General features: G+C 71.2%; 54 protein-coding genes (1 of these 54 only partly in view). 33 read left to right on the top strand and 21 right to left on the bottom strand.

What is annotated here, in order from left to right; all coding sequences use genetic code 11:
• Positions 1-27: 27 nt before the first annotated feature.
• The 3 genes from ACFZBU_RS24725 to ACFZBU_RS24735 all read left to right on the top strand — a co-directional run bounded on the left by ACFZBU_RS24725 (position 28) and on the right by ACFZBU_RS24735 (position 1406).
• Positions 28-447 (top strand): SgcJ/EcaC family oxidoreductase, encoded by a 420-nt coding sequence (locus ACFZBU_RS24725; RefSeq protein ID WP_391585798.1) that lies wholly within the window; start codon positions 28-30, stop codon positions 445-447.
• Between the two features lie 104 nt (positions 448-551).
• A complete protein-coding gene (locus ACFZBU_RS24730; protein WP_391585799.1) occupies positions 552-953 on the top strand; it encodes a VOC family protein in 402 nt (133 codons plus the stop codon).
• A 210-nt stretch (positions 954-1163) separates the two neighbouring features.
• Positions 1164-1406, top strand: a complete 243-nt coding sequence (locus tag ACFZBU_RS24735; RefSeq protein ID WP_391585801.1) for a hypothetical protein — start codon at positions 1164-1166, stop codon at positions 1404-1406.
• A gap of 87 nt (positions 1407-1493) precedes the next feature.
• Here the strand turns inward: ACFZBU_RS24735 and ACFZBU_RS24740 are convergent, their stop codons facing one another.
• Positions 1494-2375: a dienelactone hydrolase family protein gene (locus ACFZBU_RS24740; protein ID WP_391585802.1), complete on the bottom strand. Its 882-nt coding sequence runs from the start codon at positions 2373-2375 to the stop codon at positions 1494-1496.
• 827 nt (positions 2376-3202) lie between these two features.
• On the opposite strand from ACFZBU_RS24740, the gene ACFZBU_RS24745 reads away from it, so the two are divergent.
• Positions 3203-5446 (top strand): MMPL family transporter, encoded by a 2244-nt coding sequence (locus tag ACFZBU_RS24745; RefSeq protein WP_391585803.1) that lies wholly within the window; start codon positions 3203-3205, stop codon positions 5444-5446.
• Positions 5447-5683: 237 nt separating this feature from the next.
• Here the strand turns inward: ACFZBU_RS24745 and ACFZBU_RS24750 are convergent, their stop codons facing one another.
• From ACFZBU_RS24750 to ACFZBU_RS24765, 4 genes are all read right to left on the bottom strand, one after another.
• Positions 5684-6961: a low temperature requirement protein A gene (locus ACFZBU_RS24750; RefSeq protein WP_391585804.1), complete on the bottom strand. Its 1278-nt coding sequence runs from the start codon at positions 6959-6961 to the stop codon at positions 5684-5686.
• 310 nt (positions 6962-7271) lie between these two features.
• Positions 7272-9293 (bottom strand): IPT/TIG domain-containing protein, encoded by a 2022-nt coding sequence (locus ACFZBU_RS24755; RefSeq protein ID WP_391585805.1) that lies wholly within the window; start codon positions 9291-9293, stop codon positions 7272-7274.
• 421 nt (positions 9294-9714) lie between these two features.
• Positions 9715-10212 (bottom strand): NUDIX domain-containing protein, encoded by a 498-nt coding sequence (locus ACFZBU_RS24760; protein ID WP_391585806.1) that lies wholly within the window; start codon positions 10210-10212, stop codon positions 9715-9717.
• A gap of 148 nt (positions 10213-10360) precedes the next feature.
• Positions 10361-11035 carry a maleylpyruvate isomerase family mycothiol-dependent enzyme gene (locus tag ACFZBU_RS24765; protein ID WP_391585807.1) on the bottom strand — a complete coding sequence of 225 codons (675 nt, stop codon included), beginning with the start codon at positions 11033-11035 and terminating at the stop codon, positions 10361-10363.
• 71 nt (positions 11036-11106) lie between these two features.
• On the opposite strand from ACFZBU_RS24765, the gene ACFZBU_RS24770 reads away from it, so the two are divergent.
• A complete protein-coding gene (locus ACFZBU_RS24770; RefSeq protein WP_391585885.1) occupies positions 11107-12063 on the top strand; it encodes a LysR family transcriptional regulator in 957 nt (318 codons plus the stop codon).
• Between the two features lie 177 nt (positions 12064-12240).
• Here ACFZBU_RS24770 and ACFZBU_RS24775 read toward each other — a convergent pair whose 3' ends face one another.
• The 4 genes from ACFZBU_RS24775 to ACFZBU_RS24790 form a co-directional block, all read right to left on the bottom strand.
• Positions 12241-13011 carry an SDR family NAD(P)-dependent oxidoreductase gene (locus tag ACFZBU_RS24775; protein WP_391585808.1) on the bottom strand — a complete coding sequence of 257 codons (771 nt, stop codon included), beginning with the start codon at positions 13009-13011 and terminating at the stop codon, positions 12241-12243.
• Positions 13012-13254: 243 nt separating this feature from the next.
• Complete coding sequence (locus tag ACFZBU_RS24780) at positions 13255-16470, bottom strand: hypothetical protein (RefSeq protein WP_391585809.1); 3216 nt, start codon at positions 16468-16470, stop codon at positions 13255-13257.
• Between the two features lie 799 nt (positions 16471-17269).
• Positions 17270-18112, bottom strand: a complete 843-nt coding sequence (locus ACFZBU_RS24785) for a hypothetical protein (RefSeq protein WP_391585810.1) — start codon at positions 18110-18112, stop codon at positions 17270-17272.
• On the bottom strand, positions 18112-18870 hold the full coding sequence (locus ACFZBU_RS24790) for a ParA family protein (protein WP_391585811.1): 759 nt from the start codon (positions 18868-18870) through the stop codon (positions 18112-18114). The genes ACFZBU_RS24785 and ACFZBU_RS24790 overlap by 1 nt, the downstream gene beginning before the upstream one ends.
• A gap of 379 nt (positions 18871-19249) precedes the next feature.
• Here ACFZBU_RS24790 and ACFZBU_RS24795 point away from each other — a divergent pair, with 379 nt between their 5' ends.
• The gene (locus tag ACFZBU_RS24795; protein ID WP_391585812.1) at positions 19250-20869 is read left to right on the top strand and encodes an MFS transporter; all 1620 of its coding nucleotides are present in this window, start codon (positions 19250-19252) and stop codon (positions 20867-20869) included.
• 173 nt (positions 20870-21042) lie between these two features.
• On the opposite strand, the gene ACFZBU_RS24800 is transcribed toward ACFZBU_RS24795, so the two are convergent.
• Entirely contained in the window at positions 21043-21591 is a 549-nt protein-coding gene (locus ACFZBU_RS24800; RefSeq protein ID WP_391585813.1) for a DUF1062 domain-containing protein, read from the bottom strand.
• A 345-nt stretch (positions 21592-21936) separates the two neighbouring features.
• On the opposite strand from ACFZBU_RS24800, the gene ACFZBU_RS24805 reads away from it, so the two are divergent.
• Positions 21937-22371 carry a VOC family protein gene (locus tag ACFZBU_RS24805; protein ID WP_391585814.1) on the top strand — a complete coding sequence of 145 codons (435 nt, stop codon included), beginning with the start codon at positions 21937-21939 and terminating at the stop codon, positions 22369-22371.
• 72 nt (positions 22372-22443) lie between these two features.
• A complete protein-coding gene (locus tag ACFZBU_RS24810; RefSeq protein WP_391585815.1) occupies positions 22444-23151 on the top strand; it encodes a 2-phosphosulfolactate phosphatase in 708 nt (235 codons plus the stop codon).
• Positions 23152-23221: 70 nt separating this feature from the next.
• Here ACFZBU_RS24810 and ACFZBU_RS24815 read toward each other — a convergent pair whose 3' ends face one another.
• A complete protein-coding gene (locus ACFZBU_RS24815) occupies positions 23222-24181 on the bottom strand; it encodes an alpha/beta hydrolase (RefSeq protein WP_391585816.1) in 960 nt (319 codons plus the stop codon).
• 55 nt (positions 24182-24236) lie between these two features.
• Positions 24237-24728 carry a DinB family protein gene (locus tag ACFZBU_RS24820; RefSeq protein ID WP_391585817.1) on the bottom strand — a complete coding sequence of 164 codons (492 nt, stop codon included), beginning with the start codon at positions 24726-24728 and terminating at the stop codon, positions 24237-24239.
• A 331-nt stretch (positions 24729-25059) separates the two neighbouring features.
• On the opposite strand from ACFZBU_RS24820, the gene ACFZBU_RS24825 reads away from it, so the two are divergent.
• The 8 genes from ACFZBU_RS24825 (at position 25060) to ACFZBU_RS24860 (ending at position 34853) form a co-directional block, all read left to right on the top strand.
• Positions 25060-25644 carry a chloramphenicol phosphotransferase CPT family protein gene (locus ACFZBU_RS24825; RefSeq protein ID WP_391585818.1) on the top strand — a complete coding sequence of 195 codons (585 nt, stop codon included), beginning with the start codon at positions 25060-25062 and terminating at the stop codon, positions 25642-25644.
• 667 nt (positions 25645-26311) lie between these two features.
• A complete protein-coding gene (gene ispG, locus ACFZBU_RS24830; protein ID WP_391585819.1) occupies positions 26312-27433 on the top strand; it encodes a flavodoxin-dependent (E)-4-hydroxy-3-methylbut-2-enyl-diphosphate synthase in 1122 nt (373 codons plus the stop codon).
• 111 nt (positions 27434-27544) lie between these two features.
• Entirely contained in the window at positions 27545-27934 is a 390-nt protein-coding gene (locus ACFZBU_RS24835; protein ID WP_391585820.1) for a DUF1801 domain-containing protein, read from the top strand.
• A gap of 191 nt (positions 27935-28125) precedes the next feature.
• Positions 28126-29166, top strand: coding sequence for a LacI family DNA-binding transcriptional regulator (locus ACFZBU_RS24840; RefSeq protein ID WP_391585821.1), 1041 nt, complete (start codon positions 28126-28128; stop codon positions 29164-29166).
• 316 nt (positions 29167-29482) lie between these two features.
• Positions 29483-30895: an ABC transporter substrate-binding protein gene (locus tag ACFZBU_RS24845; RefSeq protein ID WP_391585822.1), complete on the top strand. Its 1413-nt coding sequence runs from the start codon at positions 29483-29485 to the stop codon at positions 30893-30895.
• A gap of 139 nt (positions 30896-31034) precedes the next feature.
• Complete coding sequence (locus ACFZBU_RS24850; RefSeq protein ID WP_391585823.1) at positions 31035-32027, top strand: carbohydrate ABC transporter permease; 993 nt, start codon at positions 31035-31037, stop codon at positions 32025-32027.
• 10 nt (positions 32028-32037) lie between these two features.
• Positions 32038-32997 carry a carbohydrate ABC transporter permease gene (locus ACFZBU_RS24855; RefSeq protein WP_391585824.1) on the top strand — a complete coding sequence of 320 codons (960 nt, stop codon included), beginning with the start codon at positions 32038-32040 and terminating at the stop codon, positions 32995-32997.
• Positions 32998-33203: 206 nt separating this feature from the next.
• Positions 33204-34853, top strand: coding sequence for a glycoside hydrolase family 13 protein (locus ACFZBU_RS24860; protein ID WP_391585825.1), 1650 nt, complete (start codon positions 33204-33206; stop codon positions 34851-34853).
• 91 nt (positions 34854-34944) lie between these two features.
• Here ACFZBU_RS24860 and ACFZBU_RS24865 read toward each other — a convergent pair whose 3' ends face one another.
• The 4 genes from ACFZBU_RS24865 to ACFZBU_RS24880 form a co-directional block, all read right to left on the bottom strand.
• Positions 34945-35259, bottom strand: a complete 315-nt coding sequence (locus ACFZBU_RS24865; protein ID WP_391585826.1) for a hypothetical protein — start codon at positions 35257-35259, stop codon at positions 34945-34947.
• 230 nt (positions 35260-35489) lie between these two features.
• A complete protein-coding gene (locus ACFZBU_RS24870) occupies positions 35490-36635 on the bottom strand; it encodes an RNA polymerase sigma factor (RefSeq protein WP_391585886.1) in 1146 nt (381 codons plus the stop codon).
• 6 nt (positions 36636-36641) lie between these two features.
• Positions 36642-37049, bottom strand: a complete 408-nt coding sequence (locus tag ACFZBU_RS24875) for a YciI family protein (RefSeq protein WP_391585827.1) — start codon at positions 37047-37049, stop codon at positions 36642-36644.
• 177 nt (positions 37050-37226) lie between these two features.
• On the bottom strand, positions 37227-37541 hold the full coding sequence (locus ACFZBU_RS24880) for a hypothetical protein (RefSeq protein ID WP_391585828.1): 315 nt from the start codon (positions 37539-37541) through the stop codon (positions 37227-37229).
• On the opposite strand from ACFZBU_RS24880, the gene ACFZBU_RS24885 reads away from it, so the two are divergent.
• The 4 genes from ACFZBU_RS24885 (at position 37522) to ACFZBU_RS24900 (ending at position 40614) form a co-directional block, all read left to right on the top strand.
• Complete coding sequence (locus ACFZBU_RS24885; protein ID WP_391585829.1) at positions 37522-38145, top strand: dihydrofolate reductase family protein; 624 nt, start codon at positions 37522-37524, stop codon at positions 38143-38145. The genes ACFZBU_RS24880 and ACFZBU_RS24885 overlap by 20 nt on opposite strands.
• Before the next feature lie 50 nt (positions 38146-38195).
• On the top strand, positions 38196-38519 hold the full coding sequence (locus tag ACFZBU_RS24890) for a YciI family protein (protein ID WP_391585830.1): 324 nt from the start codon (positions 38196-38198) through the stop codon (positions 38517-38519).
• Positions 38516-39775, top strand: coding sequence for an RNA polymerase sigma factor (locus ACFZBU_RS24895; protein ID WP_391585831.1), 1260 nt, complete (start codon positions 38516-38518; stop codon positions 39773-39775). Before ACFZBU_RS24890 ends, ACFZBU_RS24895 begins: the two co-directional genes overlap by 4 nt.
• A gap of 170 nt (positions 39776-39945) precedes the next feature.
• Positions 39946-40614: a class I SAM-dependent methyltransferase gene (locus tag ACFZBU_RS24900; protein WP_391585832.1), complete on the top strand. Its 669-nt coding sequence runs from the start codon at positions 39946-39948 to the stop codon at positions 40612-40614.
• A gap of 98 nt (positions 40615-40712) precedes the next feature.
• On the opposite strand, the gene ACFZBU_RS24905 is transcribed toward ACFZBU_RS24900, so the two are convergent.
• Complete coding sequence (locus tag ACFZBU_RS24905) at positions 40713-41753, bottom strand: methyltransferase (protein ID WP_391585833.1); 1041 nt, start codon at positions 41751-41753, stop codon at positions 40713-40715.
• A gap of 248 nt (positions 41754-42001) precedes the next feature.
• On the opposite strand from ACFZBU_RS24905, the gene ACFZBU_RS24910 reads away from it, so the two are divergent.
• The gene (locus ACFZBU_RS24910; protein WP_391585834.1) at positions 42002-42532 is read left to right on the top strand and encodes a hypothetical protein; all 531 of its coding nucleotides are present in this window, start codon (positions 42002-42004) and stop codon (positions 42530-42532) included.
• Positions 42533-42655: 123 nt separating this feature from the next.
• Here the strand turns inward: ACFZBU_RS24910 and ACFZBU_RS24915 are convergent, their stop codons facing one another.
• On the bottom strand, positions 42656-43411 hold the full coding sequence (locus ACFZBU_RS24915) for a GntR family transcriptional regulator (protein WP_391585835.1): 756 nt from the start codon (positions 43409-43411) through the stop codon (positions 42656-42658).
• A gap of 108 nt (positions 43412-43519) precedes the next feature.
• Between ACFZBU_RS24915 and ACFZBU_RS24920 the strand changes: the two genes are divergently transcribed.
• Positions 43520-43894 carry an ATP-binding protein gene (locus ACFZBU_RS24920; protein WP_391585836.1) on the top strand — a complete coding sequence of 125 codons (375 nt, stop codon included), beginning with the start codon at positions 43520-43522 and terminating at the stop codon, positions 43892-43894.
• A 237-nt stretch (positions 43895-44131) separates the two neighbouring features.
• The gene (locus tag ACFZBU_RS24925; protein ID WP_391585837.1) at positions 44132-44287 is read left to right on the top strand and encodes a hypothetical protein; all 156 of its coding nucleotides are present in this window, start codon (positions 44132-44134) and stop codon (positions 44285-44287) included.
• Between the two features lie 73 nt (positions 44288-44360).
• On the opposite strand, the gene ACFZBU_RS24930 is transcribed toward ACFZBU_RS24925, so the two are convergent.
• Positions 44361-45230 carry an alpha/beta fold hydrolase gene (locus tag ACFZBU_RS24930; protein WP_391585838.1) on the bottom strand — a complete coding sequence of 290 codons (870 nt, stop codon included), beginning with the start codon at positions 45228-45230 and terminating at the stop codon, positions 44361-44363.
• A gap of 77 nt (positions 45231-45307) precedes the next feature.
• Here ACFZBU_RS24930 and ACFZBU_RS24935 point away from each other — a divergent pair, with 77 nt between their 5' ends.
• Complete coding sequence (locus ACFZBU_RS24935) at positions 45308-46198, top strand: helix-turn-helix domain-containing protein (RefSeq protein WP_391585839.1); 891 nt, start codon at positions 45308-45310, stop codon at positions 46196-46198.
• Positions 46199-46537: 339 nt separating this feature from the next.
• Here ACFZBU_RS24935 and ACFZBU_RS24940 read toward each other — a convergent pair whose 3' ends face one another.
• Positions 46538-47377, bottom strand: a complete 840-nt coding sequence (locus ACFZBU_RS24940) for an NAD(P)H-binding protein (protein WP_391585840.1) — start codon at positions 47375-47377, stop codon at positions 46538-46540.
• A 120-nt stretch (positions 47378-47497) separates the two neighbouring features.
• On the opposite strand from ACFZBU_RS24940, the gene ACFZBU_RS24945 reads away from it, so the two are divergent.
• Positions 47498-48424, top strand: a complete 927-nt coding sequence (locus ACFZBU_RS24945; RefSeq protein WP_391585841.1) for a LysR family transcriptional regulator — start codon at positions 47498-47500, stop codon at positions 48422-48424.
• Between the two features lie 26 nt (positions 48425-48450).
• Here the strand turns inward: ACFZBU_RS24945 and ACFZBU_RS24950 are convergent, their stop codons facing one another.
• Positions 48451-49098: a TetR/AcrR family transcriptional regulator gene (locus ACFZBU_RS24950; protein WP_391585842.1), complete on the bottom strand. Its 648-nt coding sequence runs from the start codon at positions 49096-49098 to the stop codon at positions 48451-48453.
• 181 nt (positions 49099-49279) lie between these two features.
• Between ACFZBU_RS24950 and ACFZBU_RS24955 the strand changes: the two genes are divergently transcribed.
• From ACFZBU_RS24955 to ACFZBU_RS24990, 8 genes are all read left to right on the top strand, one after another.
• Complete coding sequence (locus ACFZBU_RS24955; RefSeq protein WP_391585843.1) at positions 49280-49849, top strand: 2-oxoacid:acceptor oxidoreductase family protein; 570 nt, start codon at positions 49280-49282, stop codon at positions 49847-49849.
• Positions 49846-50181, top strand: coding sequence for a ferredoxin family protein (locus ACFZBU_RS24960; protein ID WP_391585844.1), 336 nt, complete (start codon positions 49846-49848; stop codon positions 50179-50181). The genes ACFZBU_RS24955 and ACFZBU_RS24960 overlap by 4 nt, the downstream gene beginning before the upstream one ends.
• A complete protein-coding gene (locus tag ACFZBU_RS24965; RefSeq protein ID WP_391585845.1) occupies positions 50178-51359 on the top strand; it encodes a hypothetical protein in 1182 nt (393 codons plus the stop codon). The genes ACFZBU_RS24960 and ACFZBU_RS24965 overlap by 4 nt, the downstream gene beginning before the upstream one ends.
• Positions 51356-52282 (top strand): thiamine pyrophosphate-dependent enzyme, encoded by a 927-nt coding sequence (locus tag ACFZBU_RS24970; protein ID WP_391585846.1) that lies wholly within the window; start codon positions 51356-51358, stop codon positions 52280-52282. Before ACFZBU_RS24965 ends, ACFZBU_RS24970 begins: the two co-directional genes overlap by 4 nt.
• Positions 52279-53397, top strand: coding sequence for a D-2-hydroxyacid dehydrogenase (locus tag ACFZBU_RS24975; RefSeq protein ID WP_391585847.1), 1119 nt, complete (start codon positions 52279-52281; stop codon positions 53395-53397). Before ACFZBU_RS24970 ends, ACFZBU_RS24975 begins: the two co-directional genes overlap by 4 nt.
• A gap of 114 nt (positions 53398-53511) precedes the next feature.
• Positions 53512-53868: a hypothetical protein gene (locus ACFZBU_RS24980; protein WP_391585848.1), complete on the top strand. Its 357-nt coding sequence runs from the start codon at positions 53512-53514 to the stop codon at positions 53866-53868.
• A gap of 92 nt (positions 53869-53960) precedes the next feature.
• Positions 53961-55598 carry a class I adenylate-forming enzyme family protein gene (locus ACFZBU_RS24985; protein WP_391585849.1) on the top strand — a complete coding sequence of 546 codons (1638 nt, stop codon included), beginning with the start codon at positions 53961-53963 and terminating at the stop codon, positions 55596-55598.
• A gap of 279 nt (positions 55599-55877) precedes the next feature.
• A protein-coding gene (locus ACFZBU_RS24990) for a hypothetical protein (RefSeq protein ID WP_391585850.1) crosses the window boundary here: on the top strand, positions 55878-56037 show its 5' end (the start). 521 nt of this gene lie beyond the right edge of the window; the window shows 160 of its 681 coding nt (coding positions 1-160); the start codon lies at positions 55878-55880; its stop codon lies off the right edge, out of view.

The following is a 56037-nucleotide window of genomic DNA, read 5'->3' on the forward strand; positions in this document are numbered from 1 at the left end:
ACGACCTCTGACAACAGGAGAGTTCACATGGGCACCGAATCGTTCGACCTCGCCCCCATCCGCCGACTGGTCGCGGACGCCGTGAAGTCGCAGAACGACCTCGACGCATTCGTCCCGCTGCACACCGAACACGTGAACATCGTCAACTTCGGCGGCCGGCGAGTGTCGGGCCGGGATGCGTTGGCCGAGGCGATGCGCGAGGCGATGGCCTCGCCGCTGGCCGACGTGGCCACCACCGCCGAGATCCAGGACGTGCACTTCGTCCGCGAGGACGTGGCGATCGTAGTGTGCCTCAAGCAGGTCTTCGACCGACGGGAGGGCGTCGGCGACGCGGATTCGACCACGCCCACGCTCCCCGCGGCCTCCGGCCAACTCACCTACGTCCTGGTCAAGGAGGACGACGCGTGGCGCATCGCGTCGGCCCAGACGACCCCGATCCTGACCTGAGGAACGCCGATGGCGTCCACCGAGGACATCGTCGGCGGCAGTAGGCTCGGGCGATCCCGCTCGAACGGGTGAGCGGGATCGGTCGGCCACGAAGGGCGGAACACGTGTCGAAGGCGAGCTTCTCCGGGGTTCATCACGTCGCGCTGAACGTACGCGACCTGGAGGCCTCGGTCCGGTGGTACTCCGAAGTCCTGGATTTCGTACCGGTGTTGCCGTGGGACACGGACGACTTCGACCGGCGGATCATGCGGCACCCCGGCGGCGTGGTCGTCGCACTGACCCGGCACCGGCACGCGGACGCCGGCGCCGCGTTCAACGAGCGTACGACCGGCCTCGATCACCTGGCCTTCACCGTGGACACCCGCGCCGACCTGGAGGCGTGGGAGGCCCGACTGACCGAGGCCGGCGTCACCCACTCGGGAATCCGGGTCACCCCCACGACGGGCTTCACACTGATCGCCTTCCGCGACCCGAACGACATCCAACTGGAGATGTACCTCGCGTAGCCGCCCGAGCCCTCGCCCCTCTCCCGTGTCTCGCCGCGGTGCCCGTCTCGACGCAGGCGACGCCACGCTCGACGCGCCCGGCCGGGCTCCGACGCATGCGACCAACTCCCTTTCCGTGTCGGCCTGTTGCCCCTGCGTAATGGATCTTGACGCGCTTCGACCGGAGTTGGACCATGAGCGTTCGTGCTTGATCGACGAACGGGGGAACACATGTCGAAGTCGACACGGAGAGTGGCCGGTCTGGCGCTCGCGGCGACGGCAGCGGTGGGACTGGTGACGGCGGGAGCCGGCTCGGCGCAGGCGTCGAGCGGGAGTTACATCGCCACCTACCGGTACCTGTCCGAGTGCCAGAACACCGGCGCAATGTACGTGCACTACGCCGGTGCGAGCACATACCACTGCACCGGCAACGGCGCGGTCGGCTTCTCCCTGTACGTGGAGTACTGGGCCTGATCCGACACCGGGTACCGCCCCTGCTCTCGCCGAGGGGCGGTACCCGACGGCCCGGCACGCGGGCAAAGAGGCGCCGGCGGGGTGGGATCAGTCGGTCGGCGTGGCGCCCGGGGCGGGGCCGGGTGACTTGGCCGGGGCTTCGGCCGAAGGCTCGGCGGCGGTCGCCGCCGGCGCTTCGACGGGTACTTCGGGCCGGACTTCGACACGGGCTTCGGTTGCGGTGTCGGGCGTGGGGTCGGTGGCCAGGTGGCGGGCGAAGAAGGTGTCGATGCGTTGCCAGGCGTCGGCGGCGGCGACCGGTTCGGGGCCGATGCCCAGGACGGTGCGCAACACGGGGCGGAGCAGCGGCGGCGCGTTGTCGGCCTCGTTGAGGAACGAGTGGCCCGCGTCCGGGTAGAGCTTGACGTCGTGCTCGACGCCGGCCCGGCTCAGGGCCGCTTCCAGCTTGGCCGCACCGCCGCGGAAGACCTTGTCCCTGCCGCCGTAGGAGGCGACGATCGCACACGCGCCGCGCAGCGCGGCGTCCGGATCGCCGGGCAGTTGGGCGTAGTTGGCCGCGGCCACGTCGTACGTGCCCTGCCCCGCGAGCACTAGCGCGAAGCCGCCGCCCATGCAGAAGCCGATCACGCCGATCCTGCCGGTGCACTCCCCCGAGGCCGACAACCACTGCCGGGCGGCCTCGATGTCGGCGTAGGGCCGACCGCGGCCGGTCGATACCGAGCGCATGACGGAGACCATGCACCGGTTCGGGCCGCGACCGTGGTAGAGGTCCGGCATCAGCGCCAGAAAGCCGGCCTCGGCCATGCGATCCGCATGCCGTCGGTTGACCGCGTCCGGCCCCGCCCCCTCGAACAGGACGACCACACCCGGCCACGGGCCCTTGCCCTTGGGGCGCGCGAGATAGCCGGTGAGCCCTCGGCCGGTCTCGTCACGAAGCAACATCGCGGACAGATCAACGGTTTCGGCCATGGCAACGACCGTAGGCGATACCTGCGTCCTCGGGCAGGACCTTTCCCGGCGCGGCACCTCCGACTCCCCGGCGACCGGAGTGACGTTCGAGATGACGGGCCCCTCGGTCCCGGAGCCGGGACGGGCCTCCGGGCGAGCCCGGAGAGGCCGCCCGCCCGTCCCGCCGCCGTCATCACCGGTGTCGTGGACCCGAAGACGGACACGATGTGCGCGGTCGGAGACGGTGAACCCATTCAGCACGTCCGGTCGGCGTCGTGGGCGGACTCGGGTGGAGATCGGGCGCAGTGCAGGAGCGGTAGTAGCGCCTCGTTTCTACGTCCCTCGTAGTACGCGACGTCAAGCCCTGCGGGGGAGTCGTGACCGTGATCCGACCGCAATACTTTCTAGAGTCAGACCCACACACCAAACTTTCGCGGACCCCGGGTCGGTGGAGCATTCACCGCCCAGTCAGGAGACTCGCCGCATGCGGCATCCGCACCGTCGGCCCGGCACCCACGACGACCGTCCGGCGGACCGCCGGCATCCGTCGACTGCCCGGTCGTTCGGCGGACGCTGTCCGGCCTGACCCGGATCCGCCTCGTTCCACGCCCGACCCGACCGCTTCACCGTACGCGGCACCCGCTCCGGTGGTGTGCCGCGCCCGGACTCCCGCCTGCCGTGGTGAGTCCTCCTTTGTCCTGACCTCTCGTACCGCAGTTCCCGGCGCGTCCGTATGCCTTGCCTCGGCGTGCCGACTTCCGCGTTCCGCCCGACCGGCGATGCCTGCCGCCCCGGGCCGGGCCCGCGGGCCGTTGTCGACCCCTCGACCGACCCGGAGATCCGTTTCCATGGCTACCTTCCTGTATCGACTCGGGCGCTTGACGTTCCGCCGGAGGCGATTCGCCCTGCTGATCTGGGTGGCGATCCTCGTCGCCGTCGGCGTGGGCGCCGCATCCGCTTCCAAGCCCGCCGCCAAGCCGTTCTCGATCCCCGGGATCGAGGCACAGAAGGCCCTCGACCTGCTCGAGGAGCGCAGCCCCGACTCCGGAGGTGGCGGGGCCACCGCGCGCATCGTCTTCCGGGCCCCCGACGGGCAGCGGATCGACGCCCCGCAGAACAGGGCCGGCGTCGAGAAGACGATGGGTGCCCTGCGCGGCACCCAGGAGATCGCCGACGCCTCCGACCCGTTCTCGGCCGCGACGCTGAGCGCCGACGGGAGAACCGCGTACGCGACGGTGGACTACCTGGTCGGGGCCGACCTGCTCAAGGACTCCTCCCGCGACATCCTCAAGGGCGCCGTGAAACAGGGCCAGGGCGCGGGGCTGACCGTCGAGGTGGGCGGCGACGCACTGGTCGCCGAGTCGAGCGTGGGCAACGGCGAGATCATCGGTGTGGGGGTCGCGGCCGTCGTGCTCGCGATCACCTTCGGTGCGATGATCGCCGCCGGGCTGCCGCTGCTCACCGCGATACTCGGGGTCGGTATCGGCATAGCCGGGATCACCGCGGTGGCCGGCATCTTCGACCTCTCCGAGAGCACGTCCACGCTGGCGATGATGATCGGTCTCGCGGTCGGCATCGACTACGCGCTGTTCATCGTCTCCCGTTTCCGCACCGAGCTGAGGCTGGGGCGTGAACCGGAGGAAGCCGCCGGGCGGGCCGTGGGCACCGCGGGTTCGGCGGTCGTCTTCGCCGGGCTCACCGTCGTCATCGCGCTGTCCGGCCTGGCCGTGGTGAACATCCCGGTGCTCACCGAGATGGGTCTGGCCGCGGCCTTCACCGTCGTGATCGCCGTCCTGGTGGCCCTGACCTTCGTGCCGGCGCTGCTGGGCTTCGCCGGCAAGCGCATCTTCGGCCGCAAGGACCGCAAGCGCGCGGCCAAGCACGAGGCCGGTCTCGGCCACGGTCACGAGAAGCCGAACATGGGCTCGCGTTGGGCCCGCTTCGTGCTGCGCCACCCGGTGGCCGTACTGCTGTTCTCCGTGGTCGGGCTCGGCGCCGTCGCGCTGCCTGCGGCGAGCATGAACCTCGGCCTGCCGGACGACAGCGCGCAGCCGACCAGCACCACGCAGCGCCAGGCGTACGACATGCTCGCCGAGAGCTTCGGCCCCGGGTTCAACGGTCCGCTGATGCTGGTCGTGGACACGGCCAAGAGCAAGGACAGCCCGACCGCCGCCGAGGCGGTCCGCCGACAGGTCGAGACCCTCAAGGGCAAGGGCGTCGCCTCCGTCGGCGCCGTCGCCTTCAACGACGCCGGCAACCTGGCCACCATCCAGGTCACGCCGACCACCAAGCCGAGCGACCCGAAGACCGAGACGCTCGTCCACGACATCCGCTCCACCGTCAAGACGGCCGACTCCGCGAACGGATCGAGGACGCTGGTCAGCGGTACCCCCGCGTTGAACATCGACTTCTCGCAGAAGCTCAACGACGCGCTGCTCCCGTACCTGATCCTGGTGGTCGGGCTGGCCTTCCTGCTGCTGATCGCGGTGTTCCGGTCGATCCTGGTGCCGCTCAAGGCGGCCCTCGGGTTCCTGTTGTCGGTCGCCGCGGCGCTCGGCTCGGTGGTCATGGTCTTCCAGTACGGCTGGCTGAACGAGCTGTTCGGTGTCGAACAGACCGGGCCGATCATGAGCATGATGCCGATCTTCCTGATCGGTGTGGTGTTCGGCCTGGCGATGGACTACGAGGTCTTCCTCGTCACCGGAATGCGCGAGGCGTTCGTGCACGGCGAGAGCCCGCGCGAGGCGGTCGTCAGCGGCTTCAAGCACGGCGCACGCGTGGTCACCGCCGCGGCGATCATCATGATCGCGGTCTTCTCCGGCTTCATCGGGGCGACCGACTCGATGATCAAGATGATCGGTTTCGGCCTCGCCGCGGCCGTGTTCCTGGACGCCTTCGTGGTCCGCATGGCGGTCGTTCCGGCCGTGCTCGCGCTGTTGGGCAAGTCCGCGTGGTGGCTGCCGAAGTGGCTCGACCGCATCCTGCCGAACGTCGACGTGGAGGGCGAGAGTCTGCGGAAGCACATCGACGCCCGGGCTGCGGAGAAGGCCGGGGAGGAAGTACCGGGGCCCGACCTGGTGAAGGTCCCCTGACGGGGGCTCCCAGGTGACCCACTGACGGGGACACCGAGGTGACCGACACCCGCCGTGCTGCCGATGGGCGGCGCGGCGGGTGTCCGTGGTTGTGGCGGGGTGTGTGGTCGGTGGCCGCGCGGCGGCAGATCCCGACCGGAGGGGATCGGGACGCGGCATTTGGACGGGGTGCGCCCGAGCGAAGGCTCGGGCCCACCCCGTTTCGTTGCGTCGGGGGCCGGCGGTTCGACCCGAGGGTCAGCCGGTCGCGGTCACCGGTCGCGGGTCCGGCACCTCCGCGGCGTGGGTCCGGCGGAGGTGGTCGGTCACGGTCATGATCGCGAGGAGCAGCGTGGCGACCGCGAGTACGAGCCAGCCCGTGTCCGCCACGGACGCGATCAGCGGTACCCCCACCACCGCGACGACGACGCGTTCCTCGATCGGGCCCGCGGCCAGCACGTGGCGGTGCCAGGCGTGACCCAGCAGGAACGTGGCCAGGCCCGCGCCCAACCACCAGCGGTTCGTGTGGGTGCCCAGGTGGTGGATGGCGTCCGAGATGCCCGCCGCGACCAGCACGATGCCGGCGATCATCACCGCGTGTGCCAGGCCGAACGCCACGTAGCCGAGCATCTGCCGGCGCTCCACGGACGCCTCCGACATGGCCCGCAGGGTACGTTCGTCGTCGCTGCCGAAGTACGTCCACCAGATGCCGGTGGCGACCGCGATGCCGAGCAGGATGCCCCCCGCGAGCTTCCAGTCGACCGGCCGACCACCCGCGCCGATGCCGACGGCCACGACCGATTCGCCGAGCACGATCAGGATGATCAGGCCGTGTCGTTCGACGAAGTGGTGCGGCTCGACCACGAATCCGCGGACGCGTCCGATCACCATCGACAGGTACAGCACCGCGATGGCCGCCGCCCAGCACACCCACGTGCCGGCGTCCGGCAGGTGCGGCGCGATCAGGATCAGTACGCCGCCGACCGCGTTGAACGGCGCGAGTCGAACGATCCCGGCTCGGGCCGAGGGTTGGGACGCGGTCAGGAACAGCGCGACGTGCATCGCGACGGCGACCAGGAAGGCGAGGCCGAACGCCCAGCCGTCCGGGTCGAACGCGTAGGGCAGGTCCAGGCCCATCACGAAGAACGAGGTCATCGTGAGCGCCAGCAGCAGCCGGACCACCGTCGCGTCCGGGCGGACCGCGTTGGTCAGCCAGCTGAACGCGCCGAACATCCACCACATCGCCGCCAGCGGCAACATGCCCTGGAGCAGTCCGCTCCAGCCCGGGTGGGACTCCACCTGGTGGGTGGCCTGGGTGAGCACGAAGACGAAGACCAGGTCGAAGAACAGCTCGATCGGAGTCACGCCGGTGGGCCGCTCGGCCTCGGCCGGTGATTCGGTCGGGTCGTGCGGGAGGTCGATCGGGATGTCGAGGGAGTTCTCGTGGGCCGGGTCGTGGGGGTCCGTCGGTGGGGGCGGCGCCGGTATCGAGGCGTCGAGTCGATCGGGGTCGTGGGGGGCCGAGGAGGGTCTCATGCGTTCGCTTTCGTGGGTCCGGGGTGCGCCCATCGGGGGCCGAGGCGCGGCACCGGGGTGCGGTCCGACCGAGGTCCGACCCGATGCGGTGCGAGTCGCGCACGTGCGCGGGCCCATCATCACCGCGACACCCGGTTCGGAGCAGCACGTTTTGCGCGAGTTCGCGATCGGCGTAGCTCGGACGCACCCTGCGGCGGGCCGGAAGTCCGGCCCGCCGCAGGTGTCCTGATCGGCCGTCAGGAACGGCTTCCGGGTGGCCCGGAAGCCGCCCGCGCCGGGGCGCAGGGTCGACGCGGGAGCCGCCCGGGGGTCACGAGCAGAGGATGATCAGTGACGTGACCACGGTGCACGAGGTCGTGGCGCCGTTGTTCGCCGGATCGGGATCGCCGGGTGTACTCGCCGTGCGGCTCGCGGTGACCTCGTAGGCGAGGCCCAGGCCGAGCAGGCCGACCGGGGCGGTGAAGTGGCGGGTGGTCGCCGCGCCCTTGGCCAACGGACCCACCGTGCAGGTCACCGTGCGGTCGGCCACCGCGCAGTCCGGTGACGTCGCGGTCATCGGCACCGGCAGCGGCGCCGTGACTGTCGCCGAACCGAGCGCGTCGGGACCGCGGTTGGTGACGGTGACCGTGTAGTCGATGTGCGCGTTGAACAACGACGGTACGCCGGTGGCCCGGAGCGCCACCGCCACGTCGGCCCTGCTCGCGACGTAGGTGTAGCGATCCGCGGGAACCGTCGCGCTGGTCCCGCCGGCGGTGCTCACCCGGACGTCGACCTGGCCGGCCCCCGGCCCCGGCGGCGCGGTGGCGGTGCACGAGGTCGCGGTGCACGAGACCGAGGTCGCGGGCCGGCCCGGACCGAAGGTGACGCCGGTCGCGCCCGCGAGGTCGGTGCCGGTGACGGTGACCACGGTGCCGCCCCCCTCGGGACCGGAGTTCGGGCTGATCGAGGTGACCGTGGGCGCGGCCACGTAGGTGTACCGGTCCGCGGCCGAGGTCGCACTCGTGCCGCCGGGGCCGGTCACGGTGACGTCGACGGTGCCGGGTGCGCCGGGCGGTGCGCCCGCGACGATGGTCGTGTCGTCGACGACGGTGAAGGATGTGGCCGGGGTCGCGCCGAACGCGACGGCGGTGCTGCCGGTGAAGTGTGTACCGGTGACGGTCACCGAGGTACCGCCGGTTGCCGGGCCGGTGTTCGGGCTCACCGAGGTGACGGTGCGCGGCTGCGGGACGCCGACCACGACGATGCCGTACGGGGTGCTCCCGACCGGGACGGTGGCCACCACCGTGTCGGACGCGGTGTCGATCACCGACACGTCGCCGGACACGGCGTTCGTGGTGTAGACGAAGCCGCCCGCCACGTGCAGCGTGAGGTTGGCCGGGTAACTGCCCACCGACACGGTGTCGATCACCGTGTTCGTGGTCAGGTCGACCACCTTGACGGCGGCCGGGAACGCGGAGACGTAGGCCCTGGTGCCGGTCGCGTTCACCGCGACGTTGCTGCCGTCGCCGATCGGAACGGTCGCGGTGAGCGCCCCGCCGGCGGTCAGGTCGAGGACCCACAGGCCGGACCGGTCGTCCACGGCGTACAGGTGTGTTCCGTCGGGGCTGAGCGCGGCCCCGTCGGGCGAGCCGGGAAGCGCGATGGTCTTGCCGACGACGGCGGTGGCCGTGTCGATCACCGAGATGTCGTGCCCGGCGTTGTTGACCGCGTATACGTGTGCGCCGTCCGGGGAGACCAGGACCGCGACCGGGTTGGTGCCGACCGCGATCGTGGCCACGACGGTGTTGGTCGCCGTATTCACCACCAGCACGGAATTGCCCTGGGCGACGTACAGGCGGGTGTCGGTCGGGTCGACGGCCATCGCGAACGGCGCGCCGGCGGTGGCGATCGTGCCGGCGACCGTGTCGGTGGCGGTGTCGATCACCGAGATGTCGGCCGAGTCGAAGTCGGCCACGTAGACCCGGGTGCCGGCGTGGTTGGCGGCGAGCCCGTACGGCCCCCGGCCCACCGGGATGGTGGCCGTCGTGGTGTTGTTCGCGGTGTCGATCACGGACACCGTGTTCGAACCGGAGTTGGCGACGTAGGCGGACACACCGGGGCGGGCCGCGGCGGCGGGCGTGGCCCGGGTGAGCGCACCGGCGAAGAGTCCGGAGGCGATCACCGCGACGGTCGCGATCAGCGCGATCGGGCGGCGCGGCAACGCGCGGAACGGCGGCCGGGCGCCGGGTCGTTGCCGGGAGCCGTGCGAGTGGTGCGGATCGGGATGCTCGGCCGAACGACTGCGGCGCCTGCGGTCCGGCCGGCGCCCGGGCGGTGCGTGATGGAGCGACATCGGGATCCCCTCCCTGAAGATGGACCACACCCGGCCGTCTCCATCGGGGCACGTCGATCCCCGCCCCGCACGGCACTCGGGCCCCCACCCGAATCGAGACGGCCGCGAATCACGGATCGCGATTCGTCGGTGCATCGCCGGAAACGTACCGGGGAAGCGTGTGGCGATGTGACCGGAATGGCCAAATGACGGCGGCGGGGCGGGAGTTGGTGTAGGTGGCGGGAGGAAGGGGATCCGGCCGGGGGGTGGGACACGGGGGACCGAGCCGGAGGGGCTGGGCTGGGGGCGGGGTCCCGACCGGGGCGGAGCTCGGGTCGGGTACTCGGGCCGGGCCCAGCGGGTGTGGAAATCGGGTGTAGCGGCGCGGGCCCGGTCGGATCGCGGCTCGGCCCCCGGCCGGGCCGGTGTCCGGTATGCGGGGTCAGTGCCCGGTCGGGTGGGGCCTGGGCAGGTATACGGCGCGGCCGAGGGTGCGGGCCCGGACGGCGGCCGGGACGCGTGGCGCGACGGTGCTCGGCAGCAGTTCGGCGGCTCGGTCGAGGGTGACGAACGCGTACTCGTCGAGTTCGTCCTCCTGGATGCGGATCGCGGCGATCTGCTCGGGGGTGAGGGTGCCGCCGTCGAACATCCAGCCGGTCAGCGGTCGCGGCCTCGGGTCGAGCTCGGGCACCCAGTCGATCACCAGCAACTCGCCGACGTGGAGGTCGAGTCCGAGCTCCTCGCGTATTTCGCGCGCGCACGCGACGTGTGGTGGCTCGTTGCGGTCGACGAAGCCGCCGGGCAGGTTCCAGTAGTCCCGGTAGTTGGGTTTGACCAGGAGCACCCGGTCCTCGGCATCGGTGATCAGTGCGGAGGCGGCGGCGTAGAGGGTGGGCAATTGCGCGTACCACTGCTCGGGCGGCAGGAACTCGTTGGTCATCTGCTCGACCCTAGCTCCAACGGGCTCGCCCGGTTCGGGTCGGTCGGGCCGGGCCGGGGTTCGGCGCATGGGCGGCCGTCGGCGGTGCGGGCCCGACGTGGCCGGCCATGCGCCTCGCCCGCCGGGTCCGGTCGTTCGATGCGTCCGCTCACCCGGCGACGAAGCGTTCCCGGGGCTCGCCGTGCAGCCGGCCCGGGGGCAACCTGCGGCCGAACGCGACCAGGAGGAGGTCCTGGCCCGTACCGGTCAGCGGGGTGCCGCTGCCGTAGGACCAGTCGAGGTCGTCGGCCCGCAGTTCGACGCCGGTCAGATCGACCCCGAAGAACCTGACGCCGCGCGGGTTGATCGCGTCCAGCAGGATGCGCAGCCGGTCCTCGGGCACCCGGCGATCGAGGCCGAGCGCGACCGTGATGTCCAGGCCGTGCACCACATCGTGTCCGAGTCCGGCCGTCCTGCCGCCCGGCGGCTTCCACGGATTCTCCGCGTTGTCGGCGAGCGCCGCGACGATCTCGTCCGGTGACAGGGCGGCGGCGTCCGCGCGGGCGAGGCGGTCGGCCATGCGATGGAGGTTGCCGCCGGCCTTGATCAGTTCGAGGGCGATCCGCGGCAACGAATAGCGAAAGCCCATCGACATGTGGGCGGCCACCTCGCGCACCTGCCACCCGGCGCACAGCGTGGGCGCATCCCACTGCTCGGCCCGCAGATCGGCGAACAGGGCGGCCAGTTCGCGGCGTTCGGCGGCGATCTCGGATCCGAGCGACGGTGTCGACGGGTGCTGCGTGCGGTGGGGTTCCGGCGCGGGGTGCGGCGTGTTGCCAGTCATGTGATCAAGCGTGGCGACCGGCCTTCGATAAGTCCAAGACGCTTCTTTTCTCGGAACTGGAATCGATGATTATGGAGCTGAGGCAGTTGCAATACTTCGTCGCCGTGGTGGAGGAGGCCAACTTCACCCGCGCGGCCGCCCGTCTGCACCTGGCGCAGCCGGGCGTCAGTGCCCAGATCCGGCAGTTGGAACGCGAACTCGGCCAACAACTGCTCGACCGCTCCGGCCGTACGGTGACCCCGACCCCGGTCGGCGCGGCGGTACTTCCCTTCGCGCGGGCCGCGCTCGCGGCGGTCGAGAGTGTCCGGCACACGGTGGACGAGTTCACCGGGCTGCTGCGCGGCCGGGTCACCCTGGGTCTGGTCTCCGGCGCGGCCACGCACGAGTTCGACGTGGCATCGGTGCTCGCCGGCTTCCACGACGACCATCCCGGGGTCGAGATCACCCTCACCGAGGACACCTCGGAACACATGCTCGCCGCCCTGCACCACGGCGAACTCGACGTCGCGATGGTCGGGATCGTGGATCCGGAGCCACCGCCGGGGCTCACCTTCCGGATGATGGTCGACGAACCCCTCGTCGCCGCCATGGCACCGACCGATCCGTTGCTGACGCCGGGCCGGACCACCGTCCCGCCGGCAGCCCTGCGGGACCGCCCGTTGATCGGCCTGCCGCGCGGTACCGGGCTGCGCGGCGTGCTCGATCGCGCGTGCGCCGAGGCGGGATTTCGGCCACGGATCGCCTTCGAGGCCGCCGCACCCCAGTTGCTGGTGCAGTTGGCGGCCCGCGGCCTGGGTGTTGCCGTACTCCCCGCGCTGCCGCCCGCCGTGGCCGCGGCCGCCGGCCTGCGCACCCTGCACCTCACCGACCCGAGCCCACGTGCCCGGATCGCCCTCGCCTGGCAGAGCACCGGCCCGGCGAGCCCCGCCGCCCGGGAACTCCTGTCCCGCCTGCGCGGGATCCCGGCCACGGGGGCATCGACCACCGACTCGACCGGTTTCGCGGGCGCCGGGGTCCCGGCGGGGTAGGGCGGGACGGGCCCGTCGGGCGCGGTGGAGGGGAGGTCGGCCCGGGCCGGCGCGCGCGGCGACCACCGGCGGAACCGCCATGCGACACGGGGTACTCGGCGGCGGCGCGGGATCGTGCTCCGGCCCGCCCTCGGGGATGCGTATGCGTGGCGGACCGGAGCCGTGTCGTCTTGGTGGTCAGCCGGCGGTCAGGCCGCTGTCGTTGTGCAGGACCGCGCCGTGTACGTTGCGGGCCTCCTCGGAGGCGACGTAGGAGAACATCGCGGCGATGTCCTCCGGCTGGGCCATCGGACGCGGCGTCATCGCCCGGCCGACCAGGTCCCAGTCCACGTCCGCCGGCATCTGGTAGTTGGCGACCAGGTTGGTGTCGATGCCACCCGGCGCGATCGCGTTCACGCGCAGCGGCTGCTTGGCGAACTCCCAGGCCAGCGACCGGGTCAGCTGGATCACGGCGCCCTTGCTCATGGTGTAGACGACGCTGTACGCCAAGCCCATCACACTGGCGTTGGACGCGATGTTGACGATGTTCCCGGAACGCTCCAGCAGGTGCGGGATGGCGGCCTGGCACATGAAGAAGTAGCCGTCGATGTTGACGCCCATCATCCGCCGGTAGTCCGCCTCGGTGACCTCCAGGACGTGCTCGGCCCGCGCGATGCCGGCCACGTTGCCCAGCACGTCCAGGCCGCCGAACTCGGCCACCGCCGCCGCGACCGCCGCGAAGCATTCCTCGCGCACCGACACGTCGGTGATCCGGGTCGCGACCTTGCCCGAGAGTCCGGCGGCCAGCTCCGCGGTTTCGGCCAGCGCCGCCTCCGCGATGTCCAACGCGAATACGTTCGCACCCTCCGCAGCCAGGCGCAGCGTGGTCGCGCGGCCGACCCCGGACCCCGCTCCGGTGACCACCGCGGTCTTGCCGTCGAACCGACCGGACACGTGGGCTATCGACATACGTTCACTCCATCGGACGAGAGCGGTGCGAGACGCGAAAGGGCGCCCCTGACCAGTGCTGACGGATCGTGCCATAGCCACGATGGGGAAACCAGGGTCACGGACCCCCTGCGCCGGGCCTCACACCCCACACCCGGCCGCGCGCGGGCCGGGGGCGGGCCGAAGAGCATGAGTCGCCACCCGGGCCGCACCTCGAACCGGCGGCGGGATGTCGAGCGCGGGCGAAGGTGGCCGGGGTGTGGGTCAGAGGCCGGCGTCGGTCAGGTCGGGGTTGTCGGCGTGGTTGCGGCGGGCGGTGAGTTCTTCCCGGGCCTGTTGTAGGAGGCGTTCGCCGGAGCTTTCGGCAATGCCGAGACTGTCGGCGATCTCCTTGCCGGTCAGGTCGGTTTCGGCGGCGAGGAGGGAGACGAGAGAGAGGACGCGGGGGTCACGGCGGGCGGCGCTGGTGAGTGCCGAGCCGTCCGGTCTGCGGCTCGGGCGCGGGAAGTCGTGGTCGTGCTCGATGGGCTCGGCGCTCGGGGGCTCCGCCGGCGGGTGGGCCGTTCGTACGGATGCGGAAGTGCCGTCGCCTGCCGCCGACTCGGTCGCGGCCGGAGGGGGTGGCGAGGTGACGTTCGGCGCCTCACGGTGAGGGGCGGGAGGTGGCGGGTCGGTGGTGGGGCGGCCGGCCCTGCGGCGGGTGGTGGTGGCGGGAGCGGATGCCGGATCGGCGGTGGCTGCCGGGTCCGGGTTGCCGGCGCGGCGTGCGCGTGGCTGGCGGTGGGCGTTCGGGGGGCGAGGCGACGTCGGGCGAGGGATGGTCGCGGCCTGGGCCGTCGCGTCGCGACGTGGGGCGGGGATGTCGGGCGACGCGGCGACGGGGGTGGCGGTGGCGGTGGGATCCGGGTCCGACGCCGGGGCTGCGTCTGGGTACGACGCCGGGTTCGGGGCCCGGTCCGGGTTGGGGTGCGGGTGGGGATTCGTCGGGGTCGGGGGCAGGGTGGTTTCGTCGGCGTATGTGGGTGGCGCGTCGGTCGTCGTGTGAGGTTTCGCCGTGGCGTTCGGGGATGCTTCCGGCGCGGCGTGGTGGGCGGCCTCCTGCCATCGCACGTCCGCGGTCGGGTGGTGGTGCAGGTCTCCGCCATCCCACGGGTGGGTGTCCTCCTGCCCGTGTGCACCGACGAGGCTCGTCGGGTCCTCGTCGGGCGGGCCGGTGGTCGCCGGGTGGGGTTGTGACGGGCCCTCGGCATTCGACGAGGCGTCGGGAGCACCGTGGGCACGGTGGACGTCAGGACGCGTGGCGAGGGGATCCGACGCCGTGATACCCGCCGCTCGATCCGGGTCCGGGTCGTCCGGCCGCGCACCCGCCGCCTGGCGATTCGCGCCCTCTCGGCCGGAGGACTCGGATCGCACGTCGCGAGGCGGGTTCGTCGCACCCACCACAGCCATGTCCGCCACATGCCGACGCGCACCGGGTGCACGCGATCCGTCGTGGCGCGTACCCGCACCACCCGGCGGTACGACGCCCACCTCACGAGGCGAAATCATCGCGCCCGCCACCGCACCGCCCGCCGCCGTCCGGCGATCGGCCGCGGACCCCGGCGGGCCACCGCGCACGCCGACCCGAAGGTCCGCGCGACCCGATGCGGTCTGCGCCGCGTCCCGGGCCCAGCGCTCGGCGTCCGGCGACGCAGCGGGCGCATCCGCGGCCACCGGCGCGCCCGAACCCCGGCCTTCACGACCCGCCGAACCGGCCATCGTACCGCGACCCCCGTCCCGACCCTCCGGGGATGCCCCCACCTCGGCGGTCCAAAAGCCTTGCCCGTCCGACGGAGTCGCCGCCATGCCGCGTGTCCACTCGGGGGCATCCGACGTTCCGGCTGCTCCGGGCTCACTCGGATACCCCGAACCCGTCGACGCGTCCGGATACGGGCCGTCGACTCCCGACCGCGCCGCCTCCGGGCTCGGGCGCAGTCCGTCCGGACTCCACCGGTCCGGGTCCCCGTCCCCCGCCGAAGCGGCCACGAACGCCCGGGTCCGCTCCCCCGGATCCGCTGCTCCGGCCACCGCTGCCGCCCCCGGATCGCCGTACCCCATCGACGCGTCCGGAGCGTTGGACGGCACAGGTCGGGGCGCTTCTTCGGTCGTCCGGGGCGCAGCTCCCGTGCCCGTCGTGCGTCGGGTCGGGGACGCGGACTCCGGTGGGCCGAGGGGCGCGTCCTCGGCGTGCGGTCCGGCATACCGGGCGGCCGGCGCGGACGACGACGCCATCGCGTCTCGGCCCGGCTCCCCCACCCCCGCACGCGAAGTCGCGGTCGCGCCACCGAGGTTCGGTGTGCCGAGGGCTGTGTGTCGGTCGAGGTGCTCATGGCCCTGTCCCGGGACGGTCGCGGCGTACGCGGTGACCGGGAGCTCGGCGGGGGCCGAGACCGCGACGCCTGCCACCCGGCGGACCAGGGTCGGGTGTGGGGTGCCGCCCTCGGGATGTGTGGTGCCGGGATGCGGGTGGCCCTCTCGCCGACGAGCCGAGTCGGCGACGTCCGGGGTGGGCCAGGTCATGTTGGCGAGCCGGCCGACGTCGACCAGAACGCGCAGTTGTGGGAGTACAGCCGCCTCCACCGCGGCGTCGGCCAGTCGCACCCGCGCGGCCGTACGTTGGGCGAACGCCTCGGCGCGACGGTATCGGCGGTCGGTGCCGCGCTTGGGGCGTGCGGCCGAACGGCCGTCCCCGGCGACCTGTGCGGCGCGGGCCTCGGTGGCCTGGCGCAGCCGGTACAGCGCGCGGGCCGCGCGGCGCTCGCGGACTCGTTCGGTCGCCTCGGCCGCGCCCAGGTGTTCGTCACTGGCGAGTTCGGCCAGGACCAGGACCCGCTCGATCGGATGCAGCCAGCGGATCCACCCGACCCGACGGTCCGCGCGTTCGGTCCGGGCGTGCCGCTCCTCGGCCAGACCCAGTTCCCACAACACGGCGGCGATCGGCGCCCAGATCCCGAGCGCGAACGCCTCGCCGAGGTTGGCTCCCTCGCTGGCCGACATCGAAGCGGACAGCAGCGCGAGCACCCACACGAGGGCCCCCGACAGGCCCGCCGCGGCTCCCCGTGCGGCCCGCCGGCGAGCCCGAAGCGCGCAGACCACCGCGGCGAAGTCCAATGCGACGAACGGCAGATACGCCCACGGCCCGTGCAGGCCCATGACGTCCCGACCGAACTTGCCGAGTTGGGCCGCCGACAGACCCGCCGCCGCAGCCGCGACCGCCGCCGTCAGCAGGTCCTCGACCCGCCGCCCGCGCCGGTCCCTGGTCGCGGTTCGGTCGCTCTCCAGCGCCTTGCGGGCCTCCTCCGGCAGGGCCGCGACGCGGGCTCGTTCGGCAACCGCCCGGCGGCGGGCACGTTCGATGAGGACGGCCGAGGCCAGCACGACGAGGGCTCCGGCCAGATAGGGCCAGTGCCGGGACCAGTCCCAGCGCGCGAGGTCCAGCATGTGTACGACAACTCCTTCGTCCCGCGCGGGAGGCGCGGGTCCGAGTCGGGAAGTGCTCGTGTCGATGGGTGATTCGGGCCGCGGAAGGGGGGTCGAGCGTCGGCCGGGAAGCTCCGACGTCCGGGGGACCATCCTTCGTACGGGACCGCTCGTTCTGTGGGGACGGTCCTTCGGTGGGCGAACCTACCTTCGCGGCACGGGAGTCTGCTTTCGGCATCCGCTCCGCCCGCTGGACCCGCCTCGTCCGCCTCGGACGCCGATCGGTGATCGGGTCGTCAACGTTCGATGCGACCGAGGCAACCAAAGCGACCGAAGCTACCGGAGCCACCGGAGATTCAGCGGACGACGGACGACGGACAGCAAGCGGGCGGACCACCCGGGGTATCCGATCAGGCGCCGCGGACATCCCCTCCACGGCATGGACAGCGGGCGCCGGGCACCAGCACCGGCAGGTACGTGCGCAGGTACACACATGCCTGCGGCCACCGATCGGCCGGCACCTTCGGGAGGGCACCAAGTGCACGCGATCCGCGACGTCGGCCAAGGCCCCAACGCGTCACACGAAGCCGTCAGGACGCGGAGGCACGGAACCGCCCGGGCGACGCCGGATCACCGCGACCCGACGACACACCCGCTTGCGCTCGCGCTCGAACGCATCCGCGTCCGGCCCACAACGGCACCCCGGCCGAGTCCCATTGGACTCACCCGAAGCCCCGTACCGATCGCACCGATCGCCCCGATCCCGCCCACAGCGCCCACCGCGCCCACTCGCCGTACGGCGCTGCGCGCCCCGCGGCGGCTACGCCGACACGACGCCCCGGCCCGCATCCGAGCGCGCGCCCGGGACGGCACCCGAACCCGCCCCGGGTTCCGTCCCGGAACCGTCCGTCGTGTCCGTCGTGTCCGTCTCGGCAAGTTCTCGTCGCGCCCGCGCCACCTGGCGTTCGAGTTCGTCCAGGTAGGCCACCGCCGCCGCCCGGTCCTGCCGGGCCAGCGAGGTCAACCATCGGCGCGGGATGGTGTCCGCGGCCTTGGCCGTGTAGTCGACCACCCGATCGCCCTCGACCTCCGGCTCGATGCCGAGCGAGTCGAGGTAGTTCCGCACCTGTTCGACCGCCGCCGCGGGTGAGAACGCCTCGCCGACCGCCGCCACCGCGCCGCGCAGCACGGCCGCCGTCAGCGGTACGGACTCCGTCTCGGCGACCGTGCGGTACACGGTCACCGCCGCCTCGTTCCCGTACCGGCCCGCGAGTGGCACGAGTTCGCGGACCTGGGCCTCGTTCACGGCCTTGAGTCCAATTGGACTCAAGGCCTCCGCGATCGGCCAGGCCTGGATCAGTCGGTCCGCGTACCGGCGCTGCATGTCCCAGCGGTCGAGGCAGTAGTCCTCGAAACTCTCGTAGCGAGTGCGGTACAGCCGTGCGTCACGAACGATCTGCAATGCCTTGCCGGCCGCCCAGAACGCGACCCGCAATGTCTCGATCGCCGCCTCGCACGCGGCCAGTTGCCGCTGCTCGTCGTCGATCAGTACCGGACTGTCGGACAGCGGTCGAAACGGCGCCGGCAGTTCCTTGGCCATGTCGGCGGCGGTCCGCAGCCGGCGCGGCTCGGCGGCCGTCCTGGGGGCGCGTTGCCGGCCCATCAGATGGCCTGCTCGATCGCGAGGGCGAGCTTGTAGAAGTCCTCGCGGGCACGCAACGCCGTACCGCTCTCCTTGTATTGGGTGACCACGAGCCCGCCCTCCGCCGCATGAGCGTGAATCTTGTACTTGCGAATCGGCTCCCGCGCCCGGGGGTAGCCGCGTTCGTCTATCCACGCCTCGACCCGGGCCCGGTCGGTCTCCCCGTCGCGCGGATCCCACAGGTTCACCACCGCGATGTACGGAATCCCGCGCGGCTTGAGCACCCGCTCGATCGTGTACTCGCTGGGCGACCAGCTCATGAACTCCGGCGTGATCGGGACCACGGCCAGATCCGCCACTTCGAGCATGTCGCGCAGGGCGTCCGCGGCCGCGCCGTGCCCGAGCGGGTCGGTGGCGAGTTCGGCCTCGGGGTCGGTGTCCATGAAGCCGGGGCTGTCCACGACGATGCGTGCGACCCCCGGATCGGCCTTCAACTCGGCGAGCATGCCGGGCTTGCCCTTGGTGGACATGTAGTCGAACGGCAGGAGTTCCTCGGGAACCCGGTCCGCCCAGTCCTCCATCGACCCCTGCGGGTCGATTCCGCACGCGACCACGGGTGCGTCGGCGTCCGGATCGATCGGCCCGGTGGGGGTGAAGTTCTGCCCCTGCACGGCGGCCAGGTTCACCGCGATGGTGCTCTTGCCGACGCCACCCTTGCGGTTGATCACGACCACGACCTTGGCCTTGGGCGGTGACGCCGATCTGCGGGCAGGGCTCATCTGGGACCTCCGTTGGCTTCCCCATCACGGGTACTCGGACGTCGCTCAGCATGCCAGAGCCCCGATCGGCAACCCCCTTACGGGACGCGCGACACTCCGCGAAGTCGACCACATCGGGGAAACCGGGCAATCACGAACGTCAGCGGGTGATCCGACTGTTTCCGGCGCACCAGGATTTTGCGTTATAGGCAAGGGTGTATGCGTTCACAGCAAGGTGCGGTTAGCGTCGTTCGTGTTCGTCCCCGGCCCGCCGCACACCGACCCGAGCAGGCAAAGGGCGGGCTCGCCCCCACCTGCCGCGCGGCGCCCACGCTTCGGCTCTGCTCCGGCGCTAGGCCGTGTCCGGCGGCCATACCCACATGCCGTTCGGGAGGAATCCATGAATACGAACCAGCCCGATCAGGCGACCGCCGACCCGAGCGGCGCCCCCGGCGTGAGCGTGCCGGACGCGCGCCGGCGTCGCACGATCCTGATCACCGTCTGTATCGCCTTGATGGCCGTCATCGCCTCGGTGTCGGGGCTCAACGTCGCCCAGCCCGATCTCGCCGTCGCGTTCGGTGCCTCACAGCGCACCATCCTGTGGATCATCAACATCTACACGCTCGGCCTGGCCGCGCTCTTGTTGCCGCTCGGCGCGATCGGCGACCGCCTCGGCCGCAAGCCCATGCTGCTGGCCGGCCTGACCGTCTTCGGCGTCGCCAGTGCGGCGGCGGGTCTCGCCCCGTCGGCCGAGGTCATGCTCGCCGCCCGCCTGTTCAGCGGTGTGGGTGCGGCGATGATCATGCCGATAACCCTCGCCGTCATCACCTCGACCTTTCCCGCGGAGGAACGGGGACGGGCGATCGGTGTGTGGACGGGCGTGGCCGGCGGTGGCGGCGTCCTGGGCATGTTCCTGTCGGCCGCCCTGGTCGACGTGGCGAGTTGGCGGTGGCTGTTCGTACTGCCCGTCGCCCTCGTCGTCGTCGCCCTCGTGATGGCGCTGCGGTCCGTCCCCGACTCCCGCGCGGCGTCCGGACACCCGTTCGACAACGTCGGCGCGCTGACCTCCGTCGTCGCGGTCGTCGGGCTCATCTTCGTCCTCCAGGAAGGGCCCGAACGAGGCTGGACCACTCCCGTGACCCTGCTCGGCCTCGTCGTCGGGGTCGTCGCCGCGATCGGCTTCGTGGTCTGGGAACTGCGCCGCGGTGAAACGGCGCTCCTCGACGTACGCCTGTTCGGCAGGCGGACCCTGGCCGGTGGCTCGATCACGCTCCTGGTGGTCTTCGGGGTCCAGGCGGGCATCTTCGTGGTCCTCTTCCCGTTCCTCCAGGCCGTCCTGGGCCTGTCCGGGTTGGTCTCCACACTGGCGCTGATGCCCATGGCCGTACTGATGATGGCGGCCTCCGGCCTCGCCCCGCGGTTGGCCGCGCGGGTCGGCCCACGGGCGACCATGGCCACGGGCATCTTCCTGGCCGGTGCCGGTTCGGCGCTCATGGCCGCCCTCGTCTCCGTCGACGGCGGCTACCTGTCCGTCCTTCCCGGCATGCTCCTGATGGGCATCGGCATGGGCGTGTCGATGACGCCCTCCACCGAGGCCATCACCAGCGCCCTCCCGCAGGAGAGCCAGGGCGTCGCGTCCGCACTCAACGACGTCACCCGTGAGTTCGGTACCGCCCTCGGCGTCGCCCTGCTCGGAGCACTCCTGTCCTCCGGCTACCGCGACGCCATCGACTCCCGCCTCGCCGGTGTTCCCCAAGGCCCCGCCGACACCGCACGCGAAGGCGTCGCCAACGCTCTCGACGTCGCGAACCGGACGGGGCCACACGCGCAGACGGTGATCCAGGCGGCCCGGGAATCGTTCGTCGACGGCTGGCAGCAGGCCATGTGGGCGGGAGTCGCGGTCATGGCCGCCCTCTTCCTCTACGTCCTCGCCCGAGGACCCCAATCCCCCACCCACACAACGGCGAACGAACCGAAGCCGGAACCGGAACCGGAACCGGCCGACACGACCACCCGATGACCCCGAACGACCGCGAGACGTCTCGACCCGGCGCCTGAACGAACGACCGGCACCCGACCCGAACCACCCGCGTGCCCGTGTGCCCGTGTGCCCGTGTGCCCATGTGCTCAAGGCGAACAGGGTCGGGGCCTGTCCGGCGGATCCCGCCGGACAGGCCCCGGTCCCGAAAAGGGTCAGCGCTTGAGCGTGAAGGTGAAGTCACCGGAGAGCTTGCCGCTCAGCCGGACTGCCGACACGACGTTCCCCTCCGTGATCAGTCTCTCGACCTCGGCCCGCGAAAGACCGCACCCTTCGGCGATCAGTCGCGCCGGCCGGAGCGGGATCCGCGCCGCAAAGCGAACCGAGACGTCGATCACCTCGCCGTCCGGGGATTGCGATTCGCCGGTGTCGAGGCGCCAGGCGTCGTCCCAGTCGAGGGCGATGCGATTACGGCGCCGCACGACCGGATCCTGGAGCAACTCGGCTGTCAGGCCGGGGTCGTTGGCATGCAGCCGGTTCAGCAGCTCGGGTCGTACGGAACGCACATTCATCCGCTCCAGGACCGTGAGCTTTGCGGTTTCCCCGCAACCGGTACAGAGCGCGAGGAGCCAGGCGTCGATGAGCTTGTGGTTTGCGTTGACGCGAAATTTGTTGCTTGCCCGGAAGCGCTCGGATGCGCACGTGTGGCAACGGCGGAGAACGAGCGGTAGGCAGGCGGGCGCAACCACCCAGATTTTGAGCACAGAAGTACACCGGTTTCAGTGAGAAATCCGCAGCAAAAAGGAGCGCGGCGCACAGGTGCGACGCGCGACGATTCAGCGCTCGGGAGGTCTCACAGGGTGTACAACGGCACGTCCTTCACCAGACGACTGGGTTCGACGGCACCGTAATGGCGGACGGCGGCGCTGTTCCACCGGTTTTTCGAGCGCCTCACCGCAGGTTCGGTCCGGCGAATCACGGACGAAGCCGGAGCCGAAAGGCGAGCCGAACCCGCGGCCCAAGGCGGAGCCGAAGCCGAACCGGAGCCCCGAAACCCGGCCGAGACAGGGGCCGTAGACGACGAAAGACGCCGCCTTTAGGGTGGAGCGATGGCATCGATCAAGAAGTTCCAGGTCACCTTCGATTGCGCGGAACCCGAGCGGGTCGCTCGCTTCTGGTGCGATGTGCTGGGGTACGTCGTACCGCCGCCGCCGGAGGGGTTTGCCACCTGGGACGATTACGATCGCTCGTTGCCGGCCGAGCGTCGGGGTGCGGGGTTCGTATGCATGGATCCCACGGGTGTGGGCCCGCGAATGTACTTTCAGCGTGTTCCCGAAGGCAAGATCGTCAAGAATCGGGTGCATCTCGACGTGCGGGTCGGCACCGGGCTCGTGGGCGAAGAGCGCGTGGCCGCACTCGAGGCCGAATGCGCACGACTGGTCCCGCTCGGCGCGGTACGCGTGCGACTGCTGCGTGCCGATGAGTACAACGAGTCGTGCCTCCTGATGCAGGACATCGAGGGCAACGAGTTCTGCCTCGACTGAGCATTGCGGGAGGGTCGATATGACGCCTATGACTCGGGTGCTTCGGGTCGGGCACGCCCGATGACGGCCGGAATGCACGCTCGTTTCCTCGGCATCGCCGATCTGGTCGAAACCCCGTCCGTGGCGGTGGTGGTCGACGTCATGCGGGCTTTTACCGTGGCTGCCTGGGCCTTTGCCCGAGGGGCGGAAAAGATCGTGCTCGCCGAGTCCTTGGACGAAGCTCTCGCGCTGAAAGCTCGCCACCCGGATTGGATGGCGATCAAGGACGGTCCGCCCGCGCCCGGATTCGACACCGTCAACTCCCCGGGCCTGCTACGGTCCATCGACTTCGGCGGACGGACCGTTGTGCAGAAGACCACGGCCGGGACGGTCGGCGCCCTTGCGGTCAAGGACGCGCCGCTGGTGCTGTGCGCCGGCTTCGTGGTGGCGGAGGCGACGGCTCGGCTCTTGCGGACCCGCGAGGGTGACAGTGTCACGTTCGTGGTCACCGGCGAGGATGGGCGGGCCGACGAAGATCTGGCGTGTGCCCAGTACATCGCTCGCAGGGCCGGCGACGACGGGACGGATGCCGCCGAGTTCCTCCGCCGCGCTGCCGCATCGCGCGCCGCCGCCGAACTGGCGGAGGGGGTGCGTCAAGGAGTCCATCCCGACGACGTTGCGCTCTGTCTCGAGGTCGACCGGTTCCCCTTCGCCATGGTGGCGGCCTTGGAAGGCTCGCTCATGGTCCTGCGTCCACGCGCGGTGCCTGCGCTGACCGACGAGGGCCCGGTCCCGGTCTGACGGCCGGCGACGTTCACACGCAGCACGCGAGAGCGGGCACGCCGTCGGGTAGGCGGCGTTCCCGCCGGGTTCAGCCGTGGAGGATGGCGGCGGCGTCGGCGAAGAAGCGGTCGCCGGCTGTGGCTGCGGACGGGGCGAGTCGGTCCATGGTCAGGAAGCCGTGGATCATTCCGGGCTCGCGGCGGTGCCGAACGCGGACTCCGGCGGCGGCGAGACGGGCGGCGTACTCGTCGCCCTCGTCGCGAAGCGGGTCGTGTTCGGCGGTGACCACCACGGCCGGCGGCAGGCCCGAAAAGTCGGCGGCGAACAGCGGGCTGACCCCCGGATCGGCGCGACGGGCCGCGTCCGCAACGAAGTTGGTCACGCCCCACGCGACGGCGTCGGTGGTCAGACCCCAGCCGGTGGCCTTGTCCCGCGTACTCGGCCGGGACAACGTCAGGTCGGTGTTGGGGAACGCGAGGATCTGCGCCGCCGGCAACGGGGCGTCCTCGGCGCGCATCCGCAGACAGGTCAGCGCCGCCAGGTGCCCACCCGAACTGTCCCCCGCGACCGCCGGCGGCCCCGCCGCACCCGACAGTTCGCGGGAGTGCTCGGCGGCCCAGCGAAAGGCCGCGGCGGCATCGTCGGGCCCGGCCGGCCAGGGGTGTTCGGGGGCCAGGCGGTAGTCGACGGCCAGTACCGCGGCCCGCGCGGCCAGGGCGAGTCGGCGGCACAACCGATCGTGCGAGTCCAGGCCGCCGATGGTCCACATGCCACCGTGCAGGTAGACCACGAGCGGGAGCGGATCGAGGGTGGGTCGGTACAACCGGGCCGGAATCGGCGGCACCGTCACCGCCGGGCCGTCCACGAGGAGATCCCGAACCTCGGCAACCTCAGGCCCGGCCGGCCGGCCCGCAAGGCGCCGGCGCTGCCGCCGCCGCATCTCGACGGCCCCGAGTTCCCGCGCAGCGGGCCCACCGGCACGCCGCTCCGTCTCCAGGTAATCGGCAAGCTCCCGATCCGCAAGAGCGCCCTCTTCGTCATCACCCATGCCGCCCAGCCTGCCGGCCACCCCTCACCACGACTCCCCCGGGAACCCGGGAACTTCAGCGTCCGGTGGTGCCGTCGATGAGTTCACGGAGGATGTCGGCATGGCCCGCGTGCCGACCGGTTTCCTCGATCATGTGGGTGAGCGCCCAGCGAACGCTCGGCGACGGGCCCGCGCGCCCGGGCCGGGGAAGCGGTGCGCCGAGATCGGTGCATTCGTCGAGAACCTTGTTCGCGCGGTCGACGGTCGCCCGGTAGCGGGCGACGACGTCGGCGACGGTGTCCTGGGGGTCGGGGCGGAACGTCGCCTGCCAGTTGCCGACCTTTTCGCCGAGGAACGTCGCATTCTCGACGGCGACCAGGTGGTTGAGCAGGCCGAGCAGGGTGGTGCCCGAGGGCACGTCCGATGTCCGGACCCGGGGCTCTGCGGCTCCGTCGACCTTCGCGGCGATCGAGGCCCGCAGGTAGTCGAGGAATCCGCGCAGGACCTCGACCTCGCTGTCGGCGGTGCGGGGCGGAGGGGTGTCACGGCGGCGGGAGGCGGGGGACACGGCGTACTCCTTCGTGGTGCGGGTGCGGTTTGCCGGGGCGGAAACACTCGGTCCGGCGGACCGGCGAGACGTGGTCGACAACCTCGGTGGTGTGCCCCTCGGCGCCGAGCACAATCCGGCGCGGCGTCTCCTCCCCGGCTTCGGTGTGGCCAGTCTCGACCGACACGTCACGAGGTGGCGACGATCCTTGCCGTTTCGGCAAGCCGATGGACCGAGGACCGTGAGCCGCAAGCCGTGAGCCGTGGGCCGTGAGCCGTGGGCCGTGGGCCGTGGGCCGTCAGGGGCGGATCACGGACATAAAAGATCCGTAATTTGGAGATAGACTTCGGAGATGACGCCGCCGCAAGAGTCATCGCCGCGCCCCGCGACGGGGCGCATCATCTTCCTGAACGGCACCTCCAGTTCCGGCAAGTCCAGCATCGCCGCCGAACTGCTGCGCATCCTCGAACCGTCGCACTACCACCTCGCGGTGGACGCCTTTCACGCCATGCGGTCGAAACGACACATCCCGCCGGACCTCGTGGACGCCGAGATCGACCGTACGGTCAAGGGCTTCCATCGCGCGGTCGCCGGCATGGCCGCCGCCGGCAACCCGGTCGTGATGGACCACATCCTCAGCAAACGTTGGCGCCTGCTCGATTGCCTGGACGTGTTGCCCGCCCGGGACGTGGTCCTGGTCGGATTACGGTGCCCACGCGCCGAGTTGCTCCGTCGCGAACAGGCGCGCGGGGATCGCACACCGGGCATGGCGGCCCTTCAGTTCGACCGGGTGCACGCGCACGGGGTGTACGACCTCGAATGCGACACGCACACCGACAGCCCCGCCGAATGCGCCCGCCGGATCCGCGACTTCCTGCCGAGCCGCCCGACCCCCACCGCCTTCGAACGCCTGCGCCGGATGCTGCGCAGCGAGTGAACCCGCCCGGCACGCACCGGCGTCCCGAACGAGCCGGCTGACCCCACCGAGCCGGCCGATCCGGACAACCCGGGCGAGCCGGCTGATCCGGCTGATCCGAGTGCTGCGATGCCGCCCGGCCCACCGCCCGGACGCGGCCGGCGCTCGGATCACCCGCCCGGCGCATGCGAATCACGCCCGGCCCCGAGTCCCGCACCCCCGCGCGCCGTCGTGATCATCGGTGCGTCACCGGGCCGGGTTTCACGCCTTCTCGGTCATCCGATCGTCGGTAAAACTGCCATACGTACGCCGGCCGGCCGACCCGGGCGCCCCACCACGGGCGCCCCAGCGCGAATGCACCACCCGGGCGCCCCCGCGCCGTTCGGCCCGGCGACCGTGTGTCCACGTCGATCGAACCCTGGAGGGACATGTACGAATGCCCGAGCCCCCGCCCGCTCCGCACCGCGGCGGACTCGCGATTACCTCGGCGGACCGCGGTGCTCGCCGACGTCGGGCCGGGCGGACACCGGCGTGTGTCGTCCGCCGATACCGAACTCCCGTCGCCGGAGAGACCTTTGTCACCGGTGGGGCCCGCGTCGCCGGTACGGCGGATGCCGAGCCGGTCCGTACCGCCACGTCGAAGCCGCGCGAGCGCGGGGACGTACCCATCCGGACAGGAGGCACCCGCATGACCGCCACCGACCTCGGCCTGCCCGGGGTTCCCACCCACGTGCCGGTCCGACGCCCCTCACGTCGGATCGATGTCGGCGCCGTCCCCGTCGGCGACGGGGCACCGATCAGCGTGCAGACCATGACCACCACCTCCACCGCCGACGTGGACGCGACCCTGCAACAGATCGCCGAGGTCACCGCCGCCGGATGCGACATCGTCCGGGTCGCGGTGCCGTCCCGGGACGACGCCGACGCGTTGGCCGCGATCACCGCTCGGTCGCCGATCCCGGTGGTCGCGGACATCCACTTCCAGCCGCGCTACGTCTTCCAGGCCATCGACGCGGGCTGCGCGGCGGTACGGGTGAACCCGGGCAACATTCGCCGGTTCGACGACAAGGTCCGGGAGATCGCGGCGGCGGCCGGCGCGGCGGGCGTGCCGATCCGGATCGGGGTCAACGCCGGCTCGCTGGACCCGAGAGTGTCGGCCCGACACGGCGGCCGGGCGAATGCCGAGGCGCTGGTCGAATCGGCGCTGTGGGAGTGCTCGTTGTTCGAGGAACACGGCTTCCGGGACCTCAAGATCGCGGTCAAGCACCACGATCCGCGCACGGTGATCGAGGCCTATCGGCTGCTCGCCGCGCGCTGCGACTATCCCCTGCATCTGGGTGTGACCGAGGCCGGGCCCGCTCTCCAGGGTTCGATCAAGTCTGCGGTGGCCTTCGGCATCCTGCTCGCGGAGGGCATCGGCGACACGATCCGGGTGTCGTTGTCCGCGCCCCCGGTCGAACAGGTCAAGGCCGGTTGCCACATCCTGCAATCCCTCGGATTGCGCCCGCGTCGGCTGGAGATCGTCTCCTGTCCCGGCTGCGGCCGACTCCAGGTGGACATCCACCGCCTGGCCCGCCGCGTCGAGGCCGCCTTCGACGGTTTCCCCGTCCCGCTGCGCGTCGCGGTCATGGGTTGTGTCGTGAACGGCCCGGGCGAGTCCCGCGAAGCGGACATCGGCGTCTCCTCCGGCAACGGCAAGGGCCAGATCTTCGTCCGCGGCGAGGTGGTCAAGACCGTCCCCGAATCCCACATCGTCGAAGCCCTCCTCGAAGCGGCCCTGAACCTCACCGACCCGCCGACCACACCCTGACCGCCGCAACACCCCGCCGCCTACGCCCGCCCCCACGGCCGCCCCCGGCACGACGGGCGGGCCCGAAGCGCCGGATGCCGGAAGCCGCGCGCGGCACTAGGGTGCAGAGCCATGACGTACGCCACCGATTCACGCGTCGACGACTACATCGAGGGCCTGCCCGACTGGCAGCAGGCCATCTGCCGTGAGGTGCGTGACCTGGTCCACGGCGCGGACCCGGAGGTGGTCGAGACCATCAAGCGCACCAACCGGCCGTACTTCGTCCTCCAGGGCAACATCTGCGCCCTGCTCGCGGCGAAGGACCACGTCAACGTCTTCCTCTACGACGGCGCCATCGTCCCGGACCCCGAGGGAATCATCACCGGCGGCCACGACAACAAGACCGCCCGCACCGTGGCCGTACGCCAGGGCGAAACCATCAACGCACCGGCCCTCACCGCGATGTTCAAGCAGATCATCGCCAACAATCGGGCCGGCGGTTGGCGCAAACTCAAGCGCTGACCCTGAACCTGCCGACATCCCACCCCGTCCCTCGGCGGCCGGGCACGCCCGCCGACCGTGCATCGCCGGCCACAAGGCGCAGGTCGCCGGGCCGCAGGTCGCCGGGCCGCAGGTCGCCGGCCGCAGGCCCCATGCACAGCGCTTGCGCCTTTGCGCAAAAAGATGACTTCTTCCGTACTACTCTTGCGCTCATGGTGCGTCGACTTGCTGAGGTTGCGAAGAAGGTCGGAGTGAGCGAGGCGACGGTCAGTCGCGTGCTCAACGGGAAACCGGGGGTGTCGGAGGGGACGCGGGCCGCGGTGTTGACCGCGTTGGATGTGATGGGCTACGAGCGGCCCACCCAATTGCGGGGCGAGCGGGCGCGGTTGGTCGGGCTGGTGCTGCCGGAGTTGCAGAATCCGATCTTTCCGGCGTTCGCCGAGATCGTGGTCGGGGCGCTCGCGCAACGCGGGTTCACCCCCGTGTTGTGCACCCGGACCGCCGGCGGCGTGACCGAGGCCGACTACGTCGAGATGTTGCTCGACCAGGCGGTATCCGGGGTGATCTTCTTCGGCGGGTTGTACGCGCAGGCCGATTCGCCGCACGGCCACTACGCCCGCCTGGCCGAGCGCAACCTGCCCACCGTGTTGCTGAACGCGGCCGTGGACAACCTCGACTTCCCCCGGGTGAGCTGCGACGACGCGGCCGCCGCCGAGCAGGCCGTCGCGCATCTGACGGCGCTGGGCCACGATCGGATCGGGATGATCCTCGGCCCGCCGGACCACGTGCCCTCCAACCGCAAACTCGCCGCCGCCCGACGTGCCGTGCACCTTCCTGAGGACCGGGTCGAACACGCCCTGTTCTCCCTCGAAGGCGGCCAGGCCGCCGCCACGCGGTTGATCAATCGCGGCATCACCGCGCTGGTGTGCGCCAGCGATCCGCTCGCGCTCGGCGCGGTAAGGGCCGTACGCCGCCTGGGACTTCACGTCCCGGGCGATGTGTCGATCGTGGGCTACGACGACTCCGCGCTGATGTCGGCCACCGACCCGCCGCTGAGCACCGTGCGCCAGCCGATCGAGCTGATGGGCCGGGCCGCGGTCGAGTTGTTGATGGCGGAGATCGCCGGCACCCCGGTCACCCACGACGAGCTGCTGTTCGAGCCGGAGTTGGTGCTGCGCAAGTCGTCGGGACCGGTGCCCACAGCCGACCGGGCAACGCCCGGAACCCGCCCGGCCGGCCCCACCGCCCCCTGACGGGCGGCATTCTGCAAGTCGGCATCGAGAGAACCACCGACCACTGTCGCTAATTTGCGAAATCTCGTCGACATCTTGTAGAGCCGTGGCCCCTCGTGGTTGAGTGTGCAGCGCCACGCAGCACCCGGAACGCGCCGTCCCGGAAGCCTGCGCCTGCTCGTTCCATTCGTCGGGTTCCACCGAGTTTCCGACCGAGATCGGCACGACCGACCCCGGGCCATGTCGTGCTGCCCGCGCTCCCCCGCGGGCGGCCGACGACCCGGCCGACGGCCGACGCGGGTCCGCACGGTCAGAAGGGCTCCCTCAGATGCGTCAGATGCGCAACACCGCGACCAGGTACCGCAGATCCTCCGCCGCACTCGTCGTCACCGCCGGGCTGCTGTTCGCCGGCGTCGCCTGCTCGGACGACTCCGGCGACAAGGCGGACAGCGCCGACAATGCCAAGACCGACCCCTCCGGCGCCGCGAACGCTCCCGGGACCGGCGGCGGCAAGAAGGTCTCGATCACCGTCAACTGCAAGCCGCCGCGCACCGCCGAGGTCGACCGCAAGCAGTGGGAACAGGACGTGGCGACCTTCGAGAAGGCCAACCCGAACATCAGCATCGAGTCCAAGGACGCGTTCCCGTGTTCGGACCCGACCACGTTCGAGGCCAAGCTGTCCGGCGGCCGGATGGAAGACCTGTTCTACGTCAACTACACCAACGTGCAGACCGTGCTCGCCCGCGGCGGCGCGGCCGACATCAGCGCCTACATGGAAAAGACCGTGCCGGGCAAGGAGCTTCGCCCCGACCTGGTGAAGTACTTCCAGGACACCGCCGGCAGGACGTTCGGCGTACCGCGCACGAACTACTCGATGGGCCTGGTCTACAACCGCGCGCTGTTCACCAAGGCGGGCCTGGACCCGAACAAGCCGCCGGCCACGTGGGACGAGGTTCGCGCCGCGGCCAAGAAGATCGCCGACAGCGGGGGCGGCACCGTCGGCTACGCCGACTACAGCGCGAGCAACCAGGGCGGCTGGCACTTCGTCGCCGAGCTGTACTCCCGCGGCGGCGCCGCGGTGTCCCCCGACGGCAAGTCCGGCACGGTGAACACGCCCGAGGGCAGGGCCGTCCTACAGACCCTGCACGACATGCGCTGGACGGACAACAGCATGGGCAGCAAGCAATTGCTGACCATCGCGGACGTGCAACAGATGATGGGCAGCGGTCGGCTCGGCATGTTCCTGGCCGCGCCCGACAACATCCCCACCATCGTCAACGAGTTCGGCGGCAAGCTCGCCGACCTGGGCATCGCACCGATCCCGGAGGGCAAGGGCACGCTCGCCGGCGGCGACGGCTACATGTTCAACAAGAAGTGCACGCCCGAGCAGATCGAGGCGGGCCTGAAGTGGCTCGACTTCCTCGCCCTGACCCCGGGCAGGGGCCTCAACGACTGGGCCCGCGGCAAGACCGACAAGGAACCGGTCGGCCTGCCGGAGCCGGCCATCTGGACCGGCGCCGCCGCCAAGTCCAACATCGACCTCAAGGCCGCCAACGCGAACCTGCCGGTGGAGAACTACGCAAGCTTCGCCGCCGCCGCCGTCCCGGCCATCGCCGAACCCCCGAACGGCCAGCAGATCTACTCGATCCTGGACGGCGTGGTCTCCAGCGTGCTGACCAAGAAGGACGCCGACCTGGACAAGCTGCTCGGCGACGCGAACACCAAGATCACCCAGCAACTCGCCAAGTAGGCACACCGCGCACCCGACGGGCCGGCCGGGACCCCACCCGGCCCGCCCGGACCCGCGGACCCGCCCGGCCCACCCGACGAGCCCCGTCCCGCCGGCCGCCCACCCGCCCGGCGACAGCGACAGCGAGGGAGCGCACGCAATGACGACCACGGTCGCGGTCTCCAAGCCCGATCCCCCGGGCCGCACCCGATGGCGCCCCGGCAGCTCCCGAGGCGGCGCCCGAAACGGCTCCGCGCAGCACCCGCACGGCCCGAGTCGCCTGCGTCGCCGGATCCACGCCAATCTCACCGCCTACGGCTTCCTCGCGGGCGGCCTGCTCTGCTTCGCCCTCTTCTCCTGGTACCCGGCCATCCGAGCCATCCAGCTGTCCTTCCAGCGCACCGGCGGCCAAACCGGCGCGGACACCGAGTGGGTGGGGTTCGACAACTTCACCACCGTCTTCGACGACCCCGAATTCGCCGCCGCGTGGCGAAACACCCTCTACTTCACCGGACTTGCGCTGGTGATCGGATTCGTGGTGCCGTTCGTGCTGGCCCTGCTGATCAACGAGATGCGGCACGCCCGGGCGTTCTTCCGGCTCGCGGTCTACCTGCCGGTGATGATCCCGCCCGTGGTCACCGCGCTGATGTGGAAGTGGTTCTTCGACCCGGGCCCGGGCCTGTTCAACGAGGTGCTCCGGGCCGCGCACCTGCCCACCTCGACCTGGACCAACGGCGCGGACACCGCGATGATCTCGCTGGTCCTGGTCGCCACCTGGGCCAACATGGGCGGCACCGTGCTGATCTACCTGGCCGCGCTCCAGGGCATCCCGGGCGAGCTGTACGAGGCGGCCGAGTTGGACGGGGCGAACCTGTGGCAGCGGATCCGGCACGTGACCGTGCCGCAGACCCGGTTCATCATCCTGATGCTGATGCTCCTTCAGATCATCGCCACGATGCAGGTGTTCGTCGAACCGTTCATCATCACCGGCGGCGGGCCGGGCGACTCCACGATCACCGTGTTGTACCTGATCTACAAGTACGCATTCGTCTACAACAACTACGGGAGCGCGTGCGCGCTCAGCGTGCTGCTGCTGATGCTGCTCGCCGCGTTCTCCGCGCTGTACCTGCGGTTGACCCGGACGAAGGACTAGGGGGCCGGCGATGGCGATCACGATCGGATCCCGCGGCCGACGGGCCGGCGCGCGGGCGGACCGCGCCGCGGAGCGCGCCCGGCGCCGCGCGGGCACGCAGGTGCGCACGCTCGTCTCACCGATGCGACTGCGCAGCACCCGCGGCAGGATCACGTACTGGGTGGTCTTCACGCTCACCCTCGCCGGCTTCACCGCGGCGTTCCTGTTTCCCATCTACTGGATGGTCACCGGCGCGTTCAAGTCCCCGGACGAGATGTTGCAGAGCCCGCCGACGTACGTGCCGAAGGAGTGGCACGCGGACAACTACGCCGAGGCGTGGCGCCGGATGGACCTGGCCCGCTACCTGAGGAACACCGCGCTCCAGGCGGGCGGCGCCTGGCTGTTCCAGATCGTGCTGTGCACCGCGGCGGCCTACGCGCTGTCCAAACTCAAACCGGTGTTCGGGCAGATCGTGCTCGGCGCGATCCTGGCCACCCTGATGGTGCCCGCATCCGCGCTGCTCGTGCCCAGGTATCTGACCGCGGTCGACGTACCGTTCGTCGGCACCAACCTGTTGAACACGCCATGGGCGATCTGGCTGCCGTCGGTGGCCAACGCCTTCAACCTGTACCTGCTCAAGCGCTTCTTCGACCAGTTGCCCGACGACGTCCTGGAGGCCGCGTCGATCGACGGCGCGGGCCCGTTGCGCACGCTGTGGTCCATCGTGCTGCCGATGTCGCGGCCCGTGCTCGGGGTGGTGTCGATCTTCGCGGTGGTCGCGGTCTGGCAGGACTTCCTGTGGCCGCTGCTGGTCTTCCCGGACACCGACAAGCAGCCGATCAGCGTCGCGCTGGTGCAACTGTCCGCGAGCCTGCCGCTGACCTATCTGATCGGCGCGATGGTCATCGCGAGCATCCCGATGGTGGCCGTCTTCCTGGTCTTCCAGCGGCACATCATCGCGGGGATCAGCGCGGGTGGCGTCAAGGAGTAGGAGGAGGAAGAGGAGGAGCATGAGTAGCTCTCCTGCGTGCAGGGGAGCGGGTACCCGATCCCCCGTCTCCCCCGCCCCTCGTCTCCCCCGATCCCCCGTCTCCCCCGATCTCTCGTCTCGCTCCGAGACGCATCCCCTTTTCGAGACGGCGACGGCCGCGCCCGGCGCGGTACGTCCCCGTCGTCCTACCCGAAAGGAACGACGACGTGGCAGAACACGGCCGACAGGGAGCGCAGGCGGCACCGTGGTGGCGTGGCGCGGTGATCTACCAGGTGTACCCGCGCAGCTTCGCCGACGGCGACGGCGACGGAACCGGGGACCTGGCCGGCGTGCGCGAGCGGCTACCGTACCTGGCCGAGTTGGGCGTGGACGCGCTGTGGTTCAACCCCTGGTATCCCTCGCCGATGGCGGACGGCGGCTACGACGTGGCCGACTACCGGGGCGTGGCACCGGAGTTCGGCACCCTGGCCGGCGCGGAGAAGCTGATCGCCGATGCGCTGGAGCTGGGCATCCGCACGATCGTGGACATCGTGCCCAACCACGTCTCCAGCGAGCACCCGTGGTTCCGCGCCGCGATCGCCGACCCGGCGGCGCCCGAACGCGAACTGTTCTGGTTTCGGCCCGGGCGCGGCGAGCACGGCGAACTGCCGCCCAACAACTGGGTCTCCGAGTTCCACGGCCCGGCCTGGACCCGCTCCACCGACCCGGACGGCACCCCGGGCGACTGGTATCTCAACCTGTTCGACTCCCGGCAGCCGGACCTCAACTGGGGCCACCCGCGCGTGCGCGAGGAACACGAGGACGTCCTGCGGTTCTGGTTCGACCGCGGCGCGTCGGGAGTGCGGATCGACTCGGCGGCGCTGCTGGAGAAGGACCCGGCGCTGCCCGACCTGGACCCGGATTCGCCCGCCCCGCACCCGTACGTCGACCGGGACGGGCTGCACGCCGTCTACCGCTCGTGGCGCACGATCGCCGACTCGTACCCGGATCCGCGTGCGCTGATCGGCGAGATCTGGCTGCCGGACACCGAGCGCTTCGCCCGCTACCTGCGGCCGGACGAGTTGCACACCGCGTTCAACTTCGACTTCCTGTCCTGCCCGTGGGAGCCCGTGCGGCTGCGCGCGTCGATCGAGGGCACGCTGGCGGCACACGCGCCAGTGTCCGCGCCGGCGACGTGGGTGCTCGCCAATCACGACGTGACCCGCACGGTGACCCGATACGGCCGCGCGGACACCTCGTTCGGCTTCGCCGCCAAGGCGCGCGGCGTACCGACCGACCCGGTGCTGGGGATGCGCAGGGCGCGGGCCGCGGCGTTGCTCACGTTGGCGCTGCCGGGCGCGGTGTACGTCTACCAGGGCGAGGAGTTGGGGCTGCCGGAGGTGGAGGACATCCCGCCGGCCGCGTTGCAGGATCCGATGGCGCTGCGCTCGGGCGGCACCTCGCCCGGGCGGGACGGTTGCCGGGTACCGCTGCCCTGGTCGGGGGACGCGCCGCCGTACGGCTTCAGCCCGGCGCGTGCCTCGGCGCCGCCGTGGTTGCCGCAGCCGGCCGACTGGGCCGACCGGACCGCGGCGGCGCAGAGCGGCGACCCGGAGTCGATGTTGTCGCTGTATCGGGCCGCGATCCGGCTGCGCCGCGCGGAGTCGGCACTCGGCGACGGCGACGACCTGACGTGGCTGCCGGGGGTGCCGGCGAATGTGCTCGCGTTCGGGCGCGGCGACCGGTTCGCGTGTGTGGTCAATCTGGGCGGGGACTCCGCGGAGCTGCCGGCGCATCGCGAACTCCTTTTGTCGAGCGGACCGTTGACCGTCGACGGCGGCCTTCCCTCGGATACGGCGGCCTGGCTGCGATTGTGAGCGGATACCCGGCCGCGGGCCCGCCGACGGGCCCGCGGCCGGTGGCGCGGTTGCGGCCCGAAGGTCGCCGGGCGGGCGTTCAGCCCTGTGGCTACCGGTCGATCGGCAGGCCGAAGAAGGGGAACAGATCGGCTCGGTGGAACGTCAACACCGCGGAGACGCCCGCCCTGGTCAGGGTCGGCACCTGGATCGTGTGCGCGTGGAAGGCACCGTCTCGTCCCCGGGTGTACATCGCGAACGCGGGCCGGCCGTTCGCGGACGTCTCCACCATGATCCGCTGCCCCTCCCCCGGCCGCAGTTTCGCCGCGAGCAGCCGCAGCACGTCCCGGCGACCGTCGAACCAGGTCGGAATCGGCGGCATCTCCCAACGGGCGTCCTCGGTCAGCAGACCTTCGAGGGCGACCATGTCGGCCCGCTCGAAGGCCTAGCCGCGACGATGCCGTCGTGGTGGGCTCGTATGCCTCGGCGGTGCGGCCCGCGCAGGGCTGACGCGGCGGGCGGTGCATCGTCTGTGCGCGCCGGGAAACGACAGGTCTCCCGGCGTGCACCGAAGGTGCGGGTTGGCGGAACGCCGGCCGGGATCGGGGAGGCCGGGAGCGCAATCCCGGGGCCGGCGGCCGGTCTGCGGTCTGCGGCTCACCCGCCCGATTGGGTGTTGAGTCGCGCCGCCTGTCGGGTGAGGTGGTTGCGTTCGGGGAGGCTGGGCGCCGATCGGGCGGCTTCGGCGTACAGGCGGGCCGCGGTCACCGAGTCGCCGTCGCGCTCGCGCAGGTACGCCTCGACGGCGGTGTGGCGGGGCAGGGCGGGGTCGAGCCCGGACAGGGCGGCCAGGCCGGCCCGCGGGCCGTCGGCCTCGCCGACCGCGACGGCCCGGTTGAGGCGGGCCACCGGGCTGTCGGTGAGGCGTACCAGTTCGTCGTACCACTCGACGATCTGCACCCAGTCGGTCTCCTCGGCCGTTCGGGCGTCGGCGTGGAGTGCGGCGATGGCGGCCTGGGCCTGGAACTCGCCCAGGCGGTCGCGGGCGAGGGCCGCCTGGAGCACGTCGACGCCCTCGGCGATCAGGCGGGTGTTCCACAGGCTGCGGTCCTGCTCGGCGAGCGGCACGAGCCGGCCGTCCGGACCGGTCCGTGCCGGGCGCCGTGCGTGGTGGAGCAGCATGAGCGCGAGCAGGCCCGCGACCTCCTCGTGGTGGGTCTCGGCGGCCAGCCTGCGGGTCAGCCGGATCGCCTCGCCGGCGAGGTCGACGTCGCCGGAGTACCCCTCGTTGAACACCAGGTAGAGCACGCGCAGCACGGTGGCGACGTCGCCGGGTTGGTTGAACCGGACGTCCGAGACGGTCCGCTTGGCCCTGCTGATCCGCTGGGCCATGGTCGCCTCGGGCACGAGGTAGGCCTGCGCGATCTGCCGCGTGGTCAGGCCGCCGACCGCGCGCAGCGTGAGCGCCACCGCCGAGGCCGGGGTCAGGGACGGGTGCGCGCACAGGAAGTACAGCTGAAGCGTGTCGTCCACCGCCTCGACCGGGCCGGGCGCGGGCTCGACCTCGACGCGTACCTCGCGGTGCCGTCGGGAGGCATCGGCGCGGGCGGCGTCGAGGAACTTGCGCCAGGCCACGGTGACCAGCCAGCCCTTGGCCTCACGCGGAGGATTCTCCGGCCACACGCGCACGGCCTCGACCAGGGCTTCCTGTACGGCGTCCTCGGCCGCCGCGAAATCCGCTCCGCGGCGGACGAGGACGCCGATCACAGTGGGGGTGAGGGTCCGCAGGAGGACCTCGTCCACCATGCGTCACTCCGTGATGGTCGTGGGTTCGGAGAAGAACGGGCGCACTTCCAGCCACTCGCCGATCGGCTTCCCGCCCGCGCCCGGAGCCGCGGACAACTCGGCAGCCAGCTCCAGCGCCCGCTGGTGGCTCTCGACGTCGATCACCATCCAACCGGCGATCAGGTCCTTGGTCTCCGCGAACGGACCGTCGGTGACCGGCGGTCGCCCCTCGCCGTCGTAGCGGACGAACGTGCCCTCCGGGGAGAGCGCCTGGCTGTCGACGTACTCGCCGGTGCCTTCGAGCCGGGCGGCGAAGTCCTGCATGTACTGCACGTGGGCGGAGAGTTCCTCCGGCGTCCACTGGTCCATCGGCACGTCGTTGGCCGGTGCCGGGGCGCCGCGATAGTGCTTGAGCAAGAGGTACTTGGCCATCGTGTTCTCCTCGGTGCGGTCCGGCCCATTGTGGCCGTGTTCACTGCGGGGACGCAGCTGCGGGCGGGTTCTCGACATCGTGCCGCGAACTTTTTCGGCGGGGGATGATTCGCCGGGTGTGGGCGCGCGGCCCGGCGGGGCCGGGCTGCTGGGCCAGTGGGTGGGGGCGGGCGGCGGTCAGCCGCGCCGGCGCTCTTCCCGCTTCCGGATCGGTTCCTCGACGGGGCTCGGCAGAGTCGTCTCGAAGTGGTCGGGTCTCCGGCTGCCCGTCGTGGCCGCCGGAGACCCCTGGGATCTCGACATAGTGGGCGCACCGATATCGAAGGCGCGCCGATTCGGATCGCCGGCGACAGGCGCCCGGAAAAGTTTTTCGAAGAAATCCGGGAGGAGGTGTCCGATCGGGGCGGTGGCGTTCGTAGCAGGGGTGAGGCCGCCCGCAACGGGGCGGCGCCGAAGCGAAGGAATCGCGATCATGAAGCTGACGACCGTCACGCAGATCACCGTCGATGGCGTGATGCAGGGAAACGGCGGCGCCTCGGACGAGGACCGCAGGAACGGATTCGAGCGCGGCGGATGGGCCCTGGGAAGGGGCGACGACGCGACCACGACGTTCATCAACCAGACCTACCGGCGTGCCGACGCGTTCCTGTTCGGCCGGCGGACCTACGAGCTGTTCGCCGGCTCGTGGGGGACCTTCACGGTCCGGGACGCCCCTCGCTGGGAGTCCGTCGTGGAAGCGTTGAACACACGGCCCAAGTACGTCGCGTCGACCACGCTCACCGATCCGGCGTGGTCGGACACGACCGTCCTGTCCGGAGACGTCGCGGCCGCCGTCCGAGAACTGAAGGCCCGGCCGGGAGGTGAGCTGCAGGTGCACGGCAGTGGCATCCTGACCCGGTGGCTGCTGGCCAACGATCTGATCGACGAGATGATTCTGATCACCGTCCCGGTGGTCGTCGGCCAGGGCGCACGGTTGTTCCCCGACGCGGGCCCGGACCTCGCGCTCGACCCGGTCGAGTCGCGGGTCGACTCCAGGGGCGTGACGATCCAGGTCTACCGGCCGGCCGGGCGCCCGCAGTATGCGCCGACGGCTTGAAGTCCCCGACCCACGAACCACGTCTTGACACCACAGGAGATGATCTTCGGATGCAGTACCTGGTTTCCGTGATCGATGACAAGAGCAATCCCGGCAGCACGGACAGGCAGCCCGCCATCAGCGCATTCAACGAACGACTGATCGCCGAGGGCTATTGGGTGTTCGCGGGCGGACTCGCGGACACCGACACGGCCACGGTCGTCGACAACCGGGGCGAGCAGGCGGTGCTCAGCGACGGGCCTTTCGTGGAGTCGAAGGAGTACCTCGCAGGCGTCTGGGTGTGGGAGGCCCCCGACCTGGACGTTGCGCTCGAGCTCGCCGCCGAGGCGTCGAAGGTCTGCGATCGCAAGGTCGAGGTGCGGCCGTTCCAGTGAACGACATCGACGTCCGCGAGGCGGTCACCCGGGCCCACCACGAGGAGTGGGCCCGGGTGGTCGCCGCCCTGACCAGGCGCTTCGGTGACCTCGACGTCGCCGAGGAAGCGGCGGCCGAGGCGTTCGCGACCGCCGTCGAGCGGTGGCCGGCCGACGGCGTGCCCCCCAACCCCGGCGCCTGGCTGACCACCACCGCCAACCGCAAGGCCATCGACCGGATTCGGCGCGAGAACAAGCGCGACGACAAGCACAAGGAGGCTCGGATGTTGTACGACGACGACCTGCCCGAGCTTCTCGACGCCGACGCCGACGCCGACGCCATCGACGACGACCGGCTGCGGCTGATTTTCACCTGCTGTCACCCGGCGCTGGCCATGGAGAGCCGCGTGGCGCTGACCCTGCGCATGGTCGGCGGTCTGACCGTGCCCGAGATCGCCCGCGCCTTCCTGGTGCAGGAGAGCGCCATGGGCCGGCGGATCACCCGCGCGAAGACCAAGATCAAGGCGGCCCGCATCCCCTACCGCGTGCCGTCCGCCGAGGATCTCCCGGCGCGCGTCTCCGGCGTGCTCGCCGTCCTGTTCCTCGTCTTCAACGAGGGTTACCTGGCGACCGGCCCCGACACCGATCCGGTACGTCCCGGCCTGACCGCCGAGGCGATCCGGCTCACTCGTCTGATCCGCGCCCTCATGCCGGACGACGGTGAAGTGGCCGGGCTGCTGGCGCTGATGCTCCTCGTCGAGGCCCGCCGGCCCGCCCGGGTCTCGGCCGGCGGCGAACTGGTCGCTCTCGACGAGCAGGACCGCGGGGCCTGGGACGCGGCGCTGATCGCCGAGGGGCACCGGCTGGTACGCGAGCGCCTGGTCGCCGCCGCCGCCGGGGTGGCTCCGGGTCGCTACCAGATTCTCGCGGCGATCAACGCCGTGCATACCTCCGCCCGCGACATACGCGACACCGACTGGTCGCAGATCCTCGCCCTCTACGACCGGCTGGTCCGCCTCGACCCCTCACCGATCATCGCCCTCAACCGGGCCGTCGCGGTCGCCGAACTGGACGGCCCGGAGGTGGCACTCGCGGCCGTCGACCGTCTCGAGCACGGTTTGGCCGGCTATCACGCCTACCACGCCACCCGCGCCGACCTGCTGCGCCGACTGCGCCGCGGTCACGAGTCGCGCGCGGCCTACGACAAAGCCATCGAACTGGCCGGCAACACCGCCGAGATCGCCCACCTGACCCGCCGCCGCGAGCAACTGCGGTAGCTCCCACGGATTCCCGGTCAAGACCCCGCACACAGCCGGGTGCCGGCCCCGGTGCGTCCCCGCCACAGCGGGGCCGACGCCGGTGCGCCGTGGCGGTGCATTCGGCGCGGTCTCGGTATCGACACCGGGGAAGCCCATCGGCATAGGGACCGCGGTCCTACTGTTGGCTGATGCGCGCACACCACATCGACCGCCCGGCAGATCTCGACGTGGTCCGGGATTCCTATGACCGGGTGGCCGACAACTACGCCCACATGGTGGTGACGACGGGGGTCGGTGACATCCGTAGCCATCCCTGGCTCAAGGCATCGATCGACGCCTTCGCCGACACGGTGCGCGGGCTCGGGCCCGTCCTCGACGTCGGCTGCGGGCCCGGAACGGTGACCGCCTACCTCGCCGAACGCGGACTGGACGTGTCCGGAGTCGATCTCTCATCCCGCATGATCGAGAACGCGCGCCGTCTTCATCCGCGATGCCGCTTCAGTGTCGCCTCCGCCACCGACCTCGACCTGGCAGAAGCGTCCCTCGGCGGCGTGCTCGGGTGGTGGTCACTGTTCAATCTCCCCCGCGACGTCCTTCCTCAGGTTCTGGCCCTGTTCGCGCGCGCCCTGAAGCCGGGCGGCCACTTCATCACCGCAACACACGTCGGCGACGAAGACGCGCTGCGCACCGAGGCATACGGGGGAGTGCCCGTGCGCTGGACCACGCACAAATGGCGGCCGGAACAACTCGTGGACCTGATCGAGCAGGCCGGACTGCGCCCGGTCGCCGAACTCCGGCTCCCCGCGGATGAGCAGAGCGGGCCGGGCCTGGTCGTCATGGCCGAGCGCCCTTCCTGAAGACCGGGCGGGGGGAGATCCGCTCACTCGGATGGTGGACGGATCTCCGACCGCAACCACACGCAACCACAACGGAGTTGCCGTAGAGGTGTAGGCGGTCAGCCTTTCGGCTCGCATTCGAAGACGTGATGGCCGGCGGTCGATCGCCAGGCGGACAGGACGGTGAAGTGCGCCCGTTCCAGCAGTGCGCGCAGATCGTGCTCGCCGAGACCGCCGGTGTCCTTCCCGCACATCACCATCTGGAAGAGCACGTGGGCGGCGTCGGACTCCTGGTCCAGCAGGGGTTCGAGCACGAGCAGCCGAGGCGGGGCGAGGCCGGGTTCACGTGCTTCGGCGGTGCGGCGCATGGCCCGGCCCACCGCGGTCAGGAGACGCACGCACCTCTCCGGCGGCCAGTCGTGCAGGACGTTCTTGAGCAGATAGCGATCGCCGCCCGCAGGCACCTCCTCGAAGATGTCCGCGGCGCGGAAGGAGATCCGGTCGGCGATCCGTTGCCCGACGGACGCCCCGAGCGTCGCCTCGCCCCGCGCGCACACATCCGGCCGATCGACACACACCCCGCGAAGGTGGGGGTGGTCGGCCAGAACACCGGCCAGCGTCGTGCCGTCGCCGCCGCCGACGTCGATCAGCGTGTCGACCCCCGTGAAGTCGTACTCCTGCGCGAGCGCGGCGGCCGTCGGGCGAGCCAGTTCCGCCATCGCCGCGTCGAAGATCCGGCCGGTGTCCGGACTTTTCTCCAGGAACTCGTAGAGCGAGACGCCGAAGACCCGCTCAAAGCCCGAGCGCCCGGTGCGAACGGTTGCCGACAATGCTCCGAAGGCGTCGTCGTACGTTTCCGCCGTCAGAATGCACAGATTGCGCACGGACCGCGGATGATCGGCTCGCAGCGGCGCGAAGGCCTCGCTCAAGGCGAACCCGTCGTGCGCATCCCGGGTGAAGACGCCCCACATGGCCAGCGTCTGCATCAGCCGCGCCATGACCTCGGGATCCGATTCCGTGCGCCTGGCGATTTCCCTCGCGGGCATCGCCCCATCCGCCACGATGTCGGCGATGCCGAGCCTGGCCGCAACCGCCAACGCCCGGGCCCCGCAGCCCCCGGCGGCAAGCTGCACGACCCGCATCTCGTCCGTGCCGTCCACGTTCGCTCCGTCCGACCGAATGGCACCGCCCACCGGCACCCCGACACCACACCCCCGGACCAACGACCAATGGCCCCGGAAGCAACGCGGGCGCCACCCGGATGGTCCGGGGTTCATCGAGGCCCTCGCTCCCTTTCCCGTGACCGGACCGGAAGTCGGACCGTTTCCTGCGAGAGGCGCGGGCGAAACGCGGTCCGTACCCCGCTTCGCGGGAGGCCGCGTGCAGGCGCGACTCGTACTGTTCGGCCATGACGTTTCCCACCGCGCGGTTCGAAGGATGCTTTCCCGAGCTCTTCGGCTTCGTGCTGCTCGATGCCACAGGGCTCGACGATGTCGGTGGAGGCAGCCCCGTCGGCAGGAATCTGCTGCGGCTGTTCAGCACGAGTGAGCAGGGCGACCGGGTCGTACGGGACGGCATCGCGATTCCCGCGCAGAACATCGATCCCGGCTTCTACACCGTGCTCGTACGCCACGCCTGGAGCCCTTCACCGTGGCAGGACCCCAAGGTGACCTCCACCGGGTGGGTTCTGCACGTCCGGTCGGGAGAGCTGCTGCTGTGCGGCCTGGGCTACCTCACGCAGTGGACGCCCGACCATCCCCGGCATCGTCGCGTTTCCGTACCACCCGGCTGGTACGAAGTGGAGGTCCACGGACATCTCTTGGCCCCCGACGCCCCTGACGACGCCGCCTACGAGTTCGTCCTGAGCGGCCCGACCGCCGCCCGACCCACGTTCCATGCCGACCTCGACCACGGCCTCAACCTCTTCGACAACGACTGATCACATCGGGCTCATTCATCCAGAGGTCGTCGCATAACCGTGGAAGTCGACGTCGGCGTCCCGGCCGGCTGACGGGTGTGGCCCCTGCGTTTGGGCTGTGGCTCGGGCGGTCCGTGAGCGTCGTCAGGTCGGCTCGATCGGCAGCCGGTAGACCAGGCTGAAGCGCGAGACCGGTACCAGGATGTCGGCCGTCTCGACCGGCCGTCCGGACGAATCGCAGTACGTACGTCGGATTACGAGCACGATCGTGCCCGCGGGCTCGCCCAGGAGCGTAGCCTCCTCGGCCAGTGCCGGCCTGGCCGTGATGTCCTCCTCGGCGTCGGTGACCTCGATCCCGATCGCCGCCATGCGCTCGACCACGCCGCGACCCGCGAGCGGACCGTCCTCCGGCATCAGGATCGGCTGCCCATCGGTGATCGCAAGCGGTTCGTACGAATACGACACCATCACCGGGACGCCGTCCGCGTGAAACACATACCGGGTGCGCATGCATCGGGCGCCGGCCCGGACCTGTAGCCGTGCCGCAATATCGGCCGGAGCCTCGGCAGTACCCGAACTCGACGACCAGGTACCGGCTTGGCCGCGCCCGGCCATCGAGGCTGCCCAGGGCGAGCCCTCGCGCTCGCGGCGAGGATGGCGAACCAGTCGGCTGAGTATGGGCTGTTCACGCACGTAGGTGCCCGAGCCGGATCGCCCTTCGGCCAGGCCCTCGGCAACCAGCAGCCGCAGCGCGGACAACGCAACCGTCTCGGATACCTCGTACCGCGCGCTGATTTCGGCCCGGGACGGCACCCGCGCCCCGGGCGGAAGCGTCCCGTCGAGAATCTGCCGACGCAGATCGGCGGCGACCCGCTGGTAGGCGGGTGTCTCGTACGACATGGCGCGCGCTCCCTTGCTCGGCGATGTACGCGTACAGGTTGACAAGCTGTAGCTACAGGAACAAGCTGTAGTCACAGCTCGTACGGAATGTGACCGTTTGGGAGTGCCGTGGCCGAGCCCATCGAGTCCACCGTGACGCTGCCGACCACGCCCGTGATGGCCGGAGTCGCGCGCGTCCATGTGGCCCTGATCCTGGCGGACACTCCGCGCCTCGACGACGCACTCGTAATCGCGTCCGAACTGGCGACCAGTGCAATCCGGTTCGGCGGCGCAGACGACTTCACCATCACGGTCGCCGTGCACGGTCAACGTGCACGCATCACGGTCAGCGATACCGGCCGCCGGCGGTGGATCGATCGAGGCAGCGTCGATCCGTTCGGGTACGGGATCGGCCTGGTCGCCCTGCTCGCCGACGAGTTCGGTCACGACCGCATCGACGGCACCAGCGCCGCCTGGGCCGAGATCACCTGGAGGACATCATGAGCACCGGAATCGAGCCGACTCTCCCAGCCGCCCCCGTGACCGTGACCCTGCCCGCGTGGACTGTGCGGCTCGCGCCGAGCGGGCGTGTGGAGCGCGGCTACGGGTGTTCGTGGCACCGGCAGACGACGAGCCCGGTGTCGTCGCCCACGTCCAGGAACACCACCGACTCGTCCTCCTGCACCACCTCGCCCGACACCGACCCGACCTGATCCCCACGGTCACCCCACCCGACCCCGCATGTGCCTGGGTCGCGTCCCGATCACCGGCCTGACCGTCGACCAGGCCGGTGAACTCCACACCCGCCTCGGCCGATGGCTCGACAGCGAAGGCAGCCGCGCCGCCATCACCGACCGCGACATCATCCACCGCATGACACCCACCGGCACTTCCTGACCACCGGCCACGTCGGTACCGCACCTCAACGGAAGGCGACGCGGACGGGGACGCCGTCCTGTTCGCGCCGGTGTCAAATGTCGTTTCGGGGTCGGGTGGCGTGGGTTGTGGTGAACGGGAGGAGTAGGGCGGCGGTTTGCTGGGGGTCCTCCACGATGGGGGTGTGGCCGGAGCCGGGGAGGAGTTCGACGGTTGCGCCCGGGACGACGCGGTAGTCGGCGGCCGATGACGGGCGCCATCGGCGGTCCTGGTCGCCGAAGATCACCTGGAGCGGCTTGCCGAGGGTCTTCAGTCGGTCGGGGAGCGTCCGTTGGTCCAGATAGGCGCGGGACGCCCGCATGGACGTGGTGAACGCGTGGTGGGTCATGCCGCGCATATCGTCGACGAGCTCTTGCGGGATTCGAAAGCCCGCCCGAAAGGCCGTGGTTGCGAAGTGCCGGACCTGTTCATCGGTCGGCGGCCAGTGCTCGGGGCCGATGGCGGCGGATTCCGTCGCGACGAAGGCGTCCAGGCCGGGACCGGTGTTGACGAGCGAAAGCGCGGTCACCAGGTCGGGGCGCTGCTCGGCGAGGGCGGTGGCGGCATAGCCACCGCTGGAATGGCCGACGACGACGGCGTGCTCGACCCCGAGCCGGTTAAGTGCCGCGCCGACCGTGCGGCCCTGCTCGGTGATCTCGTAGCCGTGGTCGGCCGGTTCGGACGACCGGCCGTGGCCGAGCAGGTCGATCCGGACGACGCAATGTGCCGTGGTCAGCAGCGGAACGAGTCGGTCCCACGAGCGGGTCGAGGAGGCCGACCCGTGGATGAGCACGAGCGCGGGGGCGTTGCGGGGGCCGTCCCGGCGGACGTACACGTCGCCGTGCTCCAGGGGCAGGCGCGAGTCTTCGGTGGTTGCCGCGGCAGCGCCGTCGTTCACCTGCGGTCGATCGTCGGGAAGAGTCATGGGCTCAGCGTCGCCGCCGGGGTGTACCGGTGGATTGTACGAATGTTCCGTCCCCGGGCCCCGCGTAACCTGTGACGATGCGGTTCACCGCGAATGCGCGTGAGGATCCGGCTGCGTGGGACGTGGCGCGTCCACGCCGGGCCGGCCCGATGGCAGGCGTCGACATGGCCGGGTTCAGTGTTCCCGGCCCGCTCAGGGGTGGCTTGCGGGTGGTCCCGCACCCGGCCGTGATGCTGATCCTGGAGTTCGGGGCGAGCCGGCCCGTCGTGGACGACGGCGCCGTGCGGCGGCGTCGGGGAAGTGTCGTCGCCGGGCCCGGGTTCGGGTGCGGAGGCGCGGTCCGGGCGTGGGGCGAAGACGTCGCGTGCGTGCAGGTCCGTCTGTCGCCGGTGGTGGCCCGCACGATTCTGGGCGTCGGCCCGGCCGACCTGGACGGCGCCCTGGTGGACCTGGAGGACCTGTGGGGCCGGGAGGCGTCACGAATTCGCGAGCAACTGGCGGAAGCCCACTCGTGGCAGGACCGCTTCGCGTTGACGCAGGCGCTGCTCGCCCGCCGATACGAGCCACGATCGCCGGTGGATCCGGAGGTGGCCCGGGCCTGGCACCGGATCGGGGTCGGGCGTGGCCTGGTCCGGATCGACCGACTGGCGGCCGAACTCGGTTGGAGCCGCAAGCGCCTGTGGACCCGGTTCCAGGCACAGATCGGCATACCACCCAAGCGCGCCGCGAAACTGGTCCGCTTCGACCACGCCGTCCACCGCCTGGTCGCGGGTGACACCGCGGCCCGAGTCGCGGCCGAGTGCGGCTACACCGATCAGTCCCACCTGCATCGGGACGTCACCGCGTTCACCGGACTGACCCCGGCGACCGTGGCCGGCGAACCGTTCCTGACGATCGACGACATCGCCTGGCCGACCAGGCAACTCCCGGCCACAACCCGCGTGTCAGCCACCCGTGCCGGCCGATGATCGATCATTTGGCGTTCGGCACGCGGGAGCTCACCTGGATCCCGAGACGGTCGGTGTCGGAAGGGGTTGTTCGCGCACCGGGTCGCGCCGATGCCGATCCAGTGGCCGCCCACCCGCCGTCACCGCGGCGTCCGCGGTGTTCCCAGTGTCCGCGGTGCTCCCGGGGCCGGGTCGGACCCGCGTCCCTCGACAGACGTGACGACGGATGGCCGGGCGACATGCCGGAACCTGAACGCCCCCGTACGTGCACCGATCAGTGCGACCCGTCGAGCCTCGCGTCGCCTCGACGAACGCGTGATCGTCGCCGCGCTCAGGGCCGGCATCGCCCGGGAGGGGAACTTACGAGGCGTCCGCGTTCCACGTTCCGGCGGCGGCAGTGGCGCGGGCGTAGTCGGCGAAGTCCCTCGGCGCACGTCCGAGGACTTGGCGGACGCCGTCCTCCAAGTGCGCGTTGCGGCCGTCGAGCACGGTGGTGAAGAGGTAGATGAGGAAGTCGATGTCGTCGTGGGGCAGGCCCGCCTCCTTGAGCACCACCGCGTAGTCGTCCGCGCCGACGGGCACGAAGTCGATGTGGCGTCCGGCCGCGGCCCCGATCTCTGCGACGGCGTCGGCGAAGGTGAGCAGGCGGGGACCGGTCAGTTCGTAGATCCGCTCGTTGTGCCCGTCCTCGGTGAGTACGGCGACGGCGACGTCGGCGATGTCGTCCGTGTCGACGAAGGGCTCGGGAATATCACCGACGGGCAGGACGACCTCGCCTTCGAGGACCGGCCCCACGAGGAAGTTCTCGCTGAAGTTCTGGCTGAACCAGCTTGCGCGCAACACGGTCCAGGCGATCCCCGAGTCCGCCACGATGCGCTCGCAGACCTGGGCCTCCTCCTCGCCCCGCCCGGACAGCAGCACGAGGTACTGCACGCCTGCACTCGTCGCCGCCTGGGTGAAGGCCTCGATCGCGGCAGAGGCTCCGGGGACTGCCAGGTCCGGGTAGAACGACACGTAGACAGCGCTCACGTCCCGCAACGCCGGAGCCCACGTCGCCGGATCCTCCCAGTCGAACGCCGGGTCGGCACTGCGTGAGCCCACCCGTACGTCGACCTCGCGCTCTCGGAGTCGCTCCACGATCCTGCGACCGGTCTTGCCCGTTCCACCCAATACCAGAATTCGGCTCGAATGCTGCGTCATGTCACGTCCGTTCGGCGTCGCGAATGTGTGCCTCAACGATCGATCAGCCGCAGGCCCGGAACAATAACGTCTTGATCAACTATCGTTGAGCAGCACGCAACGATCAAGAAGGGGGCGGTCGTGGAGCGCTACGAGATCGAGGCATTCCTCGCGCTCACCGAGACGCTGCACTTCGGTCGTGCGGCGGAGCAGCTGGGGGTGTCCACCGGTCGCGTCAGCCAGACCATCAGCAAACTCGAACGCCGCATCGGCGCGCCCCTGTTCGACCGGACCAGCCGCCGCGTCTCGCTCACGACGATCGGCGCCCGTTTCCACGACGATCTGCGTCCGGGCTACGAGCAGGTACAAAAGGCACTGGCGCACGCGATCATGGCCGCCCGCGGCTTCGACGGTCCCCTGCGGGTCGGCTTCCTCGGCGCCGCTGCGGGCGGGTTCGTCATGCAGGTGGCTCGCGCCTACCGCGCCGAACACCCCGCCTCCGACGTGCTCATCCACGAACTCCAGATGAACACCAGCATCTCGGACCTGCGCGATCACCGCACCGACATGGTCCTCAACACCCGCCCCATAGTCGAACCGGACATGGTCACCGGCCCCACCCTGTGGGGCGAGCCCCGCTACCTTGCCGTCTCCTCCCGGCACCCCCTGGCCGCCCGGTCGCAGGTCAGCCAGGAGGACCTGACCCGCGTCACGCTGTTGCGCATGCCCGACAACGCGCCCGCCTCCATCTCCGAGGACCGGGTCCCCCGCGTGACCCCGCAGGGGCGGCCCATCGCACACGGGGCACGCGTGTCCTCCTTCCAGGAGGCGCTGGCCATGGTCGGGGCCGGCGAAGGCGCCTTCACCGTCGGAAGTCAGGTGATCCGCTTCTACACCCGCCCCGACGTGGCCTACATACCCTTCACCGACGCCGCCCCCATCGAATGGGGCTTCCTGTGGCGCGCCTCGCACGAGACCGCCCGTATCCGGGCCTTCCACGACAAGGCCGTTGCCCTGCGGCCGTCACCCCCACACGACAACACCCAAACGGCGATGCGAACTCGCTAGCGCGGCACCAGGTCGTCGCCGCCCGGTCAGCCGCTCGCCAGGCCCACCCCCGCCAAGGCGAACCGCACCGTGTGGTCGGTGGTGTCGGGCGTGACCGCCGTGCCGGTGCGCAGGTGGTCGTGCAGGGTGGCCAGGGTCAGGCGGTAGACCGCGAGCGCGTCGGCGGCCGGATCCCGGGTCGGCGCCGCGGCCAGCGCCTCGCGGAGCGGGCGGACCATCGCCTCGACCGAGTCGCGTTGTTCGGCGGGGAACAGGTCGGCCAACCGGTCCTGGTGGGCGACGAACGGGCGGGTGCGCGCGGCGGCGACCGGGTCACCGGCCTGGGCGAGGACGCCCTCGATCCAGGCCGCGACCTTGCCGGCGGTGTCGGGTGCGGCCGATATCCGGCGGTCCAGGTACGCGGCCATCCGCCGCCGGCCGTCGTCGAGCAGCGCGACGAGCAACTCGTCCTTGGACCGGAAGTGTCGGTAGAACGCCTGATTCGACAGCCCGGACTCGCGCATGATGTCGCGCATCGTCGGATCCAGGCTGCCGGTGCGCTCGACCACCCGGTAGGTCGCGTCGACCAACCGCCGCACCTCCTCCTCGTACGCCGCCCAGCGCGCCTCCAGCGGCCGGCGGACCGCGCTGCCCATCAGGCCGGCGGAGTTCGCCGCCGCTTCGATCCCGTCCACCGGCGATCCCCGCTTTCCATCCCACGACGCTCTTGTTTGTCGGAACGCCTCATCCTACTATCCGGAACAACGTTCTGACACATACCTCCACCGTTCCCAACGGCAAGACACACGAGGCACGAGAACACGAGGCACGAGACACGTCCCGCAGGTCCTCCCAGGCATCCGCGAAGGGGTTCCCATGCAGCGCGAGGTTCTACTGACCGGGATCGGCGGCCAAGGCATCCAGCTCGCCACCGCGCTGTTGGCCGCCGCCGCGGTGGCCGAGGGTCGGCATGCGATGTACTTCGGTTCGTACGGCGGCATGATGCGCGGCGGCAACTCGGACACCACGCTGGTCCTGGGCGACGACCCCATCGACAGCCCGCCGACGATCGGCTCGGCCTGGTCCGCCCTGGTCCTGCACCCCGCCCACGCGAGCGGCGTCTACTCACGGCTGCACGACGACGGCCTGCTCGTGCTCAACACGAGCCTGTGCGATCCGGTCGACACACCCACCATCGGCCGGCTCGTCCCCATCCCCGCCTCGGAGTTGGCCGCGAGCAGCGGCAACGCCTCGGCGGTGACGATGATCGCGCTCGGCGCGTACGCCGCAGCCACCGCGGTCGTCGGCCTGGACACCCTCCTGGCCACGGCGGCCGAGGTGCTGCCGCCGTACCGGACGCAGCACGCCGAGGGCATCCGCAGCGCGCTGCGGGTGGGACACGCGCACGCCGGACCGGCGCTGCGGGCCTGGCCGGTGTGCGCATGACCGCCCACGAACCGGCCGGCCGCGAGTTCGAGGCCGCCCATGAACCCGCCACCCACGCACCTGCCACCCACCCCGACGGCCCCGTGCTCAGCAAAGGCACCCTCGTCATCGACGTCGACGCCTGCAAGGGCTGCGACCTGTGCATCGACGCATGCCCCGTGGACGTGTTGCGCATGACCGTCGACGACGTCAACGACCGCGGCTACCGCTATCCGCAACTGCTGCCGGGTTGCATCGCCTGCAAGGCGTGTTCGGCGATCTGCCCGGACTTCGTCTTCCAGGTCTACCGGTACGACGAACCCCGCGACGAAACCGGAGGCACCGGCGGATGAACAAGATCGGCCCTCGGCCACCCGTACTGCCCGGTTCGGCCGCCATCGGCGAGGCGATGATCGCGGCCGGTTGCCGGTTCTTCGCCGGCTACCCGATGACGCCGTTCACCGAGGTGCTCGAACACATGGCCGCCCGACTGCCCGAGGTCGGCGGCGTCTGCGTCAACGCGGAGAGCGAGTTGGAGGCGGTCGGGATGGCGTGGGGCGCCGCCGCCACCGGTACGCCGGCCGCGACCGGATCGACCGGGCAGGGGCTCTCCCTGATGCAGGAGTCGCTGGCCGAGATCGTCTATGCGCGGCTTCCGCTCGTGGTGCTGAACATGGCCCGCGCGCAGGGCGACTACTTCCAGGCCACGCGCGGCGGCGGGCACGGCGACTACCGGCATCTCGTGCTCGCGCCGTGCGATGTGCGCGAGGCGGTCGAGTTGACCCAATACGCGTTTCATCTGGCCGAGTTCTGGCGCAGCCCGGTGCTGGTGATGGGCGACTACTACCTGGCCCACACGCACGTCTCGGTCGACGTCCGGCCCCGCGACTTCGGCCCGCTGCCCGCACGGGACTGGGCCCTGGACGGCTCGACGGGCGGTACCGGCGCGGCCAGGCTCGTCTCGCCGCTGTCCGATCGCAAGCAACGGCACGCCGGCGATCGCACGGACGCCGGCTACGACCTGGCCGAGTTCTACACCCGGCACGGCGGCGCGATGGAGCGCATGGTCGCCGAGACCGAGCCCCGCGCGGAGACCGGTTTCCTGGCCGATGCCGAGGTCGTGGTGGTCGCGTACGGGACGCCTGCGCTGTACGTGCGTCAGGCCGTCCGCGAGCTGCGGGAGCTGGGCCTGCGGGTCGGCTACGTGCGGCCGATCACGCTGGTGCCGTTCCCGAGCGAGATCGTGCGCGCCGCGGCGGCGGGCGCGCGGCTGGTGGCCGTGTACGAGAACAGCGGAGGACAGATGGTGGACGACGTACGCCTGGCCGTGCTGGGCGCGGTGCCGGTGCGGTTCATCGGTCGGCTCAGCCTGGATTCGTCCGGCTTCGGCATCGCGCCCGACCTCGAAGTCGGCGCGATGCGGCGCCGGATCGAGGCCGCGTTCGGGCCGGACGACGACGGACCGGCCAGGGTTCCGGATCCGCACGCCCACCCGGCCGGCGAATCCCGGCGAGCGGCGGAGCCACGATGAGCGCCGGAACACCGACCGGCGGCGGGTCGGTGACGAACCCCGGAACGCCGACCGGCAACAAGTCGGTGACGAACCCCGGGACTCCGGCGGCGGCGCCCCGAACCGGCCCACAGCCCGCCGGGCGTCGCGAACTGCCGGTCCTGACCACCACGACCGCCGCGCCCACGTGCGGCGCCCGGCTCGTGCACGACTTCACCCCCGACCTGATCGACGTCGGGGCGCACCACCTGTGTCCGGGGTGCGGCGAGCCGATCGCGATGCGCTCGATGGTCGAGCAGGTCCAGGAACTCGACCAGGTCGCCAAGGCGATCGCGGTATTCGGGATCGGCTGCTACACGGCCTACTCCAACAACCTCGACATCGAGGTCCTGCAAGCACTGCACGGCCGGGCGCCGTCGCTGGCGACCGGCGTCAAGCGCTGTCGGCCGGACACTCTCGTGTTCACCGTGCAGGGCGACGGCGACATGGTCAACGAGGGCCTCCAGGAAGTGCTGCACACGGCGGCGCGCGGCGAGAACGTCACGTGCTTCATGCTCAACAACGGTGTCTTCGGCGAGACCGGCGGGCACATGACCGCCACGACCGTGCTCGGCCAGCGTACGAAGAACACCCTCGGCGGGCGCGACGCGGCCGAACACGGCTACCCGATCCGACTCGCCGATCTGATCGCCGAACTCGACGGCGCCGCGTACGTCGCGCGCGGCGCGGTCAACGACATCGTCAACATCACCCGCACCGCCCGGATGATCAAGAACGCGTTCCGCACCCAACTGCGCGGCGACGGCTTCTCGTTCGTGGAAATCCTGACCATGTGCCCGACCGGCTGGTTCGTGGACACCGCCGCCGCGCCTGACTACCTCGCGAACACCCACGCCGCCACGCACACCCTCGGCGTACTGAAGGACCGGAGGACCTCCGCGTGATCCACCCGCCCGGGCCCGAGCACGGGCCCGTCCCCGACGCCCACCCCCGCGAGCAGCGGCCGATCGTCGTCGGCATCATGTACCCGTCCGCCTGGGACATCCGTCCGGCATCCGAGCTCGCGGCCGATCTGGACGCGGTGCGCGCACTCGATCCCAGGCTGGAGATCGTGGACTGCCGCTACGTCGAGCCCGAGGAACTGCGCACCGCGCGCGGCCGGCCGGACGCCGCGACCCGCCCTGCGCTGCGCGAACTGGCTCCCGTGTTGACCGCCGAGCAGCGCAACCTGCTGGCCCGGGCCGAGATCGTGCTGGTGGCCGACCTGCCGTTCGACGTGGCGGACCTGGCGCCGAGGCTGCGCTGGGTGCAGAGTTGCGCGGCGGGCAACGGGCAACTGCTCTCGGCGGGGCTGCCCACCGAGCGCATCCGGCTGACCACGGCGGCGGGCGTGAACGGCGCGCCGATCGCCGAGTTCGTCTTCGCCCGGCTGCTCGCCTTCTTCAAGCGGCATCGCGACCTGGATGCGCTCCAGGACACGCGGCGCTGGAAACCCGCCTTCGGCGGACTGGTCCGGGGCAAGACCCTCGGGCTGATCGGCGTCGGCGGGATCGGGTCGCAACTGGCGTGCCGGGCACAGGCGTTCGGGATGATCGTGCATGCGACCCGGCGGCGTGTGGAGGTGCCCGCCGAGTACGTGGACCGGCTCTTCCACCCGGACGACCTGCACGAGATGCTGGCCGGCTGCGACGCGGTGGTGTCGGCGGCGCCGGAGACGGCGGACACGGTCGGCACGATGAACGCCGCCGCATTCGCCGCGATGCGCGAGGGCGCGTTCTACTGCAACGTCGGTCGTGGCTCGTTCGTCGTCGAGCCCGACCTGATCGCCGCACTGCGCGGCGGCCGGTTGGGCGGCGCGGCGCTGGACGTGGTCGCGGCCGAACCGCTGCCCGCCGACGACCCGCTGTGGGACGCGCCGAACCTGTACCTGTCGGCGCACTGCTCCAGCGCGGCTCTCGAACACTTCACCGAGGTGTTCCGGCTCTTCCGCGACAACCTGGCCCGGTATCTCGCGGGCGAGGAGCTGCGCAACCGGGTCGATCCGGATGCGGGCTGCTGAAGGCCGGCCGGCCCCGGAAGGGGCGATGCCCGAAGGCACCGCCCACGTGATCGACCGACCGATCGACCCATCGACCGACCCATTGATCCACCCACTCACCCAAGGACGGATCGGATGAGCGACGAAACCACACCCGCAGCAGCAGAGCCGGCCGCCGAGCGCACTCTCGGCGGGATCGGTACCCGAGTCCTGTTCGAGGACGACAAGGTCCGCATCTGGGAGTTGGAGCTGGCTCCGGGCGCGCGCAGCGACGCGCATCGGCACGATTTGGACTACTACCTGATCCAGATCGCGGGCGACCGGATCGCGGTCGAGCCGGAACCGGACAGCCGGGGCGAGTACCGCGAGTACTTCGCCGCCGACGTGGTGCCCGGCGTGGTGGTGCCGATGCGGCGCGGCGGCGTGGAGACCGCAGTCAACGTCGGTGAGCAGCGTTATCACGAGATCATCGTCGAGCTGAAGGACCGCTGAACCGGCACGACGCGACACGGCACGGCACGGCAACGGCTGGGCGCAGTACGGCGTGGCCCGGCACGGAACGGCTCGACCGCCGACGAAAGGGCATGACCATGGGGCACGACGGTCTGGTGATCGGCGCCGTGTTCACGGGTGCGGCCAGGGCCGTCCCGGACCGGCCGGCGGCGGTCCTGGGGGACGACGCGCTCACCTTCGGCGAACTGGACGCGGCGGCTCATCGGACCGTACGCGCGCTGCGCGCCATCGGCGTCCGGCGCGGCGACCGGGTCGTGTGTTGGAACCGGACCACGCTCGACGTGCTGCCCGTGTTCGTGGCGCTGGCCCGGATCGGCGCGGTCTACGTCCCGCTCGGCCCGGCCCTGTCCGCCGCCGAGGCGACCGCGACGGCCCGGGTGGCCCGGCCCGCGCTGCTGATCGCCGACGACACGGTGCCGGGCGCGGCGGTGGGGGCCGCGATCGGGGTACCGGTGATCGGGCTGGGCACCCCTGCGGATCCGGCGGGCGCGGCGCCGACCCGGCCGGCTCCGCCGGTGGCTCGTGCCGCGCAGGCGACGGCAGCTGCACGGGCGACGGCAGCCGCGCCGACGCCGGACGTCGCCGAGGGCCCGGGCGAGACCGACCCGCACGTACTCTTCTTCACCTCCGGCAGCACCGGTCGGCCCAAGGGCGTGATCCTGTCCCACCGCACGAACGTGCTGCGCACCCATCCCGGTTCACAGCTCGAACCGCGCGGCGCGATGGTGTGCCCGTATCCGCTGTTCCACATGGGTGCGTGGACGATCGCACTGCAACAGTGGCAGGCGCGCGACACGGTGGTCCTGGTCGCCAGGGCCGACGGCGCGGAGATCGTCTCGGCCGTGCGCCGACACCGCGCGACCCGGCTCAACTGCGTGCCGGCGGTGTGGCAACGGGTACTGGACACGCTTGCGGCGGAGGGGCGGTCCGGGCCCGGCGGGTGCGGCCGGCTGGAATCGTTGCGCTTCGCCGACACGGGTACGTCCCGAACCCCGCCGGAGTTGCTCGCGGCCATCGCCGAGGCCGCTCCGAACGCGGTGCTCCGGGTCTTCTACGGCTCGACCGAGGCGGGCAACGTGGCCGCGCTGGACGGCGTGGACGTACCGCGCAAGCCCGGCAGTTGCGGCGTGCCCAGCCCGTACCAGGACGTCGAACTCGGTCCGGACGGCGAGGTGTGCGTGCGCGGACCGCTGCTGTTCGACGGCTACTTCGACGACGAGACGGCCACCCGCGCGGTGTTGCGGGACGGCCGCTACCACACCGGCGACCTCGCGACGGTGGACGTCGACGGCTACCTGAGCATCGTCGGCCGGGTCGGCGAGCTGATCCGCACCGGCGGCGAAGCGGTCGCGCCGGGCGAGGTCGAGGGCGTGCTGGCCGGGGCCGAGGGGGTCCGCGAGGCGGCCGTGGTCGGCCTGCCGGACCCGACCTGGGGCGAAATCATCTGCGCGGTCGTGGTGCCCGGCGATCCCGCGAACCCGCCCGACCTCGCCGCGTTGCGCGCCGCCTGCGCGGGTCGCGTGGCCGCACACAAACATCCGCGCCGGGTGGTGCACGCCACCGAACTGCCCCGCACGCTCGCGACCGGACAGGTGCTGCGCCGGCGCCTGGTCGAACGGATCGTGACGGAGGACGAATCGGGGCCGAACCCCACCCGGTGGCTTACGGCCGAGAAGGAAATGGGCCCGGTCGACGGATCGCCGCGGTGAAAGCGGTGGGCGGCGCGGCGAGCGCGCGGGCGCGGGCGCGGGCGCGGGCACGGCGGACTGTGCGCGCACGCCGGCCGGTGTGGACGCACCGAACGGCGTGGACTCCGCGGACGGTACGGACCCGCCCGACGCGCCCGCACCGGGATCGGTCGCACCGATCACCGACAATCCCTCGGGATGGCACCGAGCGTCCCGCTATGCTCGCGGGGAACGGTCGATCGACGGGAATCTCCGCCGCACATCGGGTGGTTCGGGGGCGCGATGATGAACGGAAACGAGATGCGGGGGCCCCGCGCGCAGGTGCCGCCGTGGACTCCGCTGGACGACTTCCTGCTCTACACATGCGACGTGGTCGCCGACGTGATCGAGGACCGCGTGGCGAAACGGCCGCTGGTCCCCAGCCCGATCCGATTGGATGCGGGCGATCGGGCGCTGGCCA

Origin of the sequence: Embleya sp. NPDC008237 (assembly GCF_042956465.1) — a bacterium.
Taxonomy (GTDB): domain Bacteria; phylum Actinomycetota; class Actinomycetes; order Streptomycetales; family Streptomycetaceae; genus Embleya.

Bases quoted from the DNA above. Each gene is read 5' to 3' on its own strand.
- ACFZBU_RS24725 (WP_391585798.1), top strand. From the start codon at position 28: ATGGGCACCGAATCGTTCGACCTCGCCCCCATCCGCCGACTGGTCGCG.
- ACFZBU_RS24735 (WP_391585801.1), top strand. From the start codon at position 1,164: ATGTCGAAGTCGACACGGAGAGTGGCCGGTCTGGCGCTCGCGGCGACG.
- ACFZBU_RS24740 (WP_391585802.1), bottom strand. From the start codon at position 2,375: ATGGCCGAAACCGTTGATCTGTCCGCGATGTTGCTTCGTGACGAGACC.
- ACFZBU_RS24745 (WP_391585803.1), top strand. From the start codon at position 3,203: ATGGCTACCTTCCTGTATCGACTCGGGCGCTTGACGTTCCGCCGGAGG.
- ACFZBU_RS24750 (WP_391585804.1), bottom strand. From the start codon at position 6,961: ATGAGACCCTCCTCGGCCCCCCACGACCCCGATCGACTCGACGCCTCG.
- ACFZBU_RS24755 (WP_391585805.1), bottom strand. From the start codon at position 9,293: ATGTCGCTCCATCACGCACCGCCCGGGCGCCGGCCGGACCGCAGGCGC.
- ACFZBU_RS24760 (WP_391585806.1), bottom strand. From the start codon at position 10,212: ATGACCAACGAGTTCCTGCCGCCCGAGCAGTGGTACGCGCAATTGCCC.
- ACFZBU_RS24765 (WP_391585807.1), bottom strand. From the start codon at position 11,035: ATGACTGGCAACACGCCGCACCCCGCGCCGGAACCCCACCGCACGCAG.
- ACFZBU_RS24770 (WP_391585885.1), top strand. From the start codon at position 11,107: ATGGAGCTGAGGCAGTTGCAATACTTCGTCGCCGTGGTGGAGGAGGCC.
- ACFZBU_RS24775 (WP_391585808.1), bottom strand. From the start codon at position 13,011: ATGTCGATAGCCCACGTGTCCGGTCGGTTCGACGGCAAGACCGCGGTG.
- ACFZBU_RS24780 (WP_391585809.1), bottom strand. From the start codon at position 16,470: ATGCTGGACCTCGCGCGCTGGGACTGGTCCCGGCACTGGCCCTATCTG.
- ACFZBU_RS24785 (WP_391585810.1), bottom strand. From the start codon at position 18,112: ATGGGCCGGCAACGCGCCCCCAGGACGGCCGCCGAGCCGCGCCGGCTG.
- ACFZBU_RS24790 (WP_391585811.1), bottom strand. From the start codon at position 18,870: ATGAGCCCTGCCCGCAGATCGGCGTCACCGCCCAAGGCCAAGGTCGTG.
- ACFZBU_RS24795 (WP_391585812.1), top strand. From the start codon at position 19,250: ATGAATACGAACCAGCCCGATCAGGCGACCGCCGACCCGAGCGGCGCC.
- ACFZBU_RS24805 (WP_391585814.1), top strand. From the start codon at position 21,937: ATGGCATCGATCAAGAAGTTCCAGGTCACCTTCGATTGCGCGGAACCC.
- ACFZBU_RS24810 (WP_391585815.1), top strand. From the start codon at position 22,444: ATGCACGCTCGTTTCCTCGGCATCGCCGATCTGGTCGAAACCCCGTCC.
- ACFZBU_RS24815 (WP_391585816.1), bottom strand. From the start codon at position 24,181: ATGGGTGATGACGAAGAGGGCGCTCTTGCGGATCGGGAGCTTGCCGAT.
- ACFZBU_RS24825 (WP_391585818.1), top strand. From the start codon at position 25,060: ATGACGCCGCCGCAAGAGTCATCGCCGCGCCCCGCGACGGGGCGCATC.
- ispG (WP_391585819.1), top strand. From the start codon at position 26,312: ATGACCGCCACCGACCTCGGCCTGCCCGGGGTTCCCACCCACGTGCCG.
- ACFZBU_RS24835 (WP_391585820.1), top strand. From the start codon at position 27,545: ATGACGTACGCCACCGATTCACGCGTCGACGACTACATCGAGGGCCTG.
- ACFZBU_RS24840 (WP_391585821.1), top strand. From the start codon at position 28,126: ATGGTGCGTCGACTTGCTGAGGTTGCGAAGAAGGTCGGAGTGAGCGAG.
- ACFZBU_RS24845 (WP_391585822.1), top strand. From the start codon at position 29,483: ATGCGCAACACCGCGACCAGGTACCGCAGATCCTCCGCCGCACTCGTC.
- ACFZBU_RS24850 (WP_391585823.1), top strand. From the start codon at position 31,035: ATGACGACCACGGTCGCGGTCTCCAAGCCCGATCCCCCGGGCCGCACC.
- ACFZBU_RS24855 (WP_391585824.1), top strand. From the start codon at position 32,038: ATGGCGATCACGATCGGATCCCGCGGCCGACGGGCCGGCGCGCGGGCG.
- ACFZBU_RS24865 (WP_391585826.1), bottom strand. From the start codon at position 35,259: ATGGTCGCCCTCGAAGGTCTGCTGACCGAGGACGCCCGTTGGGAGATG.
- ACFZBU_RS24875 (WP_391585827.1), bottom strand. From the start codon at position 37,049: ATGGCCAAGTACCTCTTGCTCAAGCACTATCGCGGCGCCCCGGCACCG.
- ACFZBU_RS24885 (WP_391585829.1), top strand. From the start codon at position 37,522: ATGAAGCTGACGACCGTCACGCAGATCACCGTCGATGGCGTGATGCAG.
- ACFZBU_RS24890 (WP_391585830.1), top strand. From the start codon at position 38,196: ATGCAGTACCTGGTTTCCGTGATCGATGACAAGAGCAATCCCGGCAGC.
- ACFZBU_RS24900 (WP_391585832.1), top strand. From the start codon at position 39,946: ATGCGCGCACACCACATCGACCGCCCGGCAGATCTCGACGTGGTCCGG.
- ACFZBU_RS24910 (WP_391585834.1), top strand. From the start codon at position 42,002: ATGACGTTTCCCACCGCGCGGTTCGAAGGATGCTTTCCCGAGCTCTTC.
- ACFZBU_RS24915 (WP_391585835.1), bottom strand. From the start codon at position 43,411: ATGTCGTACGAGACACCCGCCTACCAGCGGGTCGCCGCCGATCTGCGT.
- ACFZBU_RS24925 (WP_391585837.1), top strand. From the start codon at position 44,132: ATGTGCCTGGGTCGCGTCCCGATCACCGGCCTGACCGTCGACCAGGCC.
- ACFZBU_RS24930 (WP_391585838.1), bottom strand. From the start codon at position 45,230: ATGACTCTTCCCGACGATCGACCGCAGGTGAACGACGGCGCTGCCGCG.
- ACFZBU_RS24935 (WP_391585839.1), top strand. From the start codon at position 45,308: ATGCGGTTCACCGCGAATGCGCGTGAGGATCCGGCTGCGTGGGACGTG.
- ACFZBU_RS24940 (WP_391585840.1), bottom strand. From the start codon at position 47,377: ATGACGCAGCATTCGAGCCGAATTCTGGTATTGGGTGGAACGGGCAAG.
- ACFZBU_RS24955 (WP_391585843.1), top strand. From the start codon at position 49,280: ATGCAGCGCGAGGTTCTACTGACCGGGATCGGCGGCCAAGGCATCCAG.
- ACFZBU_RS24960 (WP_391585844.1), top strand. From the start codon at position 49,846: ATGACCGCCCACGAACCGGCCGGCCGCGAGTTCGAGGCCGCCCATGAA.
- ACFZBU_RS24965 (WP_391585845.1), top strand. From the start codon at position 50,178: ATGAACAAGATCGGCCCTCGGCCACCCGTACTGCCCGGTTCGGCCGCC.
- ACFZBU_RS24970 (WP_391585846.1), top strand. From the start codon at position 51,356: ATGAGCGCCGGAACACCGACCGGCGGCGGGTCGGTGACGAACCCCGGA.
- ACFZBU_RS24980 (WP_391585848.1), top strand. From the start codon at position 53,512: ATGAGCGACGAAACCACACCCGCAGCAGCAGAGCCGGCCGCCGAGCGC.
- ACFZBU_RS24985 (WP_391585849.1), top strand. From the start codon at position 53,961: ATGACCATGGGGCACGACGGTCTGGTGATCGGCGCCGTGTTCACGGGT.